We start from the raw sequence: 54,331 nt of genomic DNA, 5'->3' as shown, positions 1-54,331 counted from the left end.
TCCCAGACGCCGGGCGAGGGGACGGTTGAGGCACATGAGCACACCGAGTACGGGGCAGTCCTTCGGGACCGCCGCGTTGACATGTCCGGGTGGGGCCGGTGGCCCGGACGCGCCCCGGGCGCCCGTGCAGCGCACGGACAGCCCGGAGCTGCCGGCGGTCCCCCCCGAGCGGGACCTGGCCGGGCTGAGCCTGCCGGAGCTGCGCGCGCTGCGCCGGGACGCCCAGCGCGAGGAGGCCGACCTCAGTTACGTACGGCGGCTGCTGCAGGGCCGTATCGACATCCTGCGCGCGGAGCTGGCGGGGCGCGGGTCGACCGCCTCGTCGTCCGTGGTGACCACCGCGGCGACGGGGTCCGTGGTCGAGCGGCTGTCGGAGATCCTCGCCGACGCGCCGGCGCGGCAGCGCTCCTCCGCCCGCCACGTGACGCTGGCCACACCGCGCAGCGAGGAGTGCCGGCGGCTGGCCGCCGAGATGCTCGGCGAGGTGGAGCTGTCCGACCTGACGGCCCGTACCGACGGCGAGCTGACCGCCGGGATGGGGCGCCTCGTGCGCTACGAACAGCAGGTCTCCCGCAGCCGGCAACGGCTCCAGCGGACGGCGGACGGCTGCGGCGCGGAGATCGCCCGCCGGTACCGTGAAGGGGAAGCACACGTCGACGACCTGCTGGTGTGACACGGGGGCGGCCTTGCGCGCTGCCCCCGGGGCCCGGTGATCCCGGGCCGTCGCCGCCGGGGGTCGCCCGTTCCGGAAGGCCACCGCCGATGCCCGCGCCCCAGTCGCCGCAGCCGCCCCAGCGGCCCCAGTCGTCTCAGCAGCCGCAGCCGCGGCGGCAGTCGTCTTCGCTGTCGACTCCGCCGTCGTCTCCGCCCTCGTACGAGGGCCAGTCGCCCACGTCCGCGCTCTCGCCCGTCGTGCCGCCCGTCCTCGCCGAGGTCGTCCGGTCCGGCTTCGTCGAGGGGCGCCACCGGGGCAGCCTGGTCGTCCTGGGCACCGACGGGGCCGTGGAGCTGGCCCTGGGCGAGGTGACCGCGCCGGTCTTCCCGCGTTCCTCGAACAAGCCGATGCAGGCGGCAGGCGTCCTGCGGGCCGGTCTCGACCTCGCGGGGGAGCGGCTGGCGCTGGCCGCCGCGAGTCATTCTGGAGAACCGTTTCACCGCGACCTGGTCCGCAAGATGCTGGACGAGTACGGCCTGGACGCGGGCCGGCTCCAGTGCCCGCCCGACCTGCCGCTGGACGCCGAGGAGCGGGACACGTACCTGGCGTCGGGCGCCGTGCCCGACCGCGTCACCATGAACTGCTCCGGCAAGCACACCGCGATGCTGGCGGTCTGCGCGCAGCGGGGCTGGCCGCTGGAGACCTACCTCGACCCGGAGCACCCGCTCCAGCGGGTCATCCACAAGGTGGTGGAGGACGCGGCGGGCGAACCGGTGGCGTCCGTCGGCACGGACGGGTGCGGGGCGCCGCTCATGGCGATCAGCCTGGTCGGGCTGGCCCGCGCCTTCCGGTCCTTCGTCGCCGCCGAGCCCGGCTCTCCCGAGCGCCGGGTCGCCGACGCGATGCGCGCCCACCCCGAGTACGTCGCGGGCAGCCGCCGCGCGGACACCTGGCTGATGCGCGAGGTGCCCGGCACGCTCTCCAAGATGGGCGCCGAGGCCGTCCAGGCGGTGGCCCTGCCGGACGGACGCGCCCTCGCCTTCAAGATCGAGGACGGCGCGACCCGGGCCCTCGGCCCGGTCCTGGCCCGCGCCCTGACGCTGCTGGGCGTCGAGGGTCCGGTCGTCGAGCGCATCGGCCGCGCGCCCCTGCTGGGCGGCGGCCGCGAGGTGGGCAAGATCCGCGCCGCGTTCTGACCCCACGGGTACTGGCCCGATCTCCGGCTTCTCGCCTGGGCCGGGTCCTGGGCTGGGTCCTGATCTGGGTCCTGATCTGGGTCCTGGGCCGGTCGGTGAGTCCCGGCGTGATTGCGGGGCCTTGTTCCCATCTCCGGGCCCCGGTCTGAGCCCCGGGTGCTGGTCTGGCCCGGCGTCCCGGCCGGGGTCGTTGAGTCCCGGTGCGATTCCGGGCCCTGGTCCGATTCCCGGGTCGTGGTCCGATCCCCGGGTAACTGGTCTGGCCCGGGGCCCGGCCCGGTCTTGAGTCCCGGTGGGAATGTGGGGCCCTGGTCCGATTCCCGGGCCCTGGTCCGATCCCCGGGTCGTGGTCCGCTCCCCGGGCTCCGGTGCGATTCCCGGGTCCTGGTCCGGCCCTGGGTTCTGGCCGGGTGCCGGGTCCTGGCCCGGTCGTTGAGTCCCGGTGCGGTTCCGGGGGCCGGTCCGCCCCCGGGGCTGGGTCCCACCCCCCGGCCCCCGGGTAATCCCCGCGACGCCGACGGGGGCGTCGTCCTACCGTGAGCGTATGAGCAGCCGCACCGACATAGACGTACGCCCCATCACCGACGACGAGTTCCCCGACTGGAACCGGGCCCTGAACACCGGGTTCCTGATGCCGCCCCTGGTGGCCCCGGAGCAGGTGGAGGCGCGGCGCCGGATGTTCGTGCCCGGCCGGTCGCTGGGCGCCTTCGACGGGGACCGGTGCGTGGCGACCTTCCGCTCCTTCGACCAGGAGCTGACGGCCGTCGGGGGCCGCCCCGTGCGCGCGGACGCGATCTCCAACGTCACCGTCACCGCGACCCACCGCCGCCGGGGCCTGCTCACCCGGATGATGGCGCAGGACCTGGCCGCGGCCAAGGAGCGCGGGGACGTCGTCGCCACGCTGATCGCGGCGGAGTACCCGATCTACGGCCGGTACGGCTTCGGCCCCGCCACCACCATGACCGAGTGGGCGGTCGACGTCCCCCGCGCCGGTCTCGACCCGCGCTGGGCGGCCCCGGAGGACGGCGGCCGGATCGACCTCGTGGACGGCGAGGACGTCCGCAAGCTCGGCCCCGAACTGCACGAGCGGCTGCGCCGGGCCCAGCCGGGCGCGGTCAGCCGGACCGAACTGTGGTGGCAGGCCCGCACCGGCGTCGTGAACACCCAGGGCACGCCCTGGACCGAGCCGAACTACGCCCTGTACCGCTCGGCGGACGGCGAGGTCGAGGGGCTGGCCTCGTACCGGGCCGACGAACGCTGGGGCGACGCCAAGCAGCCGCTGAACACGGCCACCGTCGACTGGCTGATCGGCGTGACTCCGGCCGCCGAGCGTGCGCTGTGGCACTACCTGTGCTCGATCGACTGGGTCCAGACGGTGAAGAGCGGCTGGCGCTCGCCCGACGACCTGCTCCCGCACCTCCTGCCGGACCCGCGGGCGGCCCGCATCACCACGCAGGCCGACTGGCTGTGGGTGCGGATCCTGGACGTCGCGGCGGCGCTGGAGGCCCGCACCTACGACGGGCGGGGCTCGGCCGTGCTCGAAGTGGTGGACCGGGGAGGGCTCACCGGCGGGCGGTGGCGGCTGGAGGCGGGTCCGGACGGGGCGTCCTGCGCGCCGAGCACCGAGAGCGCCGACCTCGTGCTCGACGTGGGCGAGCTGGGGGCGCTGTGGCTCGGCGACGCCTCGGCCGTACGGCTGGCCGCGCTCGGCCGGGTGCGGGAAGAACGAGCGGGCGCCGCCCGTGTGGTCGACGCCCTGCTGCGTACGTCCAGGCGGCCTTGGTGCCCGGACATGTTCTGAGGAGACTCCCTTCCGCCGGTGACGGTGACGTGCGCATCCGTAGCGCGTGCACTTCGACGTGCGTTTCACGTGCTCTTCAGTTGTGGTTGTGGTTGTGGTTGTTGTGCGTGGTGCGTCGTGCGTGGTGCAACCGCCGGCCGGGCTCCTGGCTCCCCTCCGGAACGGGGCCCGGCCCGCGGTACGTCGGTTCAGCCGGACTGTGCGAGCAGCATCACGAGGATCACCGCGCCCACACCGCCGATCGTGGTGTTCTTCGCCTTGATGCCGACGGACAGTGCGACGAACGCGATGATGCCCATCGGTCCGTACTTCCACTGCACGAGCTGCTCGAACCCTATGGCCAGAGCCGCGACGGCGATGGCGATGAGCGGCATGGTGGACCCCCTGTCACCGTGGTGGCCAACCCCCGTGAGGCTCGACCACGTTGCTCAAGTTGGCTGCCAACTTCTCTGTACTTATCTCCACTTGGGGAAGGCTCATAACCACCTTTCCGCGAACTGCCCAAAGATGGCGGGAAGTTGTAGTGTTTGGTCGTGGAGCCGGAACACGTCGCCGTCAACGGGCGGAAGAGACCGCAGCGGCCACCGCCGACCCCTCGCGAAGTGGCCGACGAGCTGCGTGCCCGGATCAGGTCCGGGCGGCTGCGGCCGGGCCAGCGCATGCCCACGCAGGCCAGGCTGGCCGAGGAGTTCGGGGTGGAGCGCGGCGCCGTCCGGCAGGCCCTGCGCATCCTGCAGTCGGAACGTCTGCTCACCAACGTGTCCAAGGGGAGCCCCGCGACGGTCGCGCCCGAGCCGTACGGCCCCCACGCCGGTCCCGAGGCGCGGCCCCTGCCCACCACCGTGGCCCTCGCTCCCCGCATCGCCGCGGCCTTCGCGGCCGAGCACGTCGAGATCGACGCGCTGTGCCTGACCTCCGTCTCCCTCACCCTCGCCATCGGTGAAGCGCTGGGCCAGGTCCACGCCGGACGGCTGAAACCGGCCAAGGTCGACGTCCGGGTCCTGCTGCCGAGCAGCGACATAGACCTCGCCTTCCCGGTGGCCGTGGCGGGCGGCGCGGCGGGCGGCCCGGTGCACGACCGGTGGCTGGCGATGCGCAACGCCCAGGGGCAGGTGCTCCGCCACAACCTGCTGAGCCTGCGCGCCACGCACGGCATCGACGTCCGCGTCTCCTTCCGCGCGCTGCCCTTCACTCCGCCGGTGAAGCTCTACGTGCTCAACGGCGAGGAGGCGCTGTTCGCGTACTACACCCTCGGCCGACGCGAACGGGAGATCGACCACGAGCAGTTGGAGATGTACGACGCGGAGGGCGTCCGCTCGACGCTGTTCGCCTTCGATCACGCCGGTGACCTGCGCGACGGCGTGTTCGTGAAGCAGTCCCGGCTGTGGTTCGACGCGCTGTGGGAGACGATCAGCTCGGAGCTGCGGCTCACCGGCTGACCGCCCCCGTCACAGTGCGGGGCCGGCGAGCAGGAGAGCCAGCAGCACCGCGCCGGCGGAGCTGACGGAGGGGCTCTTGGCCTTCACGCCGATGGTGAGCAGGAGCAGGCCGACGATTCCGGTGGCGCCGTACTTCCACTGGACGAGCTGCTCGAAGGCGATGACGAAGACCGCGGAGACCAGGGTGAGGACGGGCATGGTCTTCCTCCCTTCGGGACGTTGGGGAGTTCGTGGTTCCGGTGGGTGCCGGCCCGGTAAACTCCCACCAACCGGGGAAAGTTGGCAACCAACTCTCCTTCAGTTGTCCCCACTTGGCACCTATCTATAAACAAGTCGCAAACAACTCCCGGTAGATGGGGCGAAGTTGTAGCGTTTGGTCGTGACAGAGGAGAACGTGTCCGTGAACGACGGCAGAAGGCTCTCGTCCCAGGAGATCGCCGAGGTACTGCGGGAGCGGATCCGCGAGGGAGATCTCAGGGCGGGCGACCGCCTGCCCACCCAGGCGGAGCTGGCCGAGGAGTTCGGGGTGGAGCGCGGCACCGTACGCCAGGCCCTGCGCGCCCTCCAGGAGGACGGCCTGCTCACCAACGTCAGCAAGGGCAGCCCGCCCCGCATCGCCGAGCCCGCCGTCCCCCGGGCCGAGCCGCAGTCGACGATGGTCACCCTCGGGCCGCGCCTGTCGGAGGCGTTCGCGGCACCGCACGTCCGGGTCGACGTCGTGTGCCACACCTCGGAGACGCTGATGCTGGCCCTCAGCGAGCCGCTGCGCCTGATCCACGAGGGCCGCATCCGCCCGGAGTCGATCGACTTCCGGGTGCTGATGCCCTCGCGCGACATCGCGCTGGCCTTCCCCGTCCTGATCGAGCGCGAGGAGGGCGACCCGGTCCACCAGCGCTGGCTCCAGATGCGCAACGCCCAGGCCCGCGTCCTCCAGCACAACCTCCAGGCCGTGCGCTCCACCCACCGCATCGACGTGCGCATCGCCTTCCGCGCCCTGCCGTTCACCCCGCCGATGAAGCTCTACCTGCTCAACGGCGAGGAGGCCCTGCACGGCTACTACACGGTGACCCGGCGCGAGGAGGAGTACGAGAGCCGGACGCTTCAGATGTACGACGCGCTGGGCTCGCAGTCGCTGCTGTTCTCCTTCCTGAAGCAGGCCGGTCACCGGGACGCCGTGTTCGTGGAGGAATCACAGAAGTGGTTCGACGCCCTCTGGGAAACCATCACCACGGACATGACACTCTCCTAGTGACCTCCGACACGGAAAAGACGGAACCGGTGAGCGAGCGCGCCGGGCACGAGAAGGAGTCCTGTGCGCTGCGGGACCTGGTCGTGGGCGCCCGCGTCGTCCTGTGGGACTTCGACGGCCCCATCTGCAGACTGTTCGCGGGCTACGCGGCCGACCGGGTGGCGCGCGAACTCGTGGACTGGCTGGAGACGCAGGGACTGAAGGACCTGCTGACCCGGGAGGAGCAGGTCCACCCGGACCCGCACGTCCTGCTGGGCGCGGTCAACCGCAACCGCCACCAGAGCGATCTCGTCGCCGACTTCGAGGAACGGCTGACCCGGGAGGAGCTGCGCGCCGTGTCCACCGCGTGGCCGACCGCGTACGCCGACCCCCTGATCCGCACCTGGTCCGCGCTCGGCGTCGGGCTCGCGGTCACCACCAACAACTCGCCCCGCGCGGTGAGCGAGTACCTGGAGACCCGGGGCCTGCTGGGCTGCTTCGCCCCGCACATCTACGGCCGCACCCAGGACCTGCACCGGCTCAAGCCGGACCCGTACTGCCTCAACCGCGCCCTCAGCGCGACGGGCGTCGCACCCGAGCGGGCCCTGATGGTCGGCGACTCCCCCTCCGACCTGACCGCCGCCCGGCAGGCCGGCGTGCCCTTCCTGGGCTACGGCCACAACGAGCGCAAGGTGACGGCCCTGAAAGAGGCGGGCGCGGACACGGTCGTGGACTCCCTGGAACCGGTGCTGCGGCTGTTGTGGGAGACCGGCGCCGACGGCTGACCGCGGGGCGGCCGTCGCCACGCGGCCCGGTGCGACGTGCCGCGTGGCCCGGTGCGGCGGGGCGGAGGCGCTACTCTCCGGCCATGCACCGTCTGCCTCACCGGGCGCGCAAGGCGCTCGTGCACCGTCTGGTGGAGTCGCGCAGGCTCCGCGGAAGGGGCGAGGTGCTCACCGGGCACCACAACATCAACTACGTCCGGCGCTCCGGCCTGGTGCTGGCGCTGCTGCTGGGCGCCGTGCCGTACACCCGGTTCAAGTACCGCGTTCCGCTGCGGACGGCGGTGGAGGTGGTGCCCCGGATCTGGCCGAGGGAGGCGGACGTGCTCGGCGTGGTCTGCCGCTACCTGCGCGAGGTGCCGCCCTGTCTGGCCGACCTCGGGGACGGCTCCGTGCACCGTTACCGGATGGGCCGGGCGCTCAGCGACAGCGGCCCGCAGGGCAGGGTGGACGAGGAACTCCTGCGTTCCTTCGCGGCGTTCTTCGTCCGGACCGCGCGCGTCCCCGTGGCGGAGCTGCCTCCCCGGCCCGAGGGCTGGCCGCTGGACGGGGACACGCAGGGCTTCCTGGAGTGGCTGGTGAGCTTCACGGAGCGGCGGGTGCACCGGCCGAACCGGGACCGCTTCGGCGCGCTCTTCGACGCCGTCGGCATCCCGGAGGACGCGATGGCGCGCTTCGCCGCCCAGCACCGCTGCGTGACCTCGCGCCCCTTCCGGCTGCTGCACACGGACGTCCACCGGGCCAACGTCGTCGTCCGGGGCGGCCCGGGCCGGCGCCTGGCGGTGATCGACTGGGAGCTGGCCATACTGGGCGACCCCCTGCACGACCTCGCGACCCACCTCGTGCGCATGGCGTACGGGAAGGAGGAGCAGGCCCGCATGGTGGAACTGTGGGCCGAGGCGATGGAGGGCGCCGGCTTCACGGACCTGACCGCCGGGCTGCACGAGGACCTGCCCGTCTACGTCGCGTTCGAGTACGCGCAGTCGGTCTTCCCCGACGTCATGCGCGCGGCCGTCGACCTGCCCGGGGACGCGGGCGCGGAGCACTTCCGGGCCGCCGCGGACCGGGTGGAGCGGGCGATGGGGCGGGCCCGTGAGCCGCTGCGACTGGTCGACGTCCCGCACCGGGAGCAGATCACCGAGGCCCTGCGGAGGTGGCACCGCGCGTCGCGGTGAGGCGCGCCGTCCTCTTCCTGTCCGCCCCGGCACCGGTCACCATGAGCTGTTGGCCGCAACTCGTGTGCTGCTGGGGGGACTTGATGCCGCAGAGGACTTCGCTGGGCGACAGGATGGCTGCGCGCTGGAGCCGTGCCGAGTCGTCGGTCACCAAGGGGCTGCTCCTGGCCGTCTTCGTGGTCGGCCTCGTCGCCCAGTTCGTCAAACCGGTGGGGGACGCGCTGGAGGGCAAGACCTACATCGGCGGAGCGCTGCTCAGCATCGTGGGGTACGTGCTCTACGCCGAGGTGCTCCGGCTGAACGCGGCGCGCGACACCCAGGGGGAGGGCGCGCGGCAGCTCCGCGAGACCGTGCGGCGGCTGACCGACGAGGTCCAGGGGCTCACCGCGCGACTGGACCCGCAGACGGGCGAGGGCGTCACGATGGACCTGCTGATCGAGGAGTGCGCACGGGCCGTCGCGCGGGGCGGCGAGACGCAGTTGTCGGGCGTCTGCTTCACCGGGGAGACCTTCGTCGAGCCGCTGCGCAGGGTGCTGGAGGACCTGCCGCCCGACCCGTCGAGATCCGTGTCCGTGCGCATCCTGGTGCCGGACTTCACCCGCCCCGTGGACGTCCCCGGCCTGGTGCGGGGCACGGACGGCAGGCTGACGGACGCGCCCGGATTCCGCCGGCACCTGGTGGAGAAGATCGCGGGCTACGAGCGCGCCCTGAGGACCACGCGCGGCAGGATGCTCACCAAGGACCAGGGCACGCTGTCCGTCGAGTTCCGCACGGTGCACATGACGCCCTTCCTCAAGCTGTACGCCATCGGCAACGAGGTGGTGTACGAGGGGATCTACGACAAGCTCGAGGTCAGACCCGACGAGTACACCGATCCCGCCGGTCTCCCGCCGGAGCCGGGCGCCGACGAGGTGCGGCTGCTCGACCTCATCGGCCGCGGCTCGCTGCTGACCCGCTGGAGCCGGTACGACGGTGAGCCCGGCCGCGGCCACGTCGACCGCAGGTGCGGCTTTTTCGGCACGCTGTGGGACGTGGCGAGACCGCTGACGCCGCTGACGCCGCAGACCGCGCCAGGTCGCGGCGGTGCGTAGGCTCGGCCCCATGAACGCCCCCGGTCTGCGCGAGCGCAAGAAGCAGCGGATGTTCCGGACACTGTCGGACACCGCCGTCGAACTGTTCCTGGAGAAGGGCTTCGACGCGGTGTCCGTCGCGGAGGTGGCCGCCGCGGCCGAGGTCTCCAAGCCGACGCTCTTCCGGTACTTCCCGGCGAAGGAGGACCTCGTCCTGCACCGCATCGCCGACCACGAGGACGAGGCGGCCCGGGTGGTGCGCGGGGCCGCCCGGCCGCTCGACGCGCTGCGCCGCCACTTCCTCGCCGGACTGGAGCGGTGCGACCCGGTCACCGGGCTCAACGACCACCCCGCCGTACTCGCCTTCCACCGGCTGCTCTACGGCACCCCCGCCCTGGTCGCCCGGATGCACACCCAGCTCGAGCGCTCCGAGGCCGCGCTCGCCGAGGCCCTCGGCGCCGACCTGGAGGCCAGGCTGGCCGCCGGCCAGATCATCGCCGTCCAGCGCGTCCTCGCCCTGGACAACTGGCGCCGGATCGCGGCCGGGGAACGGGTGGAGGACGTACGGGAGGACGCGGTGGCGGCGGCGGAACGGGCGTTCGCGGGGCTGGCGGCGGGGCTCCCCGAACGCGTGACGGGGTAAAAAACTTAACTCGGTAAAGCATTTCCCCTATGCTTGCCGGAATGACGTCGACCGAACCCGCCCTCCAGCGCGCCCTCGACCGCGAACGCGCCCACCACGAGCACTGCCGCACCGTCCTCGCCGCCATGGTCGAGGGCGCCCAGGAGCACGTCGTCACCGGTGAGGACGTCTCCGCCTCCGGTGCCGACGCCGAGGTCCTCGGACACCGGCTGCGCAGCAGGGCCAAGGAGATGCGCGAACTGCCCGAGGGCCCCCTGTTCTTCGGCCGGCTCGACTTCGCCGAGGGGGAGGAGAGCGGGCGGGCGCTGCACATCGGACGGTTGCGGATCACCGAGCAGCCGGCCGCCCCGCCCCTCGTGGTGGACTGGCGGGCCCCCGTCTCCCGCGCCTTCTACCAGGCCACCGCCGCCGACCCCCGGGGCGTCGCCGTCCGCCGCCGCTTCGGCTGGGCGCCGGGCGGCAGCGGTGACCGGGCCGACCTCACCGGCCTGGAGGACGAGCACCTGGGCCGGGGCGAGTCCCGGGCCAGTGCCCTCGTCGCCCGGGAGATCGAACGGCCCCGCGTCGGGCCCATGCGGGACATCGCGGCCACCATCCAGCCCGAGCAGGACGACCTCGTCCGCGCCGGCCTCGGCGACACCGTCTGCGTCCAGGGCGCCCCGGGCACCGGCAAGACCGCCGTCGGCCTGCACCGGGCCGCGTATCTCCTCTACACCCACCCGCAGCGCGTCCGGCGCGGCGGCCTGCTGATCCTCGGCCCCAACCCGGCCTTCCTCTCCTACATCGCCGAAGTGCTCCCCGCCCTCGGCGAGACCGGCGTACGGCAGTCGACCCTGGCCGACGAGATCGCCCGCCATCCGGTCACCCGCACCGACGGCGCACGGGCCGCAGCCCTCAAGCACGACGCCCGGACGGCCGAGGTGCTGCGCCGCGCCCTGTACGCGCACGTCGACCCCGCTGCCGCGGACGACCTCGCCGTCCCGGACGGCTCCTACCACTGGCGCGTCCCGGCCCGGACGCTGGCCCGCGTCGTCACCGACGTCCGGGAGGAGGGGCCTCCGTACGCCGTCGGGCGGGAACGGGTCCGGGCGCGGATCGCGGCCCACGTCCGGGAGCGGGCCGAACGGCGGGCCGGCCCCCGGACCGACGCCTGGCTGCGGCGCATCGAACGGTCCCGGCCCGTCGGCGCCGCCCTCGACGCCGTGTGGCCCCGGGTGCGCCCCGAGGAGGTCCTCGCGCCGCTGCTCACCGACCCGGACGTGCTGGCACGGGCGGCCGACGGCGTCCTGGCGGCCGACGAGCAGAAGGCGCTGCTGTGGACGGGGCGGGCATCCCGGTCGTGGAGGTCGGCGCGCTGGTCCGCCGCCGACCTGGTCCTGCTCGACGAGGTCGCCGGACTCCTCGGACACCCCGAGGGCTACGGCCACGTCGTCGTCGACGAGGCCCAGGACCTCTCCCCGATGGAGTGCCGGGCCATCGCCCGCCGCTGCGCCTTCGGTTCACTCACCGTCCTCGGCGACCTCGCCCAGGGGACCACGCCGTGGGCCGCGCGCTCCTGGCGCACCACCCTCACCCACCTGGGCCGCCCGGACGCGGCCGTGACGCCGCTGACCACCGGGTTCCGGGTGCCGAAGGAGGTCGTGGGCCTCACCAACCGGCTCCTCGCCCGGCTCCGCGTGGACGTGCCGCCGGCCCGCTCCCTGCGCGGCGACGGCGAGCTGACGCTGCGCGCGTGTGCGCCGGGCGCCGTGCCGGAGGCGGTCGTGGACGCCGTACGGCACGCCCTCGCCCGGGACGGCTCGGTGGGTGTCGTCGCCGCCGATTTGGACGTCCCCCGGCTGCGCGCGGCCCTCGCCGCGGCCGGCATCGCGGCACCGGGCCCCGAGAATCCGGGCGCCCGGGTGGCCCTGGTGCCGGCGGGGGCGGTCAAGGGCCTGGAGTACGACCACGTCGTCGCCGTCGAACCGGCGGCGATCGCGGAGGCGGAGGAACGGGGTCTGCACCGGCTCTACGTGGTCCTCACCCGCGCGGTGTCCCGCCTGGACGTGGTCCACGCGCGGCCGCTGCCGTTCTGAGCGGGGCGGGGGCGGGCGGCTCGGTCAGAGGTCGGCGATGCCCTCGGTCCTGCGCAGTGCGGAGTCGAGCCGGTCCACCACGGCGCTCCGCCGCCGCGCACCCGCCGCCCGCTCCGCCGGCACCAGCCGGGCCGCGGCCCGCACGGCGTGGGCGTCGGGGTCGCCGAACGCGGTGCGCGGGTCCTCCCCCGTGTCCGCGCAGTGCGCGGTGACCTCCTTGACCGCGGCGAGCACGGCGGCCCGGTCCACTCCCGGCCGCATGGCCAGCCGCACCTGGAAGCGCGCCATCCACTTCTCCCGCGCCTCCTCCGCCGTCCGCGTCCTCTTCGCCACGTGCTCTCCCCGCTGATCGGCCGTCGTCGGTCGGGTCGTCGGTCATGGAGTGGGACGTAGAAGCGCCGAGAGGGGTCGCGAGCCACGGGCGCCGCCCGGGTCCCGCCCGGCCGGGGCTCGCGTCGTCCTCGTGGGTGCACTGTTGCAAGCGGCTTGCTTGCAATAGTTAGCGGTGTGCTGCATGGTGGAGGCATGGCATCGCTCAACGTCGGCAACCTCGGTGAGTACCTGCGCGAGCAGCGGCGCAACGCGCAGCTCTCGCTGCGGCAGCTCGCCGATGCCGCGGGCGTGTCCAATCCCTACCTGAGCCAGATCGAGCGCGGGCTGCGCAAGCCCAGCGCGGAGGTGCTGCAGCAGGTCGCCAAGGCCCTGCGGATCTCCGCCGAGACGCTGTACGTCCGCGCGGGGATCCTCGACGCCGAACGCGACAGGGACGACGTGGAGACGCGTGCGGTCATCCTCGCCGACCCTTCCCTGAACGAGCGGCAGAAGCAGGTGCTGCTCCAGGTCTACGAGTCCTTCCGCAAGGAGAACGGGTTCGGGGCCGAAGCGGAACCCGGCGCCGCTGCCGACGCCGACGCCGATGCCGCAGTCGACGGGGCTGAACCAGTACAGAACCCTCATCCGTAAGCCATTCCGGAGGACCATCACCATGGCCATCACCGACGACCTGCGCAAGACCTTCAGCGACCCCACCCCGCTCTACTTCGCCGCGGGCACCGCCGACCTCGCCTTCCAGCAGGCCAAGAAGGTGCCGGTGCTGGTGGAGCAGTTGCGCGCGGAGGCCCCGGCGCGGATCGACGCCGTGCGCAACACCGACCCGAAGGCCGTCCAGGAGAAGGCGACGGCCCGCGTCAAGGAGACCCAGGGCAGCCTCCAGGCCAAGGCCAACGAGCTGTTCGGCAGCCTCGACGCCGACTTCAAGAAGCTCGGCGAGACCGCGCAGGACCTGGCGCTGCGTTCCGTCGGCGTCGCCGCCGAGTACGCCGTCAAGGCCCGCGAGACCTACGAGAAGGTCGCCGAGCGCGGCGAGCAGGCGGTGCGCACCTGGCGCGGCCAGGCCGCCGACGGCGTCGAGGGAGTCGCCGAGGGCGTGGAGGACCTCGCGGTGGCCGTCGAGCCGGCCAAGCCCGCCCCGGCCAAGCCCGCGACGGCCAAGTCGGAGCCGGTCCGGGTCACCGAGGACAAGCCGGCCGCGGCCAGGAAGACCCCCGCCGCGCGCAAGGCCCCGGCGAAGAAGAGCACCGCGAAGAAGGCGACGCCGCCCGCCGAGTAGTGCGGGGCGTCACGAATGCGGCGGGCCGGGCACCCTCGGGGTGGTCGGCTCGTTCTGCGGGTACGGTGACCGCGTAATGATGAACCGAGTCTGGTGGTGGACGTTGTGCTGATGCAGGGGTTCGCAGGCTTCATGTGGCTGCTGAGCACCGCCCTGATCCTTTTCAGCGGCTTCGCTTTGATCGACGCCGCCACACGCCGCGAGGACGCCTACCGCGCGGCCGACAAGAAGACCAAGCCCTTCTGGCTGATCATCCTCGGGCTCGCCTTCGTGGTGAACCTGATCTTCAACATCCTGTCGTTCCTGCCGATCATCGGTCTCATCGCGACGATCGTGTACATGGTCGACGTACGGCCCGCCCTGCGCGGCCTGTCCGGCGGCGGACGCAGCAGCCGCCGCGGCTCCAGCAGCGACGGACCGTACGGGCCGTACAACGGCGGGCGCTGAGCCGGGCGCCCCGCACGCGGGGACACCGGGTCCGGGCCGGGCGGTTCAGGCCGTCCGGTTCAGGCCGTCCGGTTCAGGCCGTCCGGTCCAGGAGGACCACCGCCAGGTCGTCCGCCAGTTCGCCGCCGTTGAGCCGGCGGACCTCGTTGACGGCCGCCCGCAGCAGTTCCTCGCCGTCCAGACCCTCGGCCCGCTGGCGGCGGACCATCTCCACCATGCCGTCCTGGCCGAGCCGCTCCCGGCCCTCGCCGACGTGGCCCTCGATCAGACCGTCGGTGTAGAGCATCAGGCTCCACTCGGCACCCAGCTCCACCTGCGTCCGCGGCCAGCGGGCGCCCGGCAGCAGCCCCAGCGCCGGGCCGTTGTTGTCGTACGGCAGCAGACGCGCCGGCACGCCCGGCGCGGCGAGCAGCGGGGACGGGTGACCGGCCAGGCACAGGCCCGCGCGGCGGCCGTCGGGGGAGATGTCCACGGCGCACAGGGTCGCGAAGATCTCGTCGTCCGAGCGTTCGTGCTCCAGCACCTGCTGCAGCGTGCCGAGCAGTTCGTCGCCGCAGAGCCCGGCCAGGGTCAGCGCCCGCCAGGCGATCCGCAGCTCCACACCGAGCGCCGCCTCGTCCGGGCCGTGCCCGCACACGTCGCCGATCATGGCGTGCACGGTGCCGTCCGGGGTGCGGACCACGTCGTAGAAGTCGCCGCCCAGCAGTGCGCGCGAGCGGCCCGGACGGTAGCGGGCGGCGAAGCGCAGCGGGGAGCCCGCCAGCAGGGGGGTGGGCAGCAGGCCGCGCTCCAGCCGGCGGTTCTCCTGCGCCCGCAGCCGGCCCTCGGCCAGCCGCCGCTCCGCCGAGTCGGACCGCTTGCGCTCGACGGCGTAGCGGATCGCCCGGCTCAGCAGGCGCCCGTCCAGCTCGTCGCGGAACAGGTAGTCCTGCGCGCCGACCGCCACGGCCTCGGCGCCGCGCTCGGCGTCGCTGGAGGAGGTGAGGGCGAGCACGGCGTGCCGGGGCGCCAGTTCCAGGACGTGCCGGAGCACCGCCAGCTCGTCGGCGCCCTCGCCGTCGGCGGCGCCCTCACCGCCCGGGCGGGCCGGCGAGGGGGCCGACAGGGCGAGGTCCAGCAGGATGCAGTGGACGTCGTCGGTGAGCAACCGCTCGGCCTCGGTGAGGTTGCGGGCGGTGCGGACGCGGATCGGCTTGCCGGCCTGGTCGATCAGGTCGGGCACGATCGGCGAGCCGGCCGGGTCGTCCTCGATCAGCAGCACCGTCAGGTTCGTGGGTGCCGCGCTCTCGGTCCGGTCGCGCGGGCTGCGGCCGGAGCCGGCGTCCGCGCCGGTGTGGATGCCTGTGCTGGTGCCTGTCCTGGTGTCCGTGGGGTTCTCGCGCTTCTCCGTGGCGTTCTCTGGGGTCTTCTCGCGCCGGGTGGCGGGGTGCTCGGCCGGGTGCGTCCCGGACGGGGCCTGTTCCGTGGAAGGGCCGCGGTCCGGGGACGCGGCGGGCGCCTGACCGCACTCCACGGCCGGGATCGCCCTTGGCCGCGGTACGGGTACGGGCATGGTGGTGTCTTCCTTCCCTCCCCCCGAGGGCATGGCGGGGCGAGGGACCTCGACCCACCGACGGGGACCATAGCGGGTGACGGCGCCGCTGCGGAATGGTCCAGAACACGCCGGACGGCCGTCGGCCACTGCCATAAGCCGCGTTATCGCCCGCAGTTGGACACGTCGGCCGGGGGCGGGGGATGACGAACGTCACGCGGGTGCGGGTGCCGGGCGTGCACTGGGTCACGTGTCCCGCTTCACCTCCCCGTGGCCCGGCGCGTGACCCGCCTCACTGCCCGGTCGCCCGCTCCGTGTCCGGCCGGACCACGCCGAGGATCGGCATCGAGCCCGCGCCCGCGAGGGTGATCGAGCGCCCCGGTCGCGGGGCGTGCACCATGGAGCCGTCGCCGACGTACATGCCGACGTGGCTGGCGTCGTCGAAGTAGATGATCAGGTCGCCGGGGCGCATGTCCTTGATGTCGACGTGCCCGAGCTGCTTCCACTGCTGCTGCGAGGTGCGCGGGATCGCCTGCCCGGCCGCCACCCAGGCCTGCGAGGTCAGACCGGAGCAGTCGTACGACGACGGGCCCTCGGCGCCCCACTGGTACGGCTTGCCGATCTGGGCGGTGGCGTACTCGACCGCCTTGCGGCCCCGTTCCGTCGCCCCGGCGTCGAGGTCCTTCAGGATGCCGGAGTCGAGCCAGGCCGTCTGCGCCTTGGCCTGCGCCTCCTTCTCCAGCTTGGCGAGGCGCTCCTTCTCCTCCTTCTCCAGCTCGGACTCCAGCTTCTCGGCCGCCGCGATCTGCTGCTCGACCTTCTTCTGGGCCTTCGCCTTGGCCTTGCGGTTGGCCTCAAGTTCCTTGAAGCGGGCGGAGGCGTCCGCCGCGTAGGTCTCCAGGTCCTGCTGGGCCCGGGTCAGCTCGCCGAGCAGACCCTTGGTGGCGCGCTGGCCCTGGAGGACGCGGCCGGTGCCGTCGAGGAAGTCCTCGGGGTCGTCGCTCAGGACGAGCTTGGCGCCGTCGGGCAGGCCGCCGGTGCGGTACTGCGAGCGGGCGGCGGCTCCCGCGCGGTCCTTCAGCCCGTCCAGCCTCTCCTGGCCCTTGACGATCTTCTTGGCCAGCTCGACGATCCGGGCGTTCTGCTGCTCGGCCTTCTCCTCGGCCGCGTTGTACTCCTCGGTGGCCGCGGCCGCCGCGCGGTAGAGCGCGTCGAGCCTCTTGCGTACGGCTTCCAGGTCCTTGCCGGGCGTGGCCGCCGGGGCGCCGGACGAGGGCGACGGCGACAGAGAGGGGCGGCCAGGGTCCGCGAACGCCGTGCCGGGTGCCGCCAGTACGGTGACCGCGCAGACCACGGCCACGGCAGCGGCCGTCAAGCCGTGCTTCCCCGTACCCATACCGCTCCCCCAACCTGGGTTAACCGCCAGTAACTTAGCCCGCTCGGGGGATCGTGCCATGCCGGAGCGAAAAGCGACAGAGGTCGACAGAGTGCCGAGAGGGGTCGGCGGAGGCCGGCGGGGGCCGGCGGAGGTCGACAGAGGGCGAAGGAGGTCGACGGAGGTTGAAGGAGGTCGACGGAGGTTGAAGGAGGGTGCCTCTCGCTCCCGCCTGCCGCTCCCGCTTCCCGCCGGTGGCCCGCCCCGGCCGCCCCGGTCGCCGTCCCCGCGCGGCTGCGCCGCTCACGTGCGAGGCGCCAACGCCTCCCAGGCCACGGTGACTTCGCCCTGCCGCCACCGCACCGGTCCGTCCGTCACCGGCCAGTCGGCCGCGAGATCCCGCACCGCCCGCATCCAGCGCTGCCGGGCGCCGTAGGAGGCGTACGGCGCGGCGGCGGCCCAGGCCCGGTCGAAGTCCCGCAGGAAGGCGTGCACGGGCTCGCCGGGCACATTGCGGTGGATCAGCGCCTTCGGCAGCCGTTCGGCCAGGTCGGAGGGGCGGTCCAGGGAGCCGAGCCGGGTGGCGAAGGTGACCGTGCGCGGCCCCTCCGGTCCGAGCGCCACCCACACGTGCCGGCGCCCGATCTCGTCGCAGGTGCCCTCGACCAGCAGCCCCCCGCGCGAGGACCCCGACGCAGGCGCGAGCCGCGCGCACAGCCGCTGCCAGACGGCCGCGACCTCGCCCTCGTCGTACTGGCGCAGCACGTTCGCCGCGCGGATCAGCACCGGGGGAGCGGCGACGGGAACCTCGAAGCCGCCATGCCGGAAATCGAGCCCCGCGCGAGCGTACGGCCGGGCCGCCGCCACCCGGGCCGGGTCGATCTCGACGCCCACCACGCGCACGTGCGGCGCGACCGTGCGCAGGCGCAGCAGCAGTTCGACGGCCGTCCAGGGGGCCGCGCCGTAGCCGAGGTCGACGGCGACGGGCTCGGCGGCGCGGCGCAGTTCGGCGCCGTGCACGGCCGCGATCCAGCGGTCCATGCGGCGCAGCCGGTTGGGGTTGGTCGTCCCGCGCGTGACCGTGCCCACGGGGCGGGGGGCGGTGGCGCGGGGAGGCATGCCTACGAGGGTAGGCGGCCCGCCGCGCCCTGCTCCGGAGGGGCCCGGAGGGGACCCGTGAGGATGCGCGGGGATCCATGGGGTTTCCATGGGGACCCGCCTTCGTATCGAACGGTTGAGCGACATACGGCAATGATTCGGCAAAGTTGATTCCGTGGAGCCCGGAAAACCGGAATGGAGCACCCTCCGTACGGTGTTCCCACCCCTTGGAGGGCAACCCGGGTCCTCCGACCGGCATGCCCGCAGCGAGGAGGAACGGCTCGTGAGCCAGTACGTCAGCAGGCTCGGGCGCCGCTCACCGGCGGCCTCCCCGCGGCTCCGGCTGCTGCGCAGGCCGCGGCGCGTCGCCATGCTCTCCGTGCACACCTCGCCCCTGCACCAGCCCGGCACCGGCGACGCCGGCGGCATGAACGTCTACATCGTGGAACTCGCCCAGCGCCTCGCCGCGATCAACATCGAGGTCGAGATCTTCACGCGGTCGACCACCGCCTCCCTCCCGCCCGCCGTCGAACTCGCCCCCGGCGTCCTCGTCCGGCACGTCGACGCTGGGCCGTACGAGGGCCTGGCCAAGGAGGAGCTGCCCGCCCAGCTCTGCGCCTTCACCCACGGCGTGATGCAGGCCTGGGCCGGCCACCGCCCCGGCCACTACGACCTCGTGCACTCCCACTACTGGCTCTCCGGCCACGTCGGCTGGCTCGCCGCCCAGCGCTGGGGCGCACCCCTGGTGCACGCCATGCACACCATGGCCAAGGTCAAGAACGCCAACCTGGCCGAGGGCGACACCCCCGAGCCCGCCGCCCGCGTCATCGGCGAGACCCAGATCGTCGCCGCCTCCGACCGCCTGATCGCCAACACGGCCGAGGAGGCCGACGAGCTGATCCGCCACTACGACGCCGACCCCGGCAAGGTCGCCGTCGTCCACCCCGGCGTGAACCTCGACCGCTTCCGCCCCTTCCCCAAGGGCGCCGTGCCCGGCCCCGGACAGCACGGCAACGCCCGCGCCGCCGCCCGCGCCCGCCTCGGCCTGCCCCAGGACGCGCTGATCCCGCTCTTCGCCGGGCGCATACAGCCCCTGAAGGCGCCGGACATCCTGCTGCGCGCCGTCGCCATACTCCTGGACGAGCGCCCCGAGCTGCGCTCCCGCATCGTCGTCCCCGTCGTCGGCGGCCCCAGCGGCAGCGGCCTCGCCAAGCCGGAGGGCCTGCAGAAACTCGCCGCGCGGCTGGGCATCGCCGACGTCGTGCGCTTCCGGCCGCCGGTCGGGCAGGAGCAGCTCGCCGACTGGTTCCGGGCCGCGTCCGTGCTGGTCATGCCGTCCTACAGCGAGTCCTTCGGGCTGGTCGCCATAGAGGCCCAGGCGGCCGGCACCCCGGTCCTCGCCGCCGCGGTGGGCGGGCTGCCGGTCGCCGTGCGCGACGGGGTCACCGGCCGCCTCGTCGACGGGCACGATCCCGCCGCGTACGCGCGCGTGCTGCGCGACTTCGCCGACAACCCCGAGCTGACGCCCCGCATGGGCGACGCCGCCGCCCGGCACGCCCAGTCCTTCGGCTGGGACAGCGCCGCCGCCGCCACGGCCGACGTCTACACGGCCGCGGTCCAGTCGCACCGCCGTCGCGTACGCTCGCACCATGGCTGAGGCACCGGACAAGGCAGCGCAGGTCGTCGAGGCGGCGCTCAAGGACGCCGACCTGGAGTGGGAGAGCCCCGCACCCGGCAACTACGTGGTCACGCTCCCCGGCACCCGCAAGCTCTCGACGACGGTCTCCCTCATCCTCGGCCGCCACTCCCTCTCCCTCAACGCCTTCGTCATCCGCCACCCCGACGAGAACGAACCGGCCGTTCACCGCTGGCTGCTGGAACGCAACCTCAAGCTCTACGGCGTCGGTTACGCCGTCGACCGCCTCGGCGACGTCTACGTCACCGCCAAGCTCCCCCTGGCCGCCGTCACCCCCGACGAGATCGACCGCCTGCTCGGCCAGGTCCTGGAGGCCGCCGACGGCGCCTTCAACACCCTGCTGGAGCTGGGTTTCGCCTCCGCCATCCGCAAGGAGTACGCGTGGCGGACCTCGCGCGGGGAGTCGACGAGGAACCTGGAGGCCTTCCAGCACCTCGTCGAGCGCCCGGACAACGCCGGGGAGTGAACCGGCCCGGACGCACGGCAGTCACCGCGCGCTGGTGCGGTAGCGCCCCGGCGTGACGCCCACCAGCCGCTTGAAGTGCCGGGTCAGGTGGGCCTGGTCGTAGAAGCCGGTGGCGGCGGCCACCTCCGCCGGGGACCGTCCGGCCAGCAGCAGCCGCCGGGCCCGCTCGACCCGGCGGGACATCAGGTACTGGTGCGGCGCGATGCCGTACGCCCCGCTGAACGCCCGTACGAGGTGCGCCGGATGGGCCGGCACGAGCGCGGCCGCCTCCTCCAGCCCGATCCCCGCGACGACCCGCTCGTCGAGCAGTTCGCGCAGTCGCCGGGCGAGGGCGGGGTCCCGGCGGGTGCCGGGCTGGCCGGTCCCGGGCTGGCCGGTCCCGGGCTTCAGGTGTTCGTGCAGCCGGTCGCCGATCAGCGTCAGCCGGCTTTCCGCCTCCAGCTCGTCCCCGGGCAGCGCGAGCGCGGCGTGCAGTTGCCCGACCCGTCGCCGCAGCACCGGGTCGCGCAGGTCGGGGGCGTCCACGGCCCGCCCGATCAGCTCGTCGCCCAGCCGGGAGGCGTCCAGGTACAGGACGCGCTTGCGGAAGCCGTCCGGGGTGGCCGGGGAGCCGTTGTGCGGCACGTGCGGCGGCAGCAGCGACACCGTGTCGTGCGGGGTGCCGTGCTCGTGCCGGTCCAGGTCGTACCGTACGGCGCCGTCGTCGACGATGAGCAGCGTCCAGGCGTCGTGGACGTGCATCGGGTAGGCGTACTCGGTGTAGTGGGCGTGGAAGACCTCGACGACGCCGGGGACGCGGGGCCGCCAGGCGGAGACGCTGCGTTCGGTCCTCCGCTGGTCGTCGCGTCGGCTGCCCATGCAAAAAACGTACAAGACCGGGTGGGGCGCGGGTCGGCAGTCTCACCCCATGAGCACCGATGACACGGCCCCCGGGCCCGAGACCCCCGTCCGCTTCGACACCAAGATCGCCGTACTGCTGCGCGAGGACCTGGAGACCTGGCAGCGCCTCAACGTCACGGCCTTCCTGGTCAGCGGCCTGGGCAGCCAGGTCCCCGAGGTGATCGGGGAGCCGTACGAGGACGCGGACGCCGTGGGCTACCTGCCGATGTTCCGCCAGCCGGTCCTGGTCTTCGAGGGCACGAAGGAGACGCTGACCAAGGCCCACGCGCGCGTGCTGTCCCGCGCCCTGCCCCGCGCCCTGTTCACGTCGGACCTCTTCACCACCGGCAACGACCGCGACAACCGCGCGGCCGTGAAGGCCGTGACGACGGCGGACCTGGACCTGGTGGGCCTCGCGGTGTACGGACCGAAGAACGCGGTGGACAAGGTGCTGAAGGGGGCACGGATGCACCCGTGAGCGGGGTGCACGCGGGGGTGTGCACGTGGGGTGCGGGTGCGGGTGCTGCGCGGGGCGGGTCGGACGGCGCCGACGTCGGCGCCGGGGCGGGCGTGGCGCCGTGCGGGTCAGACGGCGCCGGCGTCCGCCCGGGGCGCCGGGACGGCGTCCAGCGGTTCCTGCGCTGCCTGGGCGTCCCGCGCTCCCTCGGAGTTATCCGCTCCCGGCGCTCCCGGCGCTCCCGGCGCTCCCGGCGCTCCCGGCGCTCCCGGCGCCCCCTTGGCTCCCTGGGCGACCGCTGTCTCCTCCGACAGCCCCCGCATGAGCCACCAGTACCCGGCCGCCGTCACCGTGCCGACGACGGCGCAGATGCCCCACAGCCACTCGGCGCCCCAGTGGTCGATGACGAACCCGGACATCAGCGGGGCGACCAGGGCGGCGACCGCCCAGGACATGGTGTACATCCCCTGGTACCGCCCGCGCCCGTGAACCGGCGACAGCCGCACGACGAGCCCCGTCTGGGTCGGCGCGTTCACGACCTCGGCCAGCGTCCACACGCACACCGTGAGGGCGAAGACCCCGACCGACCCGGCGAAGGCGGTGAGCCCGAAGCCGTACCCGGCCAGCAGCGAGGAGGCGACGAGCAGCAGCCGTGGATCGCGGTGCTCGATGAACCGCGTGACGGGGATCTGCAGGACGACGATCAGGACGCCGTTGACCGCGATGGCCAGACCGAAGTCGGCGGGCGTGAACCCGGCCTCACCCATGGCGACGGGCAGTCCCAGGTACCCCTGCTGGAAGATCACGGCGACGAGGAAGGACAGCCCGACGACGCTCATGTACCGCCCGTCGCGCAGCACGGTCCACAGCGAGACGGCGGCCTCCTCGTCCCCGCCGCCGGCCTCGGCGCTCTCCGTCCGCTCCGGCCGGGACTCGGGCAGCTTCACGAAGATGAGGACGGCGCAGGCGAGCGTCATCCCGGCCTCGATCAGGAACCCGGCGAGATAGCTGACCTCGGCGATGAACCCGGCCGCCATGGAGGAGATCGCGAAGCCGAGGTTGATCGCCCAGTAGTTGAGGGAGAACGCCCGGACCCGGTCCTCGGGCCGCACGATGTCCGCCATCATCGCCTGCACGGCGGGCCGGGAGGCGTTGCTCGCCATGCCGACCAGGAAGGCGACGGCGGCGATGGTCACCGGGTCCCGCACGAAGCCGAGCAGCGCGACGGACAGCGCGGTGGAGGTCTGCGCGACCAGCAGCGTCGGCCGCCGCCCCATCCGGTCGGTCATCACCCCGGCGCCCAGCGAGGACACGACCCCGCCGAGCCCGTGCAGGGCGGCGACCAGACCGGCGTACGAGGCGGAGTAGCCGCGGTCGATGGTCAGGTACAGCGCCATGAAGGTGGCGACGAAGGCACCGAGCCGGTTGACCAGGGTGCTGGTCCACAGCCACCAGAACTCGCGGGGGAGCCCGGAGACGGTCTCCCGTGCGGCACGTCTGAGTCCGGCGACTGACATGGGTCCCCCGAGGTGGCTGTAAGCGGCTGATGCGGTAGGCACAACTTACAAACGGCTCCCTCGGTGAAGCCATTCAATTAACACTTCCCGTCAACCGTCCGCCCACCGGGCGCACGCGCGGGCGATCGCGGCCTTGGATTACGCTCGGGAGCATGGCCGACGCACCGTACAAGCTGATCCTCCTCCGCCACGGCGAGAGCGAGTGGAACGAGAAGAACCTGTTCACCGGCTGGGTGGACGTCAACCTCACCCCGAAGGGCGAGAAGGAGGCGACGCGCGGCGGCGAGCTGCTCAAGGACGCCGGCCTGCTGCCCGACGTGGTCCACACGTCCGTCCAGAAGCGCGCGATCCGCACGGCCCAGCTCGCGCTGGAGGCCGCCGACCGCCACTGGATCCCGGTCCACCGCCACTGGCGCCTCAACGAGCGCCACTACGGCGCCCTCCAGGGCAAGGACAAGGCCCAGACCCTCGCGGAGTTCGGCGAGGAGCAGTTCATGCTGTGGCGCCGGTCCTACGACACCCCGCCGCCGCCGCTGGACCGCGACGCCGAGTACTCCCAGTTCTCCGACCCGCGCTACGCGGTCCTCCCGCCGGAGCTGCGCCCGCAGACGGAGTGCCTCAAGGACGTCGTCGGCCGCATGCTGCCCTACTGGTTCGACAGCATCGTCCCCGACCTCCTCACCGGCCGCACGGTCCTGGTCGCCGCCCACGGCAACTCCCTGCGCGCCCTGGTCAAGCACCTCGACGGCATCTCCGACGCGGACATCGCGGGCCTGAACATCCCGACGGGCATCCCGCTGTCCTACGAACTCGACGCCGAGTTCAAGCCGCTGAACCCGGGCGGCACGTACCTCGACCCGGACGCGGCAGCGGCAGCGATCGAGGCCGTGAAGAACCAGGGCAAGAAGAAGTAAGCGCCCACGAGTAAGCCCCCTGCCTGCGGGTTCCCCGCCAGGGAGGGGGCTTCTCGCTACCTCCGGTCCGTCGCTGGGCCGTCAGTGCGACGGTGCTGTGCGCTCTCCGGGTACCAGCTCCTGTCTCCACTCCGCTCTGGCGCCGGTGCTCTGCAGCACGGCGACAGCGGACTGGGCCCTGTACGCAGACAGCCCCTCAAGAAGGGTGACGGGCGCTTGGCGTGCCAGCACCCGGCTGTGCCACAAGCTCAGCCCGGTCACCTTTCGCACGGCTCGGATCACATCCATCTCGCGGGGCCCGCAGTCGATGAGCACCACCTCGTGGGACGGGTCGTCGCAGAGCAGCGTGTAGTACTCGGTGGACTCCTCGTCGGACATCTCGCCCTCCTGCTCCAGCGAACGGGAGCCTATGCGCCCTCGAAGGCGGCAGCCACGGCTTTTCGGGGGTGCTAGTGGCAGATCGACGTGAGTTGGGCGTACCCCCGCAGAGTCAGGCCGGGGTCGGAATGGTCACCGAGGCCGGCCCAGCAGGAGGACACCCGTGCAGATGTCCGCTCCCGTGAAGCGCTGAACGCAAGCAGGCGACAGCTTCCCTACCGGTGTCGAGCCGCCGCTTACTCTTTGAACGAGGTCCGTTCCATCCCCATGGGGTCACACGCAGCCACGAGCCCGCGCCTAGCTCTGCGTTGGTTACGCGAGCGCACGCGTCACATCACTGACCAGCTCGACGCCCTGTACGCACCGCCTGGCCTGCACTAGTCGACGGACGATACAAAACACGAACGAGCCCTCGCATACATGACCAAAGGAACGGGCTACCAACTCACCCCGTACGACGAGAGCACCCGCTACGTCCTCGTGGTCCATCCGACGGGAGCGACCTCATGAACGGCCCGCCCACGGCTACTGGAGCGAATGCTGGCCGACGACGTCAGCACCCGAGAACGGTCGGCGCTCCTGGCATCGTTCGACGCGTACTCAGCGCCCCAGGCAGACCGATGGGTCGCCATCGCCCTCCGCACCATCTCACCAGCACTCGACTCCGACGCATCGGACGAAGCCTGGACATGGCTACACGAAGAACGCGCCAGACCCGAAGGCTCTCCTGCGCTCCGAGCCCTGCACGGTGACCTTCACGCATGGAGAAGTCCGCATCCGGTGGATGATCCGGCCCGTGCTCTTCGTGCCCCTCGCACACTGGCAGGACACTGAACTTCCAGCCTGTGCACATCGCTTCAAGCCCCGCACCACAGACTGAGTTACAACTTTCTCTACGGGTTCAAGGCGGCTCGCTCCGCTCACCGCGCGCGGCCCGGCCCCCGGCCGGGCCTGCGCTCCAGTCTCCGCCCCGCTCCAGCCCGGCCAGCGCCCGTGCCGCGCGCTACAGCGATCAGCCGCCCAAGGTAGAGAAGGAGTACGCCGCGCTTTATCAGACAGGTCCGCAAACTGTCCGACGTGCCGGAGGCTTCACGGGTCCAAGATCACTCGCGTTAAGCAACCAGCCCAACGACGCCGCGCCGGCCTGGCGTCCGCACGGCAAAGAGGGAAGGTCCGAACTGGCAGCGAGAACGATCAGACGGCACCATGTTCATCATTGCGCTTTTTGATCTTTTCCTCACTCAACAATTGGAACAAATCTTTACTGTCGAGGTTGTCAAGGAAGAGGCCCGGAAAGCCAAGATCCGAACTTACCCTGTGTACAAGTTCGCGAACATATGGATGCAGCGTCGCGAGAACGATCACATCCCCATACGTAGAAGCCATGTCTCCCGTCACGTCGTCCAAGTCGTGCTCGTATCCGGCTTGGAACTCACATACGATACGGAAAACCTCGTCTTCGTCCGCTAGAGCCTTCACTTCATACCGCACTTCGAAAGTGATGGATTTTGCTCCGAGCGACACATTCGGACGCAGTTCGGTAACTACGCTGTACGGCGGGTCAGGTTTCCGGTCAAATACTTGCGCCTCGAGAGAGTTCAGTCGAATCCCCTGCAGATAGGCAGATTCGTGCAACACCGAGGCAAGGCGTAGCGATTCCGCATATTCGGCTTGCGTCTGCACTTAGCGATTCACACCCTCACGGCGGAGTGCATACACGGCAGAAGACCAGGAAGAACTCCCGCTGAACGTGTTGTCTGCTCCATCCACGGACCACGCGGCATGAACACTGCTCCGCTCGCGTCGGACGGCTCCCACTGCGTACGCGTTACTGAAACGCCAATCGCCTCCGTCGTCTTTGAGTCGGACGTCAAGCCGACAACCTATTGCCCTGGCGTAGCGCTGCAACGTCGACAGGCGCGGATCCGTACCACCTGATTCAAGCTCGGAAACCGCAGACTGAGTGGTTTCCATCCGCTCCGCCACAGCGGCCTGACTGATCTTTCGCGCCTTACGCCGGGCGATCATCCGGCGAAGTAGTGAACTGCGGCTACGCGCATCTTCGAAGGCAGCCTCGAACTCGGGATGCGCCAGTTCCTCCCCGATCAGCTCATCGAGGTCATCCAGCTCGTCTCGGTTCATGACACCCCTTGAGTCTAGTCGCGTACTGTCCAGTCCTTCAGTCTCTCGATCGCCAGATCTTTTGCAGCCTTGGGAAGCTTTCTGTCCTTTTTATTTATGACATGAAGGGCAAGAAGCACTTGATCGTGACTACCGACCGGTGAGTAGAGAAGTCGGTAAGTGCAGTCAGCGAAGAAAACACGGACAGCAAAGAGACCATTGCCGACCGATTCCTGCTCGTAAGGCATATGCTCCTGCCTTACGACGCGCTTCATGGCTTCAAGAATAGCCGCACGGGCCCCCGCCCCAAGGCTCTTAAGATCCTCTCGAACAACATCTTTGTCGTTACGGGTCTTGTAGAACCGCCATCGTCGACTGGTCAGACTGCCCCCTCCCGTAGACGCACTCAAGTACTGCGGAGGCATTGCACACCACGCGGCCCCCCGCCCCTCGGTTGCGTAAGGGAAGTGTAGCTGTGAGTTACCTCCACGGAAGGGTCTTGGTTGACTGTTTCGAGAGTATCGGCTAGGGCCGATGGCCGCAAGCTACGGACTGTTGTTTTCTCTACACACATGGTGATGTCCCCCTGTCCGGGTGATGGGTAGATCAGGCGCCCGTCGCCCGTCAGACCTGCACTGCACACCCGAGACATGTCATGTCTCGCATGGATACGTGAGCGTTATCGGAATCACTCATTCCGCATCAGTCTCACGGAGAACGACGCGACCTGCCGCCTTGCGCGTGATCGCATTGTCCTCACATCGACACGTGCGCATCATCGGCAGTGAACAACCAGCAACGTCCCGCCCTACCAGTGCATGAGGCAGGCCACCGCCAGACCGAGGGAGCACGAACTCGTGCACCGGTCCTCATCCACCAGCCAGCTCAGGGCAAGGGAGAGAAGCCGGCGCACTGGTCGAGGTCAAACGGCGAGCCGGCGCAAGTTGGCACTCGACCGTCGGTCTGCTGTAGGGCGGATGTCGTGGCGTTGCCGACGTCGGAGGGCAGGGTTGGGTTACTGAGGTGATGCTGGTTCGCGCTCCGTTAGCTCGCGCCGTCGGCCACTATGCGCCGCGACGAGCCCAAGCTGGTAGTTGTTCGTAGTTCCCGAAAGCGTTCGCGCTGACCGGTACTGCCGTCGTGGCGTGCTCTGGCGGAAAGCACAACCCGACATCGTGGCTGAGGCCGGTGTGGGCGCAGCGAGACACACGCGCGCCTGGTCGATCGGCGGACCCACCGTCGTGGCTGACTGTCGGTGGCTGAGGCTCAGACAGCCCATGGAAGGCAACTGCCGTCAACTGCGGACATGCTTCCCTGACGTCTGCCACACTCCGCGCATGGGGAGCTGTGCTGGAGTAACACGGCGAGGGCAGGCATGCCGGAACACGGCGGGATGGAACGGGTTCTGCCATCTACATGGGGGCGGAGGTCGTGTCCAAGCACCCGGGCTTCCCGCTCTGCCCCCACGTCGCGCACACTCACATCCGCAGCCCAGTCCAGGACGACGGCCACGCCGAAGGGGTTGGTTGTGGAAGCTGTGGTGGTTCCTCGTGAGCTGGTTCGAGTGGCTGCGCGGCAGCAGCCGGGGCCGGCAGAGTCCTGAACGATGACGCCTACCCACCAGGTTGGCTGGGCCGTCTCTGGGCCGTCCGAGGGCGCTCAACAGTGACCGGCAACGACCAATGATGACCATCACGCACGCAGGGACACCGCCCCCGACCTGCAAAAACCCAACTCACCAAGATCCCCGGCAAGACCCAGGGCAAGAAGAAGTAGGCCCACGTCAGTACGGCCCCCGTCCGGCGGATGCTTCGCGGGGCCGGGGGCCGACTGACGTGTCCAGGGCGCCTGTGGGCCGGGGCCCGGAGGGTGGGGCGTATCAGGACGGTGGCCAGGCGTTGGTCATCTCGAAGGTGACCGCTGTTCCACCGAAGCGGCTGGGGCCGGCGTGCCACGAGTCGGCGACGGAGTCGACCAGCAGCAGCCCGCGGCCGTGCGCGTCGTTGGCGTCGGGGCACCTGAGCCGGACGCTCTCCGGAAGCCCCGGGTTGTGCACCTCGACCCGGAGCGAGGTCCCTGCGCGGAACCATTCCACCCGCACGAGCCAGGGCGCGTCCGACGTCCCGTGGACGACGGCGTTGGTCACCAGCTCCGAGAGCAGCAGGACGCAGTCGTCGACCGAGCAGGTCGGCTGATACGGCGTGAGGAACTTCCGGAACCAGCGCCTGGCCCTCGGTACGGACTCGGCGACGGGGTGCAAGGTCATCGCACCGAGGCGCGGTGAGTCCTCACACGGATCACGGTCGATCGCGTAGGTCACGCGCACTCACTCCTCGCCGCTGTTCCCACGGCAGCCGATGGCCCGAGCCCGTACGACGCCATGCAGCACCTCTCATTCAGAAAGTCATCCCGACATCTCTAGACAGGTACTGTGGCCAACATCTCTAGAGACGTCAAGTCGCTTTGCTCAACGTGCCCTTGAGGGAGCGGAGCCGCTACTCGCAGCGAGCGAGGGCCCAAGCTGTGGCCTAAGGTGTCTAGAGAAGGAGAGGAGGCCCACGGGATGGCCAAGGCCGGAGACGACCGTCGCCCCAAGTACCACCGGATCGCCGACACGCTGCGCGAGGCGATCCGGTCGGGCGAGTACGGTCCGGGTGATCGGCTCCCGGGGGAGAACGACCTCATGGCCGCGCACGGCGTGGCCCGCATGACGGCCCGCCAGGCGTTGGGCGTCCTCCGTGACGAAGGCGTCGCCGAGGCCCGCAAGGGCGCCGGCGTGTTCGTCCGGGAGTTCCGTCCGCTTCGGCGCCGGGGCATCCAGCGCTTGGCCCAGCAGCAGTGGGGCAACGGCCGGTCCGTCTGGTCGGCCGACATCGAGGGCCGGTCGCTCGAAGTGGACCAGGTCACGGTGTCCGAGGAAGGGGCGCCTGACGGCATCGCTGCGGTCCTGGAACTGACCGGCGAGGAGACGGTGTGCGTACGGCGTCGGCGCTTCGTCCTGGACGGCAAGCCCGTCCTGCTGGCGACGAGTTACTTGCCCGGCTCCCTGGTCGCCGGGTCCGCGATCACGCGGGAAGACACCGGGGAGGGCGGGACGTACGCCCGGCTCGCCGAACTCGGCCACCAGCCTGTGCACTTCCGCGAAGAGGTTCGCTCACGCATGCCGTCGAGTGACGAGGCCACCCGGTTGAGCATGGCCGCGGGCACCCCGGTCATCCTCATCTGCCGCACCGCGTTCACCGACGAGGGGCGCCCCGTCGAGATCAACGAAATGACGCTGGACGCCGCCTCGTACATCCTGGAGTACGACTTCGACGCGTGAGATGCGGAAGATGCTGCAGACGCTGCAGGTGCGGCGAGTTGCGGGCTCCTTCACGGCTGGCACCCGAGGCAGCCGGGTCCCGCTGCCTCGGGTGCATCTCGGAAGCCGGGTGTCCGCAGTGCCCCGCTAACTCGTGCGGGCGCAGTTCCCCCGGTTCGCGTGCTGGGGGCCGTTGGCGGACGGGCGGATGTCGAAGTCGAAGATGGCGGTGGGCAGGTAGAGCGTGGCGCAGGAGTTGGGGATGTCGACCACGCCGCTGAAGCGGCCTTCGACCGGGGCGGCGCCGAGCAGCAGGTAGGCCTGCTCGGGGGAGTAGCCGAACTTGGTCAGGTACTCGATGGCGTTCAGGCAGGCCCGCTGGTAGGCGAGGTGGGAGTCGAGGTAGTGCTGGCGGCCGTCCTCGTCGACGGAGATGCCGACGAACGTGAGGAACTCGCTGTAGCGCGGCTCGACGTTGCCGGGGAAGAAGACGGGGTTCGTCGTCACCCCGTAGGTCTGCATGCCGCCCTTGATGAGGTCGACGCCGAGGTCGAGGTAGCCGCCCATCTCGATCGCGCCGCAGAAGGTGATCTCGCCGTCGCCCTGGCTGAAGTGCAGGTCACCGGCGGATAGCTTGCCGCCCTCGACGAAGACCGGCAGGAAGATGCGGGCGCCGCGGGTGAGGTTCTTGATGTCCTGGTTGCCGCCGTTCTCGCGCGGCGGCGCGGTGCGTGCCGCCTCCTGTGCCGCGCGTTCGAACGCGTCGCCCTCCAGCGTGCCGAGGAGCGCCCGCTGCGGCTGCGGCGGCAGCGCGAGCGGGGGTACCCGGTCGGGATCGGTCGCGATCAGCTCGGCCTCCCGGGCGTTCCACCGGGCGAGCAGGTCGTGCGAGGGGGCGGTGCCGATCATGCCGGGGTGGGTGATGCCGGTGAAGCGCACGCCGGGCAGGTGGCGGGAGGTGGCGATCTGCCCGTGGAAGTCCCAGACCGCCTTGTACGCGTCCGGGAAGCGCTCGGTGAGGAAACCGCCGCCGTTGGACTTGGCGAAGATGCCCGTGTAGCCCCAGCCCTGGCCGGCGACCGGGCCGGTCTCCTGCGGGACGGGGCCGACGTCGAGGATGTCGACCACCAGCAGGTCACCGGGCTGCGCGCCCTCGACGGCGACCGGTCCGCTCAGCGGGTGGACGATCGAGAGGTCGAGGTCGCGGATGTCGTTGGCGGAGTCGTCGTTGTGGACCATGCCGTCGAACCACTCGCGGCATTCGAGGCGGAACTCGGCGCCGGGCCGGACGGTCGCCACTGGCGGGATGTCGGGGTGCCAGCGGTTGTGCGGCGGGACTGCCTGGTCGTAGAACGACCGGGACTGGTCGACGCTGAAGAGCACTTCGGGCATCTGTCGTTCCTTGCCTGTCGGTCACGGTTTGGGGAGGCGGGCGTGCAGGGGATTCGGTGGGCGAGCAGGGCGACGGGGTGGCGCGGGCGGGCTGCGCAGTACCGCCGGCTCGTGTGCGCTGGCCTCAGCGGCGTCGCGTGCCCGTCGCAGGGCGGAGCGGGGAGAGGTGAGGGCGGGCGGGGCGTACACGCGCGTCGTCGCTCCGCCGCAGGTGGCGCACGTCGGCGGCTCGGGTTCCGGGGCGTCGATCGGGCGGACGACCTCGAACACGCCGCACCGGCCGCACGTGTAGTCGTACCTCGCCATGGGGTGCCTCCGCGTCGCTGGGGGCCGGGGGTGGGTGGTGCTGGGCGGGCTTCCCCCCCCACTGCCGCTGAAGTGGTTTGTGGCGGTTTGACCATAATGTTCGTTCAGTGGTGCGGCGGGGCGACGCGGTGCGGAGTAACTCTGTCGGGTACGGCGGCGCGCAGATGGGGGTCCCGCGCTGGTTCCGGCGCCCAACTCGTGTGCGCCGGGGCGCGTCGGCTGCGTAGAGTCGCGGCGTGTCCGAGTTGGAGCAGTTGGATGCCGGTCATGCCCAGGCGGTCCTGGACTTCGAGGTGGCGAACCGTGCGTACTTCGCCGCCTCCGTTCCCGATCGGGGCGACGCGTACTTCGAGCGGTTCGAAGAGCGGTACCGCGCCCTGCTGGCCGAGCAGGAGGCGGGCGTCTGCGTCTTCTACGTGCTGGTCGCAGAAGGCGGTCGCGTGCTGGGGCGGTTCAACCTGTACGACCTCGCCGAAGGCTCCGCCGACCTCGGCTATCGGGTCGCGCAGTGCGTCTCCGGTCGCGGTGTGGCGACGGCGACCGTACGGGAGGTGTGCCGGCTGGCAGCGGAGCGGCACGGGCTGCGGACGCTGCGGGCAGCCGCCGCCGACGCCAACCCGGCGTCGCAGAAGGTGCTGACCAAGGCCGGGTTCGTCCCGGTCGGGCCGGCCGGTCCCACCGACCTCGGCGGGAAGGCGGGGTTCCGGTACCGGCGCGACCTGGTGGTCCCGGCGTAGGCGCCGCGGCCGGTCCAGCCGGTCCAGCCGGTCCAGCCGGTCCAGCCGGTACGGCCGGTCCAGCCGGTACGGCCGGTCCAGCCGTTCCGGCTGGTCCTGTCGGCCAGGTCGGCCAGTTCGGCCAGTCGGCTCAGGGTGCCGGGTCCGGGGGTTCCACGATCGCGCGCAGCGCCGCGAGGTGGCCCTGGTACGCGGTGCGGCCCTGCTTGGTCAGGCGGAGCCAGACGCGTTGGCGGGTGTCACGGACGGCCTTGCGCCGTTCGGCGTAGCCGGCGTCCATCAGTACGGTGACGTGTTTGCTCAACGCCGATGCGGACAGGCCGAGTTGCTTCTGGACCAGGGCGAACTCCGCCTCCCCGGCGCCCTCCAGCAGCGCGCAGATGCGCAGGCGGTGCGGGGCGTGGATGGTGGTGTCGAAGCCCGCCATCGGGTCGCCCGGGGTGCCGCTTCCGGCGCTCACGCGGGCCTCCGGTGCAGGCGTACGAAGGCCAGGTGGAAGCCGACGGACACGGCCGCGCCGATCAGTGAGGACGCGATCAGCCACGCCGCCCGGCCCGTGGCGTGGAAGGCGTACGGTCCGGCGACCAGGAGCAGGGGCAGGCCGACCGCGAGCGGCACGGTCGCGCGCTTCGGCAGGACGTCCAGCCGCAGTGCCACGCCGGTCCTCTCGCGCCACGACTTCGAGGCGACGGCGAGGAGCGCCGCGTAGAGGGCGGTAGCCGCCAGCATCACGGCCATCCAGGCGGGGCGCGGGAGCAGCCAGTCCGGGTCGGCCACGATGCCTCCGACGGTGACCGGGAGGACGGCGACGTAGAGCGTCAGCGTGATGAAGAACCAGGTCGGCCAGGGTGTGGCCGCCAGGGCCGTGGCCGAGGCCCGGACGCGTTCGGTGTCGGCCAGGGCGGCGCGGGCCTGCTCCGGCGTGAGGGGTGCCCCGTCTGTTTCCATGCCGGAAAGAGTAGCCGTTTGTTTCCGGTGTGGAAAGTCTTGGGTTTCCGGTGCGGCAAGTGAGGGAGTGGTTCAGCTCAGTGGCTCAACTCCCCGCCGACGGGGCCCGGGAGCCGCTCCGGCGTCGACCGCGTACCCGGGCACGGACGGCCACCGCACCGTGAGCACCACCGAGTCCTCCTCCGCGTACCAGGAGTGGTCGACGCCCCTGCCCCACACGACGTAGTCGCCCTGCCGGGCCAGGACGACGCTGCGGCCGGGCAGTTCCACCCGGAAGCGGCCGCTGACCAGGACCTGCAGCGCGGTGCGCTGCTCGCCGGTGACCCAGTGGGCGCGCTCGTCGCCCTTCGGGTGGACGCCCCACTTGATCTCCACGTCCTCACTGTGCCGGGGATCGGAGGCGTCCTTGAAGTGCCCCAGCAGCCATCCCCGGTCCAGTGCCGCGTCCTCGCCCGCGTTGCCCACGTACACGCTGTCCGTCATGGCTCCGGAAGCTAGCAGCCCGCTCCGCCCGGGGGCGGGCGCCGCCCCCCTTCAGGCCGGTTCCACGGGCAGCCACAGTTCGGTCGTCGCCGTCGTGAAGTCGGCCGTGCGGTCCAGGACCGCCACGATCGACGGGCCGGGGCGCAGGCGCCACGGGTTGGAGGGGAACCACTCGGACGCCGTGGCCGCCCAGGTGGTCTGGAGGGATTCCGGGTAGGGGCCCGAGCTGCGGAAGACCGCCCAGGTGCCCGCCGGGACCTCGATGGCGTCGAGGTCGTCGGGGGCGGGGGTGCCCGCGGAGACGGCCACGCCGTGGAGGTAGGTCAGCTCCGTGCCCTCCGCGCTGTCCTGGGCCACGTCGTCGCAGACCTGGAGCAGGCCGGCCGGGTCCGTGTCGCCGAGGGACTTCAGGCGGACGTGGGCCTCCTGGGGGAGTGCGGCGATGTGCTGCCGGATGTGCGGGTTGACGCCCTCGTGGACGAGGGGGACACGGGCCGCGTGGCCGATCAGGCGGAAGGCGGGGCGGTCGGTGAAACGGGTGTCCATGGGGGTGCTCCCTTCGACGGTCAGGCGGAACCTGAGCTGCGGTTGGCTCCGAAGGGGGCCGCCTTCGCGGCGCACGTCGCGCGGGGCGGCGCCGTGCACCGACCGGAACGCGCGTCCGAACGCCTCCGTCGAGCCGTATCCGTACCGGACGGCGATGCCCAGCAGGTCGTCGCCGCCCCGTACGACGTCGGCGGCGGCGACGGTCATGCGGCGCCGGCGGACGTACTCCGACAGCGGCATGCCCGCCAGCGACGAGAACATCCGGCGCAGGTGGTACTCGGTCGTGCCGAGCCCCGCGGCCAGCGCGGGTACGTCGGGTTCTTCGCCGAGGTGCTCCTCGACCAGGTCGACGAGCCGGTTCAGTGCCGGGATCATGCGGCCTCCCTTCGGCGTCCACCGTGGCAGGGGGTGGCCCCGCGGCACCCGATCGTCTCGGACCGGTTCGGTCGGCCGGGTTCGGGCGTTCCGGTCAGGCGGGCGCGGACACCGGCGGCTGGTCCGGCCACGGGAAGGCGTAGCGGGGGTCGCCCCCGCGGGTCAGGCGGACGTGGCGGAGCAGCTCGCGGACGATGCCCGCGGTGCCCATCGCCCAGCCGGTCCGCGGTTCGAGGTCGCCGGGGGTGGACCGGAAGTCGACGTTCGACCAGCGGGCGCCGTCGGCGTCCCGGGTCGCGCGGGCGGCCAGGTCCGCGACCAGCACGTCGGTGAAGCCGGACGTGTCCCGCTGCTCGGCGAAACCGGACGCGTCCCGCTGCTCGGCGAGCCGGTCGCAGGCCAGGGCCAGGACGCCCGCCGTGCCGCAGCAGCGGCCGTTGTTGTCCCAGAAGCCGGGGCGCAGCCGCCGGGGGAGGCCCGAGTGGGTGACGGTGTGCCAGCAGCGGTCGGCCAGGGCGGTCCAGGCGGGGTCGGACGTGACGTCGCGCAGGGTGCGGAAGAGCTGGGCGTCGCCGGCGGGGCCGTGGCACCAGCCGTAGCTGACCGGCTCGATCAGGTCCGGGAGGTACTGCGGGGTGGAGTGCGGGGCCAGGAAGCCGTCGGGGCCCGCCGAGTCGCGGGACACGACGTCGGCCGCGGCGGACAGCGCGAGGTCGAGCAGGTCGCCCCGGCCGGTGGCCGCGCCGACGCGGGCGAGGGCCAGGGCGATGCCGAGGGTGCCGTGCGAGACGTGGTGCAGGCGTGCCTCGACGCCTGTGCGGTGCGGCCAGTGGACGCCGTTCGGCGTCCGCTCCGCCGTGCGCAGGTACGGCTCCACGGCCAGGACGGCCAGGTCGGGGTCGCCGGCCGGCAGGGCGCCGAGGCCGATGCCCGCGTTGCCGCCCATCAGCTCGAACAGCTCGCCCCAGCGGGTGCCGTCGAAGCGGGAGCGGACGAGGCGGAGGGCACGGTCCGCGGCCTCGCCCGAGGCCGTGTCGCCCAGGGCGTCGTGGACGGCGCGCAGGACCAGCGCCAGTCCCGTACGGCCGAAGTACAGGGAGTCGTCCTCCAGGCCGTCGACCGAGGACGCGAGGGAACGGGCCGCGCGCAGGGCGGTGTCGGCGTAGGCGTCGTCGCCGAAGTGGCGCCATGCCTCCAGGAACACCGGGACGATGCCCGCCGTGCCGTCGTAGAGCATCTGCTCCACGGCTTCGTCGGAGGGCTTCGTCGGCCAGGCGAGGCCGCCGCCGGGGGTTTCCCGCGCCGTCCCCGTCAGCCACCGCAGCCCGTCCACCGCGATGTCCTCGACCTCGTCGGCCGTCACGAGCGTGGTTCCCGGTGCCGTCATGGGGCCACTCTCGCACCCGGGCGGGCCCCGGCCCCAGGGGGCGTCGGGGTCAGTTGGCCGGCGTCAGGTGCCGCGTGCGCCGACCGCGCAGCGTCTGCCACACGGCACCCAGGGCCAGCGACTGGACCAGAGCGGAGAGCACGATGCCGCCGACGAAGAACCACGCCGGGGCGTCGCCGCCCCAGCCCGCCTCGCCGAGCCAGGCCACGAAGCCGAAGGCCGGGAAGGTGAACAGGGCCGGCCAGACCCAGATGAGGGAGGCGTCGGGGCCGGAGGCGAAGAGGGGCTCCGCCGCGGCGAGGGCCATCGCGCCGCCGACCAGGGCCAGGTACACCGCCGAGACGCGGTTGGCGACGGCCAGGCGGGCCAGGGCGCGCATCCGGTCGGCGCGTAGCCGGTCGACGAGGATGCGGCTGATGCGGCTGATGCGTGTCCGGCTGGTGGTCTTCGTCATCGGTCTCGGCCCCCGGGGGTCGTGTGCGTCCGGCTTGCTGTCCCCAGGGTCGGACGGGCACGGTTTCGGGGGCCTGAGTACCCGTACTCAAGTCGTACGACGCGACACCCAGGGGTGGTCGTACGACTTGAGTACGGCGTGCTGCTACGCCGTACCGCTACGGCGTACCGCTACGGCGTCAGCCGCACTGGCAGGGGCTGCCCGACTGGCAGCCGCAGCCGCAGCCCGAGCCGCAGCCGCACGCGGCGATCAGCGGGAGGCTGCGGATCTCGGCGGGCTGCTCGGTGGGGCGTTCCTGTGCGGGGTCGGGCCTCGTGCTGGGGGAATCGGCCATGGTTCCTCCTGGAAGCGGGTGCGATGGACCCGGGTGTGTGAGTCCATTGCACGCCCCGGCGGCCGTCGCATCAACGGCGCACTGGAGCGAGCGCGCGCCCCCCGGCCCGCTCCCGCGCGGCTCAGGCCCCCTCGACCTGCGTCGCCGGCTGGATGTCCGCCTGGAGGTCGTCCGCGTGCTCGCCGGTGACCAGGTAGACCACCCGCTTGGCGACCGCGACCGCGTGGTCGGCGTACCGCTCGTAGTAGCGGCCCAGCAGCGTCACGTCGACCGCCGTCTCGATGCCGTGCTTCCAGCGGTCGTCCATCAGGTGCTGGAAGAGGGTGCGGTGCAGGAGGTCCATGGCGTCGTCGTCCTGCTCCAGTTGGAGCGCCAGGTCGACGTCCTTGGTGATGATCACCTCGGCGGCCTTCGCCATGAGGCGCTGCGCGAGCTGGCCCATCTCCAGGATGGTCGCGTGCAGGTCGTGCGGCACCGCGCGCTCCGGGTAGCGCAGCCGGGCCAGCTTGGCCACGTGCTGGGCCAGGTCGCCCGAGCGCTCCAGGTCGGCCGACATCCGCAGCGAGGTGACGACGATGCGCAGGTCCGTCGCCACCGGCTGCTGGCGGGCCAGCAGCGTTATCGCCCGCGCCTCCAGCTCGTGCTGGAGGTCGTCGACCTTCTGGTCCGCCTCGATGACGGCCTCGGCCAGCTTGAGGTCGGAGTCGAGGATCGCGGTCGTGGCGCGTCCGATCGCCGACCCGACCAGCCGGGCCATCTCCACCAGACCGTCACCGATCGAATCAAGTTCCTCGTGGTACGCGTCCCGCATCAGGATTCCCTCTCGTACGTCCGTTTAGGGGCGCGAGGAGTGGCCTCGTGCCCCTCGCCGTGCCCCCACGCTGCCACGTTCCGTCCCGTACGCGTCCGTTTCCGGCACCCCACATGAACCGTCCCTGGCTCCAAGGTGAACTCTGGGCGACGAGTGTTCGAGGTCGCACCCCGATGGCTGGGGCACGGCCGTTCGGCGTGCCTAACCTGGAGACATGGACGTGAACGCGGCGGTCGCCGCAGTGGCGGCGATCGCCGGAGTGCTCACCGGTGTCATCGCCGTGCTGGCGTTCCGCTGGAGCGAGCGGGAGCAGAAGCGCCCCACGCGCAGCTCGCTGCACACGGACCCGGTGCTGCCGCCGGGCGTCGACACCGTCCTGTCCGTACTGCGCTCCTCCGCCGTCGTCCTCGACGAGGCCGACGCGGTGGTCAAGGCCAGCTCGGCGGCGTACGCCCTCGGCCTGGTCCGCGGCGGCAGGCTCGCCGTCGAGCCGATGCTGCAGATGGCCAGGGACACCCGGCGGGACGGGGAGATACGGCAGGTCGAGCTGGACCTGCCGCGGCGCGGCAACGGGCGGGGAGAGGCCCTCGCCGTCTCCGCACGCGTCGCGCCCCTCGGGTCCCGGCTGGTGCTGCTGCTGGTCGAGGACCTCACCGAGGCCCGCCGCATCGAGGCCGTACGGCGGGACTTCGTCGCCAACGTGAGCCACGAGCTCAAGACCCCGGTGGGGGCGCTCTCGCTGCTGTCCGAGGCCGTCATGGACGCCTCCGACGACCCGGAGGCCGTGGAGCGGTTCGCCGGGCGGATGCAGATCGAGGCGACCCGGCTCACCAACCTGGTGCAGGAGCTCATCGACCTCTCCCGGGTGCAGAACGACGACCCCCTCGACGACGCCGAGCCCGTGCGGGTGGACGAGCTGGTCGACGAGGCCATCGACCGCTGCCGGCACGCGGCCGGCACGAAGCAGATCACCATGGCGGCCGGAGGCACGGCGGACCTGCACGTGCGCGGCAACCGCGGCCAGCTCGCCGCCGCCCTCGGCAACCTCGTCGAGAACGCCGTCAACTACTCGCCGGCCCGCACCCGCGTCGGCATCGCCGCCCGCCGCGTCGCCGCCACCGGCGGCGACCTGATCGAGATCGCCGTGACCGACCAGGGCATCGGCATCTCGGAGAAGGACAAGGAGCGCGTCTTCGAGCGCTTCTACCGCGTCGACCCGGCCCGCTCCCGGGCCACCGGAGGCACCGGTCTGGGTCTCGCGATCGTCAAGCACGTGGTCGCCTCGCACGGCGGGGAGGTCACGGTGTGGAGCGCCGAAGGCCAGGGCTCCACCTTCACCCTGCGACTGCCGGAGGCGGGCCCCGCCCGCGACCGCCGTGCGCAGCAGCGGTCCGACCGCGCCGGGCTCGACGACGAGACCGAGCGGCCGTCCTCATCCCCCGAATCCCCCGATACATCCGCGTACGAAACGTTTCCCGCCCCGGAGGTCCTTCCGTGACCCGTGTGCTCGTCGTCGAGGACGAGGAGTCCTTCTCCGACGCCCTGTCGTACATGCTCCGCAAGGAGGGCTTCGAGGTCGCCATCGCGACCACCGGCCCCGACGGACTCGACGAGTTCGAGCGCAACGGCGCCGACCTCGTGCTCCTCGACCTGATGCTGCCCGGCCTGCCGGGCACCGAGGTCTGCCGCCAGCTACGCGGCCGCTCCAACGTCCCCGTGATCATGGTGACCGCCAAGGACAGCGAGATCGACAAGGTCGTCGGGCTGGAGATAGGGGCCGACGACTACGTCACCAAGCCCTTCTCCTCCCGCGAGCTGGTCGCCCGCATCCGTGCCGTACTGCGCCGGCGCGGCGAGCCGGAGGAGGTCGCCCCGGCCGCGCTGGAGGCCGGGCCCGTCCGGATGGACGTCGACCGGCACGTGGTGACCGTCGGCGGCACCAAGGTCGACCTGCCGCTCAAGGAGTTCGACCTGCTGGAGATGCTGCTGCGCAACGCGGGCCGCGTGCTGACCCGCATGCAGCTCATCGACCGGGTGTGGGGCGCCGACTACGTCGGGGACACCAAGACCCTCGACGTCCACGTCAAGCGCCTGCGCGCCAAGATCGAACCCGACCCGGGTGCGCCGCGGTACCTGGTGACGGTGCGCGGACTGGGGTACAAGTTCGAGCCGTAGGCCGCGTGCCGTACGCGGCCCGTACGCGGCTTACGGCCCGTACGCGGCCCACGGGCCGGACGTGACGAAGGGCGGGACCTCACGGAGAGGTCCCGCCCTTCGGCGTAGCCGGTACGGCGCTCAGTGGCCGGCTTCGGCGTCCGTGCCGGTGCCGTTCTCCTGGGAGGTGCCGTCGGCCGGGGCGCCGGACTCGCCGGAGGAGGCGCCGTCGGACTCGCCGGCCGACGGGGCACCCGAGGAGGCGCCGTCGGACGGCTCGCCCGAGGCGTCGGTGGACGCCTGGCCGGAGGCGTCGTCGGAGGGCGTCGCGCCCGGGGCCGACGGGACGTCGCTCGGACCCCACTTGGAGAAGTAGCTCTCGGCCGGGACGACCAGGGCGCGCAGGCTCACCTCGCCGGTCTTGCTGAAGGTGAAGGTGATCTTCTGCGCGTTGCCGTCCTGGATCGCCTCGCGGCTGCTGGGCAGGACGGCGGCGGCGTTGTCCTTGCCGCCGAGGATCAGGGAGCCGCCGGCCGGGACGACCAGGTCGCCCTTCTCGCCCTTGGCGGGCTTCAGCTCGGCGGTCTTGCCGCCGCCGGGGACGGTGATGGACTCCAGGGTCTGGTCCGACCGGCCGTTGTTGAACAGGGTGACGGCGACCACGGCCGGGCCGGTCGACTTCAGATCGGGCTGCGTGATGACGACCGCGTTCTGGACCTCGATGTCGCCGACGGTCGTCGCAGCGTGATCCGGCTTGATCTCCAGCGTCTGGGCGTTGTGACCGGCACCGCACGCGGCGAGCGAGGCGATCGAGAACGCGATGGCGGCGGCGGCGAGGGCACCGCGTCGAAGGCTGCTGCTCACGGCGGCGGCAACTCCTTGGACTCGAGCGTGGTGGCGGCAACGGATAAAGCCGCCCTAAGTGGCTGTCAGCGGCCTTAGGCTACCGAGCCGTTCTCGGGCCGCCGCACCCGACCCTCCCCGAAGGCACCCGGCTTCGCCCGGCAGGCGGTAGGGCACGGGCGGGGGCGGAGCGCTGCCGGGGCGCGGCACGGGCGGGGTTCCGACGGGGTTCGCGCGGGGTCCGGACGGGGTTCGGGTGCGCTTCAGGTTCGTTCCGTACGTCGTTTTGCCGCTCGTACTCGTCCGACATTCAGCTATGCGGCCCTGCGCCATACCGGTCGCGGATCGGTGTGCGAAATGCCGGTGAAGGAATGCGCCGGCGGGCCGGGGAATTGATCACCGGCGCGCCGGGCGGGGCACCCTCGTGATCAATTCGGGATTCGTCCGGAACCCCGCCGCGGCCACCGAACGGAGTAGCGGAAGTCGCACGCATGGAACCGGACATATCGGGATCTTCGGGCGCGCGGCACGGGCTCCGGAGGTGTGTGACGTGCGTGTTTCGTCCGCCCTGAACAGCCGCTCCGACCTGCGAATACTTTCTTCCGCTCGCCCCGCGCAGCACGTTCCTGTTGCTGTTGTCAAGCCCCGAGATATGCCCTGACCTGCGAAAACGCCATTCAGAAGACGCCGTTTCCGTGTTACCCTGGATAGCCACGGAAGGGGTACCTGTCACATGACGTTCAAGGTTGGCGACACCGTGGTCTATCCCCATCACGGGGCCGCGCTGATCGAGGCTATCGAAACTCGCCAGATCAAAGGCGTGGACAAGACCTACTTGGTGCTGAAGGTCGCCCAGGGCGACCTGACGGTACGTGTGCCAGCGGACAATGCGGAGTTCGTCGGCGTGCGTGATGTGGTCGGTCAGGACGGGCTGGACCGGGTCTTCGAGGTGCTGCGCGCGCCGTACGCCGAGGAGCCCACGAACTGGTCGCGTCGTTACAAGGCAAACCTGGAGAAGCTCGCCTCCGGCGACGTCATCAAGGTCGCGGAAGTCGTGCGCGACCTGTGGCGGCGCGAGCGCGAGCGCGGACTCTCCGCAGGTGAGAAGCGCATGCTCGCCAAGGCCCGCCAGATCCTGGTGAGCGAGCTGGCCCTCGCGGAGAACACCAACGAGGACAAGGCGGAGGCCCTGCTCGACGAGGTGCTCGCCTCCTGAGCCCACTGGACCGGGGCGGGGCGGCATGCCCTCGGCCACTCGGTCCAGCGCACTGAAATGCCGCGGTGCCCGATGACATCCTTGCTGTCGCCGGGCGCTGCGGCATGTTCGTACCCGGATACCTGTTTCGGCATCCGGACGTGCGGACGACCATGATCCTCGTACGCTCGTCCCGGGAAGGCTCCCCCCGTTCCTGGCGTGCCGGGCCCGGGCTGCTGGCTCGACCAGGGTCACGGAAGGGTCCGGTCAAGGCGTCGCGCCCGGCACGGTGAGGCCATACCCACGTAGGTCGAGCACACAAACCTGACAGGAACCGATGTCTGACGAATCGCGTCCCTCGCCCACCGAAACCCCGGCCCCGGCGCACGCCGGGGCACCGGCCGCGGACCGTTCGCGGGCCCGGACCGCCGCCGTGATCCCGGCCGCGGGCCGGGGCGTACGGCTCGGCCCGGGGGCCCCCAAGGCCCTGCGCGCGCTGGGCGGCACGCCCATGCTCATCCACGCGGTCCGGGCGATGGCCGCCTCCCGGGGGGTTTCCCTCGTCGTGGTCGTCGCACCGCCCGACGGCGCGGCCGAGGTCAAGAACCTCCTCGACACCCATGCGCTGCCCGAGTGGACCGACTTCCTCGTGGTGCCCGGCGGCGAGAGCCGGCAGGAGTCCGTACGGCTCGGCCTGGACGCGCTGCCGCCCGAGTACGACATCGTCCTCGTCCACGACGCCGCCCGGCCGCTGGTGCCGGTGGACACCGTGGACGCCGTGATCGACGCCGTGCGGGAGGGCGCGCCCGCCGTGGTGCCGGCGGTGCCGCTCGCCGACACCGTCAAGCAGGTCGAGCCCGCCGCGGCGCCGGGGGAGCCGGAGCCGGTGGTGGCGACGCCGGAGCGGGCTCGGCTGCGGGCGGTGCAGACCCCGCAGGGGTTCGACCGCGCGACGCTGGTGCGGGCCCACGGGACGGTGACCGACGACGTCACCGACGACGCGAGCATGGTCGAACGGCTCGGGCTCACGGTGGTGGTGGTGCCGGGGCACGAGGAGGCGTTCAAGGTGACGCGCCCGCTCGACCTGGTGCTCGCGGAGGCGGTACTGGCGCGCAGGAGGCTGAACGATGGGTTCTGAGACGGACGCGGGGCCCGTGCTGCCGCAGGTGGGGATCGGCACGGACATCCACGCCTTCGAGGACGGGCGCGAGCTGTGGTGCGCGGGGCTGAAGTGGGAGGGCGAGGGGCCGGGGCTCGCCGGGCACTCCGACGCGGACGTCGTCGCCCACGCGGCGTGCAACGCGCTGTTCTCCGCGGCGGGGCTCGGGGACCTGGGACAGCACTTCGGCACCGGGCGGCCGGAGTGGTCGGGGGCGTCCGGGGTGACGTTGCTGACGGAGGCCGCGCGGATCGTGCGGGAGGCGGGGTTCCGGATCGGGAACGTCGCGGTGCAGGTGGTGGGGGCGCGGCCGAAGATCGGGAAGCGGCGGGGGGAGGCGGAGGCGGTGCTCTCCGGGGCCGTGGGGGCGCCGGTGTCCGTGTCGGGGGCGACGACGGACGGGCTGGGGTTCCCCGGGCGGGGAGAGGGACTGATGGCGGTGGCCACGGCGTTGGTCGTACGGGTGGGTTAGGACGGCGGGTGGGTCAGACGGCGGTGAGGCGGGGGTTGGGTGAGGCACGGGGTGGGTGAGACGCGGGTGGTCCGGCACCCCGCGTTGCCCCGCCGTGCAGGGCTCCGCCCCGCACCCCGCCAGGGGCTCCGCCCCTGGACCCCGGCCTATGCCCACCCACCACCCGACTCGGTCGGCCAAGAGGCGCCCCCTCGGGGTTCTGGCTCGGTCGGCCGGGAGGGCGCCGCTTTGTGGTTTCGGCTCGGGCGGTTGGAGGGCGCCGCTTCGGGGTTCTGGCTCGGTCGGTCGGGAGGGTGCCGCTTCGGGGTTTCGGCTCGGTCGGCCGGGAGGGCGCTCCTCCGGGGTTCCGGCTCGGTCGGCCGGGAGGGTGCTCCTCCGGGGTTCCGTCGAGGTCGGCCAGGAACGTGCCCTCGCCGGGGGTTCCGGCTCGGTCGGCCGGGAGGGTGTGCCCCTTCGGGGTTCCGGTGCGGTCGGTGCGGGGGTGCCTCGCCGGGGTTTCGGCTCGGTTGTGACTCGGTCCGGCAACAACCGGTATGTGTGCCCTGGGCACTGTCCGGGGCCTACTACCCTGGACTCGTGACTATTCGCCTGTACGACACCAGCGCCCGGCAGATCCGTGACTTCGCCCCCCTCACGCCGGGCTGTGTCTCGATCTACCTGTGCGGTGCCACCGTGCAGGCCGCCCCGCACATCGGGCACGTCCGGTCGGGGCTGAACTTCGACATCATGCGCCGCTGGTTCGCCTACCGCGGCTACGACGTGACGTTCATCCGCAACGTCACCGACATCGACGACAAGATCATCAAGAAGGCGGCCGAGCAGAACCGCCCCTGGTGGTCCATCGGGTACGAGAACGAGCGGGCGTTCAACGACGCCTACGACGCCCTCGGCTGCCTGCCGCCCACGTACGAACCGCGCGCCACCGGCCACATCACCGAGATGGTCGAGATGATGCGCGGCCTCATCGAGCGCGGGCACGCCTACGAGGCCGACGGCAACGTCTACTTCGACGTCCGGTCCCTGCCGGGCTACCTGTCGCTGTCCAACCAGGACCTCGACGAGCTGCGCCAGCCCGCCGGGGAGGGCGAGACCGGCAAGCGGGACCCGCGCGACTTCGCCATGTGGAAGGCGGCCAAGCCCGGCGAGCCGAGCTGGGAGACGCCGTGGGGGCGGGGACGGCCCGGCTGGCACCTGGAGTGCTCCGCCATGGCGCACAAGTACCTGGGCGAGGAGTTCGACGTCCACGGCGGCGGGATCGACCTGATCTTCCCCCACCACGAGAACGAGATCGCCCAGGCCAAGGGCTTCGGCGACGCCTTCGCCCGGTACTGGGTGCACAACGCCTGGGTCACCATGAGCGGCGAGAAGATGTCCAAGTCGCTCGGCAACAGCGTGCTCGTCGGCGAGATGGTGAAGAAGTGGCGGCCGGTCGTGCTGCGGTACTACCTCGGCACCCCGCACTACCGCTCCACCATCGAGTACAGCGAGGAGTCCCTGCGCGAGGCCGAGTCGGCGTACGCGCGGATCGAGGGCTTCGCGCAGCGGGTGACGGAGCTGGCCGGCCACGCCGTCGAGCCCGCCGACGAGGTGCCGCCCGCCTTCGCCGAGGCGATGGACGACGACCTCGGCGTCCCGCAGGCGCTCGCGATCGTGCACACCACCGTCCGGCAGGGCAACAGCGCGCTGGCCGCCGACGACAAGGAGGCCGCCGTCGCCCGCCTCGCCGAGGTTCGGGCCATGCTCGGCGTGCTCGGCCTGGACCCGCTGGACGCCCAGTGGGCGGGGGAGCAGGAGCAGGGCGAGGACCTGCGGCACGTCGTCGACAGCCTCGTACGGCTCGTGCTCGACCAGCGCGAGGCCGCGCGGGCACGGAAGGACTGGGCCACCGCCGACGCCATCCGCGACCGGCTCGCCCGGTCCGGACTCGCCATCGAGGACAGCCCGCAGGGACCCCGCTGGAGCCTCGGCCCCCGCTGACCGGCGGGGCGGCGAGAGCCGGACCCGTAGATCGATTGTGCCGCCCGGCCCTCCGGGCGGCACACTGCATACGACGCACCACCACGCCAAGCACCACGCACACTCCCGTAGAGAGCGGAGACAGGTAACTCATGGCCGCGAACAACCGCCGCATGTCCGGCAAGAAGGGCGCGCAGGTCGGCAGCGGCGGCAAGCGACGCCGGGGCCTGGAGGGCAAGGGACCCACGCCCCCCGCCGAGATGCGCAAGGGGCACGCCAAGCAGCGCGCCGCCAACGCCAAGGCGCGCCGCGCCACGGGCCGCCCGCAGGCGCGGCGCGGCGGCGGCCGGTCGACGTCCGAGCTGGTCGTCGGCCGCAACCCGGTCGTCGAGGCACTGCGCGAGGGCGTGCCCGCCTCCACGCTCTACGTCCAGCAGTTCATCGACAACGACGAGCGGGTGCGCGAGGCCCTCCAGCTCGCCGCCGAGCGCGGCGGGATCAACCTCATGGAGGCCCCGCGTCCCGAGCTGGACCGGATGACCAACGGGCTGAACCACCAGGGGCTCGTGCTCCAGGTGCCGCCCTACGAGTACGCGCACCCCGAGGACCTGGTCGCCGCCGCCCGCGACGAGGGCGCCGCCCCGCTGATCGTCGCCCTCGACGGGGTGACCGACCCGCGCAACCTCGGTGCGGTCGTCCGCTCCGTCTCCGCCTTCGGCGGCCACGGCGTCGTCGTGCCCGAGCGGCGCGCGGCCGGTATGACGGCGGGCGCGTGGAAGACGTCCGCCGGCACGGCCGCCCGCACGCCGGTGGCGCGCGCCACCAACCTCACCCGGGCGCTGGAGTCGTACCAGAAGGCCGGGCTCACGGTCGTCGGCCTCGCCGCCGACGGCGAGGCCGAACTCGGCGACCTGGAGGCCCTGGACGGGCCCGTGGTCGTCGTCGTCGGCAGCGAGGGCAAGGGCCTGTCCCGGCTCGTCGGCGAGACCTGCGACGTCCGGGTGCGGATCCCGATGCCGGGCGGCGCGGAGTCGCTGAACGCCGGTGTGGCGGCGGGGATCGTGCTGTACGAGGCGGCGCGCCGACGCTCCTGAACGGACGTTCGCCGCATAGCTCGAACGGGATGTTCGAGGCTGTCCGGACATGCTTGACGCGGTCCGGACAGATCGGGGCGGTCAAGGCAGTGTCCTAACGACACGTCACTCGGTTAGATGAGTGTGGACACCAGAACACCCCGCACACCCACGGGGGACCGCTCGTCGGGATACGACGACGCTCCCGCGCTGAGCATGGTGAAGGTGCCGAGCGATCCGGCCCAGGTCATCGTCAACCACGCGAGTTTCCGCGTGCAGTTCGGTGCCTCCGCGCGGCGGACCCAGTCCCCGCGGATCGCGCGGCACCTGAGCGCCACCCAGAACACCGCCCGCGTGCCCGCCGCCCCGGGCCGCCGCCGCCCCGTCGTGTGGAGCGGGCGCTCCGACCCGGACGACACCGGCGCGCACCGGCTGCTCCAGGCGGTGCGGGCGGGAGCCGGTCACCACGCCGACGACCCCACCGCCGACGCCGGGGCCACCCAGGTCATCCCCCGGGTCGACCTGGACGGCGGCCCCCTCGACTACGACGACGGCCCCGCCACCCAGACGCTGGAGACCCCCCTCGTCGGCGCCCAGCGCGGCCCCGTCCCCGAGGGCACCCGGCTGCTGCCCGCCATGCGCACCGTCGGCAGCGCCTACGACGAGCCCGGCTACGACACACTGGACTTCGGGACCGGACCCGACGGCCACCACGACGACGGACACCGCCCCGACGACTACGCCGGGCACGACGACCCGGAGCAGGGCGAGCCCCGCAGCAGGCGCCGCACCGACGACCCGGCGCGCCACGCCTACTTCCCCGGCCGCCGCATGAACCTCGGCGTCGTCCTGCTGCCCCTGCGCGTCTTCCTCGGCTTCATCTCCATCTACGCCGGCATGGGCAAGCTCTGCGACCCCGTCTACTTCGACGGCGGCGAACGCGGCTCCATGGTCAAGTGGCTCAACACCCTGCACCCCTGGGACGTCGCCGAACCGCTGCGCCAGTTCGCCCTCGCCCACCCCGTGGGCGCCGGACTCGTCATCGCCTTCCTCCAGGTGCTGGTCGGCGTCCTGACCGTCCTGGGCTGCTGGCAGCGGGTGGCCGCGGTCATCGGCGCGGGCCTGTCCGCAGCACTCCTCGTCACCGTGAGCTGGAAGAGCGTCCCGGCCTACGACGCGCCCGACATCATCTACCTCGCCGCCTGGTCCCCGCTGATCATCGCCGGGGCGCCCGTGTACTCCGTGGACGGCAGGCTCGCGAGCAGCGCCTGGCGGCGCCTCGGTCCCCGCTCCGACATCTGGGACCTGCGCCGCTACGTCCTGCGCCGCGGCGCCCTCGTCACCTTCCTCGTCGCCGGGGTCACCCTCCTCGTCGGCTCCGTCCTCGGCGGTGCCGTCCGGGACGCCGACCGCGTGGTCGTCCCCGGGCCCGGCGAGGCCCCGCGCAACGAACTGCCCGGCTCGCCGCTCCCGCAGGAGTCCGGCACCGGCAAGCCGAAGACCTCCTCCCCGGCGGAGGCCTCCGCCTCGCCCACCCAGGGCGCCACCGGTGACGCGGCCACCCCCTCCCGGGAGTCCGCGACCACTCCGGGAGCGACCCGGGACAGCGGCACCGCCCCCGGCGGCGGCGCACCGAGCCAGACCCAGGGCACCACGGGCCAGGCCCCGCCCCAGCGGCAGTCCTCTCCGGCCGACCAGGCCCCGAGCACCACCTCGGGCCCGACCGCCGGCGGCACCTCGACCGGCGGCGCGGGCGGCTCCGCCGACAACACCGACGGCGGCGGCGACGGCGGCGGCTCGTCGTCCACCGGGGAGCCGGGCGGACGCCTGGTGGGCGGCCTGCTGGGCTGAGGCGACACCCCTCGACAGCCCCCGACCGTCCCCGCGCCCGCGGAAAACGGACACGCAGCAGGGCCCCCGCACGTCGCGTGCGGGGGCCCTGCTGCTGCCGTATGCCTGCGTGCGGCGGGAGCCTCAGCGGCCGCTCGGCGCCGCCAGTTCCCTGGCCGCCTCCGTCAGGTCCTTCGCGGTGTCGATCGCCCGCCAGTAGGAGCCCTGCGGGATCGGGAAACCGGCCAGGCGGCGTTCGCGGGCCAGCCGGGGGAACGTGGTGCGCTCGTGGTCGCCGCGCTCCGGGAGCATCGCGGCGAACTCCGGCGAGAAGACGTACACGCCCGCGTTGATCTCGAACGTCGACGGCGGCGCCTCGATGAAGTCGGTGATGTGACCGAAGCCGTCCGTCTGCACGGCGCCCCACGGCAGCCGCGGACGGGCCAGGGCGAGGGTCGCGACGGCGCCCCGCTCGGCGTGGAAGTCGGCCATGTCACGCAGCGAGAAACGGGTCCAGATGTCGCCGTTGGTGGCGTACCAGGGCCGGTCGGGGTGCGGGAGGTGGGCGGCGGCGTAGCGGAGGCCGCCGCCGCGGCCGAGCGGTTCGGTCTCCACGACGGTGGTGACGGAGAGCGGCAGGTCGGCGCTCTTCAGCCACTTCTGCAACACCTCGGCGAGATGGCCGCAGGAGACCACGACGTCGGTGACGCCCTCCTCGGCGAGCCAGGCGAGCTGATGGCCGATGATCGGGGTCCCGGTGCCCGGGATCTCGACCATCGGCTTGGGCCGGTCGTCGGTGTAGGGGCGCAGCCGGGAACCCTGCCCGCCGGCCAGGACGACGGCTTGAACGGGGCGGCGGGACGCGGCGTTCGGATCGGTCATGCCCGAACTGTACGCGGCGCCCCGCCCGCCGCAGCGGGACAGCCCCGGACGTACGCCGCGCCCGCCTCGCCGGGCAGGCCCCGGCCCGTACGTCCCGGCCGTACGTCCCGGCCCTGCGCCCCGGGCAGGCGTTAGCCGTGCGCGGCCAGGACGCCCGAGGCGAAGGCGGTGTCGCAGACGGGACGGGCGTAGGACTGGGCGCGCGTCGGGCCGTACACCTTCACCGCGGCGCGGCCCAGCGCGCGGGCGATGGTCGCGCAGTGGTCGGCCAGCGACGGACGCTCGTTCACCGCCTGCTGGAGGTGGGTCAGCGCGACGCCCGGGTCCTCCTCCTGCAGCTCGGTCAGCAGCCGGTCGCGCAGCACCTCGTGCGGGGCGCGGGCGGCGCGGGCGGAGGACGCCTTGGCCGAGGAGGCCTCCGACGCCGCGAGCACCGAGTCCGAGGGATCCCCGGACCAGTCGACGCGGGTGACCGCGAGAGTCCCGGAGAGCACCAGGACGACGGGCAGGACGAAGGCGAGAGAGCGGCCGATCCGGTGGGCGGGGCCCCGGCCGCGTCGCGTCTGTCGGGTGGCGGAGTGCTTCACGGAGTGCTTCACGCGAGTGAGGGTAGCGCCCGGTAATGATTTGGCGACATTTAGTCACCCTTTCGGGGGATGAGAAGTTCTCGCGAAAGGGATAGGGGATTGACGAACAGCGGTCGAAACGTCCGGTGTGCCGGGGTATTTGTCGACAACGAAAAGAGCCCCGCAGCAGGCCGCGGGGCTCTTTTCGTCAACGCGGGTGAAATCACCCGGTCGCGTGGTTTCTCAGTCGGTGAGACGCTCGCCCGTGGAGGTCGAGAACACGTGGGTCTCGCCCGGACGCGGTACGACGTGGACGGTCGCGCCCTTCTCCGGCACCGCGCGGCTGCTCACGCGGACCACGAGGTCCTTCGACTCGCCGCCGACCTCGACCGTGCCGTAGATGTAGCCGTCGGCGCCGGTCTCCTCCACGACGTTCACCGAGACCGCCAGGCCGGCCGGGGCGTCCGCCGAGTCCTTCGACAGGGTCTTGGCGGCGCCGCCGTTCAGCTCCACCACGTCGAAGTGCTCCGGGCGCACGCCGACGGTGACCGTGCGGTCGCCCTTGTCGGCGGCGGCCTTCAGGGCGTCGCGGTTGACCGGGACGACGCTGTTGCCGAACTTCACGCCGCCGTCGGTGATCGGGACCTCGACCAGGTTCATCGCCGGGGAGCCGATGAAGCCGGCGACGAAGAGGTTCGCGGGCTTGTCGTACATGTTCCGCGGGGAGTCGACCTGCTGGAGCAGACCGTCCTTGAGGACCGCCACGCGGTCGCCCATCGTCATGGCCTCGACCTGGTCGTGGGTGACGTAGACGGTGGTGATGCCGAGACGGCGCTGGAGCGAGGCGATCTGCGTACGGGTGGAGACGCGGAGCTTGGCGTCCAGGTTGGACAGCGGCTCGTCCATGAGGAACACCTGCGGCTCGCGCACGATCGCGCGGCCCATCGCCACACGCTGGCGCTGACCGCCGGAGAGCGCCTTCGGCTTGCGGTCCAGGTACTCGGTGAGGTCGAGGATCTTCGCGGCCTCCTCGACCTTCTGCCGGATCTCCGCCTTGTTGACGCCGGCGATCTTGAGCGCGAAGCCCATGTTGTCGGCGACCGTCATGTGCGGGTACAGCGCGTAGTTCTGGAACACCATGGCGATGTCCCGGTCCTTCGGCGGCAGGTGCGTCACGTCGCGGTCACCGATGCGGATGGCGCCGCCGTTCACGTCCTCGAGCCCCGCGAGCATGCGGAGCGAGGTGGACTTGCCGCAACCGGACGGACCGACCAGGACGAGGAACTCGCCGTCCGCGATGTCGATGTCGAGACCGTCGACGGCGGGCTTGGTGGAACCCGGGTACACACGGGTCGCCTTGTCGAACGTAACAGTGGCCATGGTGAATGGGCCCCCTTCTACCGGCAGGAACGTGCCGGACGATCCGTTGTAGGAAGGTGGTGGTGTAGTCCACACGGGTGAAGCTGAGCGTGACGGTACCCGGCGTTCACCTGATCTGTCAGTACCTGGGGGCCTGTGAACTTCGCCGGAATTCTCGCATCACATCGTTCACCTGCTCTGTGTACAGTGGTGCAGCCTGCGCGCGCCCGCCGCGCGCGTGCCTCCTTAGCTCAGATGGCCAGAGCAACGCACTTGTAATGCGTAGGTCGTCGGTTCGAATCCGACAGGGGGCTCCACCAGGGAGAACGCCCCCGCGATCCTGGATCGCGGGGGCGTTCTGCGTGGGGTGGCGCTACTTGCCCTCCGGGAGCGGGGTCGCCTCGCAGACCGTGCCGGGGGCGGGGAGCCCGCCGGTCAGGAGGTAGGTGTTGACCGCGTTCCGGACGCAGGTGTTGCCGCTGTCGTAGGCGCCGTGGCCCTCGCCCTGGTAGGTGAGCTCCACGCCCACCTTCCCGCCGAGGCGTTCCGCCATGCGGGCCGTGCCCTCGTACGGGGTGGCGGGGTCGCCGGTGTTGCCGACGAGGAGGATCGGGGGTGCGCCGGGGGCGCTGACCTCGGGGTGCGGGGCGGTGCCGGGGACGGGCCAGCCGTCGCAGGTGAGGAGGGACCAGGCGAGGCCGGGGCCGAAGAGGGGGGAGGCTTCGAGGAAGTCGGGCAGGCGGGACTCCACGTCGGCGACGGTGTAGCGGTTGCTGGAGTCGTCGCAGGTGATGGCCCTGAAGGCGTCGTCCTCGTTGCTCTTCTCGCCGGAGGTGCCGCCGCCCCTGCCGCGCTGGCCGAGGGCTTCCGCGAGGTCGTGGAGGACGTCGGCGTCGTCGTCGGCGGCGGCTTCCAGGCCGACGCGGAGGGCGGGCCAGTAGTCCTGGCGGTACAGGGCGCCGCTGACGGCGTCGATGAGGGCGTCGCCGTCGAGTTCGCCGCCGTCGGGGGTGGGCAGCGGGGTGTCGTCGAGGGTCTTCTCGAGGGCGGCGGTGAGTTTCACGACGGCGTCGGCGTCGGCGCCGAGTGCGCAGCCCTGCTGGGCGCACCAGGTGGCGAAGTGTTCGAAGGCGAGCTGGAAGCCGCGGGCCTGGGCGAGGGCTTCCTGGAGGGTGTCGTGGGTGGGGTCGACGACGCCGTCGAGTACGGCGCGGCCGACGTGGTCGGGGAACAAGTGGGCGTAGACGCCGCCGAGTTCGGTGCCGTAGGAGATGCCGAGGTAGTGGAGGCGGGCGTCGCCGAGGACTTGGCGGAGGAGGTCGAGGTCCTGGGCGGTCTGGGTGGTGCCGACGTGGGGGAGGACGTCGCCGGAGTTCTTCTGGCAGGCGACGGCCGTCGCGCGGTTGAACCGGACGAGGGCGTTGGCCTCGGCGGTGCCGTCGTCGGGGGTGTGGTCGATGTCGTCCTCGTCGGGGAGGGCGGCGTCGAGGCAGCGGACGGGGGCGCTGTTGCCGACGCCGCGGGGGTCGAAGCTGACGAGGTCGTAGCGGGTGCGGAGCTTTTCGTAGTCGGCGGCGAGGCCGGGGAGGGTGGCGACGCCGGAGCCGCCGGGGCCGCCGAAGTTGAAGAGGAGGGAGCCGATCCGGTCGTCGGGGGTGCCGCTGGAGCGGGCTCGGATCAGGGCGAGGTCGATGGTGTCGCCGGAGGGCTTCTTCCAGTCCAACGGCGTGCGCAGGGTGGCGCATTGCCACCGGGTGCCGTCGGGGAGCGCGGTGGGGGCCTTGCCGCCGCCCTGGGCGGGGGAGGGGGCGGGGCAGGGTTTCCAGTCGGGGGACTGGCTGCGGAGGCTGGTGAGGGCCTGTGCGTCGGTGGTGGTGCCGCCGGTGCCGTGTCGCCGGTCGCGTTCCTGGTCCGTCGGCGCGCACGCCGTCAGGGACGAGGCGAGCAGGGTGGCCGTGGACAGCAGGACGGCGGTGGATATCGCTCGTGCTGTGGGCATGGCCTCAGCCTCTGGCGGCCGGGCGGGGGACGCATGGCGTGGCGTCCGTTCGGGTGGGCCCCGCCGGTTGTGGTGCGTGGCGGGTGGCGGGGCCCCGGCGGGGTCAGGAGGAGCGGTTGGCGCTGGAGGGGCCGAAGAACTCGATCTCGGCGATGGCGACCTGCTTGTTGGCGGAGGCGGCGTGGGCGGATTCGATGGTGAAGCGGACCTTGGTGACCTCGCCGACGCGGAAGGGGCGTCGCTGGCCGCCGGCGCCCTGGTCGAGGGTGAGGTCGCGGGTCTTGATCGAGCCGTCCTTCATGGTGATGGTCGCCTTGATGCGGTGGGGCAGGGCCGATTCCTGGAGCTTGTTGGCCCGGGAGGAGACGCCGGGGGTGATGATCACGTCCAGCAGGCGGGTCGGCTCGGTGAAGGTGGCCTCGACCCATTCGCCCTGGCCGGACTCCGAGATGCCGGGGCCCCACCAGGTGTTGCTGAGCTTGTCGATGAGGAGCTCGGGCTTGTGGCCGGGGAAGGAGTGCGAGGCCGTGATGCCGTCGGGGGAGACGGGGGCGCGCTTGGCGAAGTGGTCGCGGGTGTTGTCGATGCCGTCGGGGACGTAGACGAAGCCGAGGACGGCGAGGGAGCCGACGACGGCGACGGTGATCCAGGTGCCGATGCGGTCGAAGACGCGGCGCAGGCGGGGGCGGTCGCCGGCCCAGGGGGTTTCCCGGCGTCGTCCGCCGAACAGGCGGCGCCACCAGGGGGCGCGCCCGGGGTCCTGGTCGTTGCTCGCGGCGAGGGGCATGGCGCAGCGGGCGCAGTAGTGGCGGTCGGGGCGGTTGGGGGTGGAGCACCAGGGGCAGGGCGGGCCGTTGGCGATGTCGGGCTGGTGGCCGGGGGCGCGGACCTGGGGGCGGTCGGCGTCGGGGCGGCCGGGCAGGACGGGGGCGACGGCCTGGGGCGCGGGGGCCGGGGCCTCGGGGTCGGCGACGGGGACGAGGAGGGAGCGGGCGCGGTCGGACATGGTGTCGGTGAGGGCGCCCGGGGCCGCGGCGGCGGGCACCGGGGTGGTGGGGGCCGTCTCGTCGGTGGCGGGCTCGCGGGTGCCGGAGCCGGAGCCGGTGCCGGTGCCGGTGCCGGAGCCGGAGCCGGTGCCGGTGGCGGGCGGGTGGGCCCGGTCCGCCGTGTTGCCGTCGTCGGTGTCCGGGGCGTCCGGGGTGCCCGCCGTGTGGGGG

56 protein-coding genes and 1 tRNA gene are annotated in these 54,331 nt (G+C 72.1%); 28 read left to right on the top strand and 29 right to left on the bottom strand.

The annotated features are described in order from the left end of the window. Positions 1–34: 34 nt before the first annotated feature. From IG88_RS0129740 to IG88_RS0129730, 3 genes are all read left to right on the top strand, one after another. Entirely contained in the window at positions 35–673 is a 639-nt protein-coding gene (locus IG88_RS0129740) for a hypothetical protein (RefSeq protein ID WP_031047855.1), read from the top strand. A gap of 89 nt (positions 674–762) precedes the next feature. After that, a complete protein-coding gene (locus IG88_RS0129735) occupies positions 763–1,851 on the top strand; it encodes an asparaginase (protein WP_234332356.1) in 1,089 nt (362 codons plus the stop codon). 544 nt (positions 1,852–2,395) lie between these two features. Continuing rightward, positions 2,396–3,652, top strand: a complete 1,257-nt coding sequence (locus IG88_RS0129730; RefSeq protein ID WP_031047851.1) for a GNAT family N-acetyltransferase — start codon at positions 2,396–2,398, stop codon at positions 3,650–3,652. Between the two features lie 188 nt (positions 3,653–3,840). Here IG88_RS0129730 and IG88_RS0129725 read toward each other — a convergent pair whose 3' ends face one another. Further along, positions 3,841–4,026, bottom strand: coding sequence for a hypothetical protein (locus IG88_RS0129725; protein ID WP_031047849.1), 186 nt, complete (start codon positions 4,024–4,026; stop codon positions 3,841–3,843). 153 nt (positions 4,027–4,179) lie between these two features. Here IG88_RS0129725 and IG88_RS0129720 point away from each other — a divergent pair, with 153 nt between their 5' ends. After that, entirely contained in the window at positions 4,180–5,091 is a 912-nt protein-coding gene (locus tag IG88_RS0129720) for a winged helix-turn-helix domain-containing protein (protein ID WP_063760654.1), read from the top strand. 9 nt (positions 5,092–5,100) lie between these two features. Here IG88_RS0129720 and IG88_RS0129715 read toward each other — a convergent pair whose 3' ends face one another. After that, positions 5,101–5,289: a hypothetical protein gene (locus tag IG88_RS0129715; RefSeq protein ID WP_031047846.1), complete on the bottom strand. Its 189-nt coding sequence runs from the start codon at positions 5,287–5,289 to the stop codon at positions 5,101–5,103. Positions 5,290–5,464: 175 nt separating this feature from the next. On the opposite strand from IG88_RS0129715, the gene IG88_RS0129710 reads away from it, so the two are divergent. From IG88_RS0129710 to IG88_RS0129685, 6 genes are all read left to right on the top strand, one after another. Next, a complete protein-coding gene (locus IG88_RS0129710) occupies positions 5,465–6,340 on the top strand; it encodes a winged helix-turn-helix domain-containing protein (RefSeq protein WP_107452340.1) in 876 nt (291 codons plus the stop codon). After that, positions 6,340–7,104 (top strand): HAD family hydrolase, encoded by a 765-nt coding sequence (locus IG88_RS0129705; RefSeq protein WP_234332355.1) that lies wholly within the window; start codon positions 6,340–6,342, stop codon positions 7,102–7,104. Before IG88_RS0129710 ends, IG88_RS0129705 begins: the two co-directional genes overlap by 1 nt. 83 nt (positions 7,105–7,187) lie before the next feature. Next, the gene (locus IG88_RS0129700) at positions 7,188–8,276 is read left to right on the top strand and encodes a phosphotransferase family protein (protein ID WP_031047835.1); all 1,089 of its coding nucleotides are present in this window, start codon (positions 7,188–7,190) and stop codon (positions 8,274–8,276) included. A gap of 113 nt (positions 8,277–8,389) precedes the next feature. Further along, a complete protein-coding gene (locus IG88_RS0129695; protein ID WP_031047833.1) occupies positions 8,390–9,367 on the top strand; it encodes a hypothetical protein in 978 nt (325 codons plus the stop codon). A 10-nt stretch (positions 9,368–9,377) separates the two neighbouring features. Beyond that, positions 9,378–9,989 carry a TetR family transcriptional regulator gene (locus IG88_RS0129690; protein ID WP_031047830.1) on the top strand — a complete coding sequence of 204 codons (612 nt, stop codon included), beginning with the start codon at positions 9,378–9,380 and terminating at the stop codon, positions 9,987–9,989. A gap of 41 nt (positions 9,990–10,030) precedes the next feature. Further along, positions 10,031–12,064, top strand: a complete 2,034-nt coding sequence (locus IG88_RS0129685) for a HelD family protein (protein WP_031047827.1) — start codon at positions 10,031–10,033, stop codon at positions 12,062–12,064. Between the two features lie 24 nt (positions 12,065–12,088). Here the strand turns inward: IG88_RS0129685 and IG88_RS0129680 are convergent, their stop codons facing one another. Further along, positions 12,089–12,352 (bottom strand): hypothetical protein, encoded by a 264-nt coding sequence (locus IG88_RS0129680; protein ID WP_420712108.1) that lies wholly within the window; start codon positions 12,350–12,352, stop codon positions 12,089–12,091. Positions 12,353–12,589: 237 nt separating this feature from the next. Between IG88_RS0129680 and IG88_RS0129675 the strand changes: the two genes are divergently transcribed. The 3 genes from IG88_RS0129675 to IG88_RS0129665 all read left to right on the top strand — a co-directional run bounded on the left by IG88_RS0129675 (position 12,590) and on the right by IG88_RS0129665 (position 14,120). After that, a complete protein-coding gene (locus IG88_RS0129675) occupies positions 12,590–13,027 on the top strand; it encodes a helix-turn-helix domain-containing protein (RefSeq protein ID WP_031047820.1) in 438 nt (145 codons plus the stop codon). A 22-nt stretch (positions 13,028–13,049) separates the two neighbouring features. After that, positions 13,050–13,673 carry a hypothetical protein gene (locus IG88_RS0129670; RefSeq protein ID WP_031047818.1) on the top strand — a complete coding sequence of 208 codons (624 nt, stop codon included), beginning with the start codon at positions 13,050–13,052 and terminating at the stop codon, positions 13,671–13,673. Positions 13,674–13,784: 111 nt separating this feature from the next. Next, entirely contained in the window at positions 13,785–14,120 is a 336-nt protein-coding gene (locus IG88_RS0129665; protein WP_030403569.1) for a DUF2516 family protein, read from the top strand. Positions 14,121–14,193: 73 nt separating this feature from the next. On the opposite strand, the gene IG88_RS0129660 is transcribed toward IG88_RS0129665, so the two are convergent. From IG88_RS0129660 to IG88_RS0129650, 3 genes are all read right to left on the bottom strand, one after another. Continuing rightward, positions 14,194–15,672, bottom strand: coding sequence for a PP2C family protein-serine/threonine phosphatase (locus IG88_RS0129660; protein WP_031047816.1), 1,479 nt, complete (start codon positions 15,670–15,672; stop codon positions 14,194–14,196). A gap of 271 nt (positions 15,673–15,943) precedes the next feature. Next, entirely contained in the window at positions 15,944–17,047 is a 1,104-nt protein-coding gene (locus IG88_RS0129655) for a C40 family peptidase (RefSeq protein ID WP_031047814.1), read from the bottom strand. A 282-nt stretch (positions 17,048–17,329) separates the two neighbouring features. Next, positions 17,330–18,145, bottom strand: a complete 816-nt coding sequence (locus IG88_RS0129650; RefSeq protein ID WP_031047812.1) for a hypothetical protein — start codon at positions 18,143–18,145, stop codon at positions 17,330–17,332. A 262-nt stretch (positions 18,146–18,407) separates the two neighbouring features. On the opposite strand from IG88_RS0129650, the gene mshA reads away from it, so the two are divergent. Together mshA and IG88_RS0129640 are read left to right on the top strand one after the other, a co-directional pair. Further along, the gene (gene mshA, locus IG88_RS0129645; RefSeq protein WP_031047810.1) at positions 18,408–19,781 is read left to right on the top strand and encodes a D-inositol-3-phosphate glycosyltransferase; all 1,374 of its coding nucleotides are present in this window, start codon (positions 18,408–18,410) and stop codon (positions 19,779–19,781) included. Then, on the top strand, positions 19,774–20,286 hold the full coding sequence (locus IG88_RS0129640) for a YbjN domain-containing protein (RefSeq protein WP_031047808.1): 513 nt from the start codon (positions 19,774–19,776) through the stop codon (positions 20,284–20,286). The genes mshA and IG88_RS0129640 overlap by 8 nt, the downstream gene beginning before the upstream one ends. A 21-nt stretch (positions 20,287–20,307) precedes the next feature. Here IG88_RS0129640 and IG88_RS0129635 read toward each other — a convergent pair whose 3' ends face one another. Then, positions 20,308–21,144, bottom strand: coding sequence for an AraC family transcriptional regulator (locus IG88_RS0129635; RefSeq protein ID WP_031047806.1), 837 nt, complete (start codon positions 21,142–21,144; stop codon positions 20,308–20,310). Positions 21,145–21,193: 49 nt separating this feature from the next. Between IG88_RS0129635 and IG88_RS0129630 the strand changes: the two genes are divergently transcribed. Then, entirely contained in the window at positions 21,194–21,643 is a 450-nt protein-coding gene (locus tag IG88_RS0129630; protein ID WP_031047803.1) for a DUF2000 domain-containing protein, read from the top strand. A gap of 107 nt (positions 21,644–21,750) precedes the next feature. Here IG88_RS0129630 and IG88_RS0129625 read toward each other — a convergent pair whose 3' ends face one another. Then, the gene (locus tag IG88_RS0129625; RefSeq protein ID WP_078861651.1) at positions 21,751–23,139 is read right to left on the bottom strand and encodes an MDR family MFS transporter; all 1,389 of its coding nucleotides are present in this window, start codon (positions 23,137–23,139) and stop codon (positions 21,751–21,753) included. Positions 23,140–23,291: 152 nt separating this feature from the next. Between IG88_RS0129625 and IG88_RS0129620 the strand changes: the two genes are divergently transcribed. Further along, positions 23,292–24,053, top strand: a complete 762-nt coding sequence (locus tag IG88_RS0129620; RefSeq protein WP_031047797.1) for a phosphoglyceromutase — start codon at positions 23,292–23,294, stop codon at positions 24,051–24,053. A gap of 81 nt (positions 24,054–24,134) precedes the next feature. Here the strand turns inward: IG88_RS0129620 and IG88_RS0129615 are convergent, their stop codons facing one another. The 5 genes from IG88_RS0129615 to IG88_RS0129600 all read right to left on the bottom strand — a co-directional run bounded on the left by IG88_RS0129615 (position 24,135) and on the right by IG88_RS0129600 (position 28,872). Further along, entirely contained in the window at positions 24,135–24,431 is a 297-nt protein-coding gene (locus tag IG88_RS0129615; protein ID WP_031047794.1) for a ribosomal protein L7/L12, read from the bottom strand. A gap of 1,194 nt (positions 24,432–25,625) precedes the next feature. Further along, entirely contained in the window at positions 25,626–26,114 is a 489-nt protein-coding gene (locus tag IG88_RS41805; RefSeq protein WP_078861650.1) for a protein-export chaperone SecB, read from the bottom strand. Continuing rightward, positions 26,115–26,573 carry a helix-turn-helix domain-containing protein gene (locus tag IG88_RS41800; protein ID WP_078861649.1) on the bottom strand — a complete coding sequence of 153 codons (459 nt, stop codon included), beginning with the start codon at positions 26,571–26,573 and terminating at the stop codon, positions 26,115–26,117. It abuts the gene before it with no gap. Between the two features lie 14 nt (positions 26,574–26,587). Continuing rightward, positions 26,588–26,977 carry a type II toxin-antitoxin system RelE/ParE family toxin gene (locus IG88_RS45005; protein WP_078861648.1) on the bottom strand — a complete coding sequence of 130 codons (390 nt, stop codon included), beginning with the start codon at positions 26,975–26,977 and terminating at the stop codon, positions 26,588–26,590. 1,454 nt (positions 26,978–28,431) lie between these two features. Continuing rightward, complete coding sequence (locus IG88_RS0129600; RefSeq protein ID WP_031047789.1) at positions 28,432–28,872, bottom strand: ATP-binding protein; 441 nt, start codon at positions 28,870–28,872, stop codon at positions 28,432–28,434. Between the two features lie 243 nt (positions 28,873–29,115). Between IG88_RS0129600 and IG88_RS0129595 the strand changes: the two genes are divergently transcribed. Continuing rightward, a complete protein-coding gene (locus IG88_RS0129595) occupies positions 29,116–29,874 on the top strand; it encodes a GntR family transcriptional regulator (protein ID WP_031047787.1) in 759 nt (252 codons plus the stop codon). Positions 29,875–30,000: 126 nt separating this feature from the next. Here the strand turns inward: IG88_RS0129595 and fmdA are convergent, their stop codons facing one another. Further along, entirely contained in the window at positions 30,001–31,245 is a 1,245-nt protein-coding gene (gene fmdA, locus IG88_RS0129590; protein WP_031047786.1) for a formamidase, read from the bottom strand. A gap of 21 nt (positions 31,246–31,266) precedes the next feature. Further along, complete coding sequence (locus IG88_RS45355; protein WP_078861647.1) at positions 31,267–31,551, bottom strand: FmdB family zinc ribbon protein; 285 nt, start codon at positions 31,549–31,551, stop codon at positions 31,267–31,269. A 236-nt stretch (positions 31,552–31,787) separates the two neighbouring features. On the opposite strand from IG88_RS45355, the gene IG88_RS0129585 reads away from it, so the two are divergent. Then, positions 31,788–32,288: a GNAT family N-acetyltransferase gene (locus tag IG88_RS0129585; protein ID WP_031047784.1), complete on the top strand. Its 501-nt coding sequence runs from the start codon at positions 31,788–31,790 to the stop codon at positions 32,286–32,288. A gap of 130 nt (positions 32,289–32,418) precedes the next feature. On the opposite strand, the gene IG88_RS0129580 is transcribed toward IG88_RS0129585, so the two are convergent. The 8 genes from IG88_RS0129580 to phoU all read right to left on the bottom strand — a co-directional run bounded on the left by IG88_RS0129580 (position 32,419) and on the right by phoU (position 37,626). Beyond that, positions 32,419–32,748, bottom strand: a complete 330-nt coding sequence (locus tag IG88_RS0129580) for a transcriptional regulator (protein WP_037836991.1) — start codon at positions 32,746–32,748, stop codon at positions 32,419–32,421. Next, positions 32,745–33,236 (bottom strand): hypothetical protein, encoded by a 492-nt coding sequence (locus IG88_RS0129575; protein WP_031047780.1) that lies wholly within the window; start codon positions 33,234–33,236, stop codon positions 32,745–32,747. Before IG88_RS0129575 ends, IG88_RS0129580 begins: the two co-directional genes overlap by 4 nt. Before the next feature lie 72 nt (positions 33,237–33,308). Beyond that, positions 33,309–33,719 carry a signal peptidase I gene (locus IG88_RS0129570; protein WP_031047778.1) on the bottom strand — a complete coding sequence of 137 codons (411 nt, stop codon included), beginning with the start codon at positions 33,717–33,719 and terminating at the stop codon, positions 33,309–33,311. A gap of 51 nt (positions 33,720–33,770) precedes the next feature. Beyond that, a complete protein-coding gene (locus IG88_RS0129565) occupies positions 33,771–34,640 on the bottom strand; it encodes an AraC family transcriptional regulator (protein ID WP_031047776.1) in 870 nt (289 codons plus the stop codon). A gap of 94 nt (positions 34,641–34,734) precedes the next feature. Next, positions 34,735–36,027, bottom strand: a complete 1,293-nt coding sequence (locus tag IG88_RS0129560) for a lanthionine synthetase LanC family protein (protein WP_031047774.1) — start codon at positions 36,025–36,027, stop codon at positions 34,735–34,737. A gap of 49 nt (positions 36,028–36,076) precedes the next feature. Then, positions 36,077–36,481 carry an SCO4225 family membrane protein gene (locus tag IG88_RS0129555; protein ID WP_078861646.1) on the bottom strand — a complete coding sequence of 135 codons (405 nt, stop codon included), beginning with the start codon at positions 36,479–36,481 and terminating at the stop codon, positions 36,077–36,079. 178 nt (positions 36,482–36,659) lie between these two features. Beyond that, positions 36,660–36,815: a hypothetical protein gene (locus IG88_RS43880; protein WP_199807517.1), complete on the bottom strand. Its 156-nt coding sequence runs from the start codon at positions 36,813–36,815 to the stop codon at positions 36,660–36,662. 121 nt (positions 36,816–36,936) lie between these two features. After that, a complete protein-coding gene (gene phoU, locus IG88_RS0129545) occupies positions 36,937–37,626 on the bottom strand; it encodes a phosphate signaling complex protein PhoU (RefSeq protein ID WP_031047766.1) in 690 nt (229 codons plus the stop codon). A 214-nt stretch (positions 37,627–37,840) separates the two neighbouring features. Here phoU and IG88_RS0129540 point away from each other — a divergent pair, with 214 nt between their 5' ends. Both IG88_RS0129540 and IG88_RS0129535 read left to right on the top strand, forming a co-directional pair. Continuing rightward, the gene (locus IG88_RS0129540) at positions 37,841–39,124 is read left to right on the top strand and encodes a sensor histidine kinase (RefSeq protein WP_031047764.1); all 1,284 of its coding nucleotides are present in this window, start codon (positions 37,841–37,843) and stop codon (positions 39,122–39,124) included. Continuing rightward, a complete protein-coding gene (locus IG88_RS0129535; protein ID WP_003974745.1) occupies positions 39,121–39,801 on the top strand; it encodes a response regulator transcription factor in 681 nt (226 codons plus the stop codon). Before IG88_RS0129540 ends, IG88_RS0129535 begins: the two co-directional genes overlap by 4 nt. 120 nt (positions 39,802–39,921) lie before the next feature. Here IG88_RS0129535 and IG88_RS0129530 read toward each other — a convergent pair whose 3' ends face one another. After that, positions 39,922–40,644, bottom strand: coding sequence for a hypothetical protein (locus IG88_RS0129530; RefSeq protein WP_031047761.1), 723 nt, complete (start codon positions 40,642–40,644; stop codon positions 39,922–39,924). Between the two features lie 712 nt (positions 40,645–41,356). On the opposite strand from IG88_RS0129530, the gene IG88_RS0129525 reads away from it, so the two are divergent. The 6 genes from IG88_RS0129525 to IG88_RS0129500 all read left to right on the top strand — a co-directional run bounded on the left by IG88_RS0129525 (position 41,357) and on the right by IG88_RS0129500 (position 48,329). After that, a complete protein-coding gene (locus IG88_RS0129525) occupies positions 41,357–41,839 on the top strand; it encodes a CarD family transcriptional regulator (protein ID WP_003953493.1) in 483 nt (160 codons plus the stop codon). A gap of 316 nt (positions 41,840–42,155) precedes the next feature. Further along, complete coding sequence (gene ispD, locus IG88_RS0129520) at positions 42,156–42,956, top strand: 2-C-methyl-D-erythritol 4-phosphate cytidylyltransferase (RefSeq protein ID WP_031047757.1); 801 nt, start codon at positions 42,156–42,158, stop codon at positions 42,954–42,956. After that, positions 42,946–43,449, top strand: a complete 504-nt coding sequence (gene ispF / locus IG88_RS0129515) for a 2-C-methyl-D-erythritol 2,4-cyclodiphosphate synthase (protein ID WP_031047755.1) — start codon at positions 42,946–42,948, stop codon at positions 43,447–43,449. The genes ispD and ispF overlap by 11 nt, the downstream gene beginning before the upstream one ends. A gap of 576 nt (positions 43,450–44,025) precedes the next feature. After that, positions 44,026–45,426 carry a cysteine--tRNA ligase gene (gene cysS / locus IG88_RS0129510; RefSeq protein ID WP_031047753.1) on the top strand — a complete coding sequence of 467 codons (1,401 nt, stop codon included), beginning with the start codon at positions 44,026–44,028 and terminating at the stop codon, positions 45,424–45,426. Positions 45,427–45,557: 131 nt separating this feature from the next. Further along, the gene (gene rlmB, locus IG88_RS0129505) at positions 45,558–46,499 is read left to right on the top strand and encodes a 23S rRNA (guanosine(2251)-2'-O)-methyltransferase RlmB (protein ID WP_031047750.1); all 942 of its coding nucleotides are present in this window, start codon (positions 45,558–45,560) and stop codon (positions 46,497–46,499) included. 117 nt (positions 46,500–46,616) lie between these two features. After that, positions 46,617–48,329 (top strand): DoxX family membrane protein, encoded by a 1,713-nt coding sequence (locus tag IG88_RS0129500; RefSeq protein ID WP_063760653.1) that lies wholly within the window; start codon positions 46,617–46,619, stop codon positions 48,327–48,329. Positions 48,330–48,452: 123 nt separating this feature from the next. On the opposite strand, the gene IG88_RS0129495 is transcribed toward IG88_RS0129500, so the two are convergent. The 3 genes from IG88_RS0129495 to msiK form a co-directional block, all read right to left on the bottom strand. Then, positions 48,453–49,190, bottom strand: coding sequence for a nucleotidyltransferase family protein (locus IG88_RS0129495; RefSeq protein WP_031047747.1), 738 nt, complete (start codon positions 49,188–49,190; stop codon positions 48,453–48,455). Between the two features lie 131 nt (positions 49,191–49,321). Then, positions 49,322–49,777, bottom strand: a complete 456-nt coding sequence (locus tag IG88_RS0129490; protein WP_031047745.1) for a hypothetical protein — start codon at positions 49,775–49,777, stop codon at positions 49,322–49,324. 222 nt (positions 49,778–49,999) lie between these two features. Then, positions 50,000–51,136, bottom strand: coding sequence for a diacetylchitobiose ABC transporter ATP-binding protein MsiK (gene msiK / locus IG88_RS0129485; RefSeq protein WP_031047742.1), 1,137 nt, complete (start codon positions 51,134–51,136; stop codon positions 50,000–50,002). Positions 51,137–51,355: 219 nt separating this feature from the next. Between msiK and IG88_RS0129480 the strand changes: the two genes are divergently transcribed. Next, a tRNA-Thr gene (locus tag IG88_RS0129480) sits at positions 51,356–51,432 on the top strand. Positions 51,433–51,488: 56 nt separating this feature from the next. Here IG88_RS0129480 and IG88_RS0129475 read toward each other — a convergent pair. Beyond that, complete coding sequence (locus tag IG88_RS0129475; RefSeq protein WP_031047739.1) at positions 51,489–53,114, bottom strand: alpha/beta hydrolase; 1,626 nt, start codon at positions 53,112–53,114, stop codon at positions 51,489–51,491. A 103-nt stretch (positions 53,115–53,217) separates the two neighbouring features. Next, positions 53,218–54,331, bottom strand: a 1,114-nt coding sequence (locus IG88_RS0129470; protein ID WP_234332352.1) for an NADase-type glycan-binding domain-containing protein, incomplete at its 5' end; no start/stop codon positions are given.

It is taken from the genome of Streptomyces sp. NRRL F-5650 (assembly GCF_000721365.1).
Lineage (GTDB): Bacteria > Actinomycetota > Actinomycetes > Streptomycetales > Streptomycetaceae > Streptomyces > Streptomyces ardesiacus.
This window is presented reverse-complemented; position numbering and strand designations above follow the sequence as displayed.

Bases quoted from the DNA above. Each gene is read 5' to 3' on its own strand.
- IG88_RS0129740 (WP_031047855.1), top strand. From the start codon at position 35: ATGAGCACACCGAGTACGGGGCAGTCCTTCGGGACCGCCGCGTTGACA.
- IG88_RS0129735 (WP_234332356.1), top strand. From the start codon at position 763: ATGCCCGCGCCCCAGTCGCCGCAGCCGCCCCAGCGGCCCCAGTCGTCT.
- IG88_RS0129730 (WP_031047851.1), top strand. From the start codon at position 2,396: ATGAGCAGCCGCACCGACATAGACGTACGCCCCATCACCGACGACGAG.
- IG88_RS0129725 (WP_031047849.1), bottom strand. From the start codon at position 4,026: ATGCCGCTCATCGCCATCGCCGTCGCGGCTCTGGCCATAGGGTTCGAG.
- IG88_RS0129715 (WP_031047846.1), bottom strand. From the start codon at position 5,289: ATGCCCGTCCTCACCCTGGTCTCCGCGGTCTTCGTCATCGCCTTCGAG.
- IG88_RS0129700 (WP_031047835.1), top strand. From the start codon at position 7,188: ATGCACCGTCTGCCTCACCGGGCGCGCAAGGCGCTCGTGCACCGTCTG.
- IG88_RS0129695 (WP_031047833.1), top strand. From the start codon at position 8,390: ATGGCTGCGCGCTGGAGCCGTGCCGAGTCGTCGGTCACCAAGGGGCTG.
- IG88_RS0129690 (WP_031047830.1), top strand. From the start codon at position 9,378: ATGAACGCCCCCGGTCTGCGCGAGCGCAAGAAGCAGCGGATGTTCCGG.
- IG88_RS0129685 (WP_031047827.1), top strand. From the start codon at position 10,031: ATGACGTCGACCGAACCCGCCCTCCAGCGCGCCCTCGACCGCGAACGC.
- IG88_RS0129680 (WP_420712108.1), bottom strand. From the start codon at position 12,352: ATGGCGCGCTTCCAGGTGCGGCTGGCCATGCGGCCGGGAGTGGACCGG.
- IG88_RS0129675 (WP_031047820.1), top strand. From the start codon at position 12,590: ATGGCATCGCTCAACGTCGGCAACCTCGGTGAGTACCTGCGCGAGCAG.
- IG88_RS0129670 (WP_031047818.1), top strand. From the start codon at position 13,050: ATGGCCATCACCGACGACCTGCGCAAGACCTTCAGCGACCCCACCCCG.
- IG88_RS0129665 (WP_030403569.1), top strand. From the start codon at position 13,785: ATGCAGGGGTTCGCAGGCTTCATGTGGCTGCTGAGCACCGCCCTGATC.
- IG88_RS0129660 (WP_031047816.1), bottom strand. From the start codon at position 15,672: ATGCCCGTACCCGTACCGCGGCCAAGGGCGATCCCGGCCGTGGAGTGC.
- IG88_RS0129655 (WP_031047814.1), bottom strand. From the start codon at position 17,047: ATGGGTACGGGGAAGCACGGCTTGACGGCCGCTGCCGTGGCCGTGGTC.
- IG88_RS0129650 (WP_031047812.1), bottom strand. From the start codon at position 18,145: ATGCCTCCCCGCGCCACCGCCCCCCGCCCCGTGGGCACGGTCACGCGC.
- IG88_RS0129640 (WP_031047808.1), top strand. From the start codon at position 19,774: ATGGCTGAGGCACCGGACAAGGCAGCGCAGGTCGTCGAGGCGGCGCTC.
- IG88_RS0129635 (WP_031047806.1), bottom strand. From the start codon at position 21,144: ATGGGCAGCCGACGCGACGACCAGCGGAGGACCGAACGCAGCGTCTCC.
- IG88_RS0129630 (WP_031047803.1), top strand. From the start codon at position 21,194: ATGAGCACCGATGACACGGCCCCCGGGCCCGAGACCCCCGTCCGCTTC.
- IG88_RS0129625 (WP_078861651.1), bottom strand. From the start codon at position 23,139: ATGTCAGTCGCCGGACTCAGACGTGCCGCACGGGAGACCGTCTCCGGG.
- IG88_RS0129620 (WP_031047797.1), top strand. From the start codon at position 23,292: ATGGCCGACGCACCGTACAAGCTGATCCTCCTCCGCCACGGCGAGAGC.
- IG88_RS0129615 (WP_031047794.1), bottom strand. From the start codon at position 24,431: ATGTCCGACGAGGAGTCCACCGAGTACTACACGCTGCTCTGCGACGAC.
- IG88_RS41800 (WP_078861649.1), bottom strand. From the start codon at position 26,573: ATGAACCGAGACGAGCTGGATGACCTCGATGAGCTGATCGGGGAGGAA.
- IG88_RS45005 (WP_078861648.1), bottom strand. From the start codon at position 26,977: ATGCCTCCGCAGTACTTGAGTGCGTCTACGGGAGGGGGCAGTCTGACC.
- IG88_RS0129595 (WP_031047787.1), top strand. From the start codon at position 29,116: ATGGCCAAGGCCGGAGACGACCGTCGCCCCAAGTACCACCGGATCGCC.
- fmdA (WP_031047786.1), bottom strand. From the start codon at position 31,245: ATGCCCGAAGTGCTCTTCAGCGTCGACCAGTCCCGGTCGTTCTACGAC.
- IG88_RS45355 (WP_078861647.1), bottom strand. From the start codon at position 31,551: ATGGCGAGGTACGACTACACGTGCGGCCGGTGCGGCGTGTTCGAGGTC.
- IG88_RS0129575 (WP_031047780.1), bottom strand. From the start codon at position 33,236: ATGGAAACAGACGGGGCACCCCTCACGCCGGAGCAGGCCCGCGCCGCC.
- IG88_RS0129570 (WP_031047778.1), bottom strand. From the start codon at position 33,719: ATGACGGACAGCGTGTACGTGGGCAACGCGGGCGAGGACGCGGCACTG.
- IG88_RS0129565 (WP_031047776.1), bottom strand. From the start codon at position 34,640: ATGATCCCGGCACTGAACCGGCTCGTCGACCTGGTCGAGGAGCACCTC.
- IG88_RS0129560 (WP_031047774.1), bottom strand. From the start codon at position 36,027: ATGACGGCACCGGGAACCACGCTCGTGACGGCCGACGAGGTCGAGGAC.
- IG88_RS0129555 (WP_078861646.1), bottom strand. From the start codon at position 36,481: ATGACGAAGACCACCAGCCGGACACGCATCAGCCGCATCAGCCGCATC.
- IG88_RS43880 (WP_199807517.1), bottom strand. From the start codon at position 36,815: ATGGCCGATTCCCCCAGCACGAGGCCCGACCCCGCACAGGAACGCCCC.
- phoU (WP_031047766.1), bottom strand. From the start codon at position 37,626: ATGCGGGACGCGTACCACGAGGAACTTGATTCGATCGGTGACGGTCTG.
- IG88_RS0129540 (WP_031047764.1), top strand. From the start codon at position 37,841: ATGGACGTGAACGCGGCGGTCGCCGCAGTGGCGGCGATCGCCGGAGTG.
- IG88_RS0129525 (WP_003953493.1), top strand. From the start codon at position 41,357: ATGACGTTCAAGGTTGGCGACACCGTGGTCTATCCCCATCACGGGGCC.
- ispD (WP_031047757.1), top strand. From the start codon at position 42,156: ATGTCTGACGAATCGCGTCCCTCGCCCACCGAAACCCCGGCCCCGGCG.
- ispF (WP_031047755.1), top strand. From the start codon at position 42,946: ATGGGTTCTGAGACGGACGCGGGGCCCGTGCTGCCGCAGGTGGGGATC.
- rlmB (WP_031047750.1), top strand. From the start codon at position 45,558: ATGGCCGCGAACAACCGCCGCATGTCCGGCAAGAAGGGCGCGCAGGTC.
- IG88_RS0129500 (WP_063760653.1), top strand. From the start codon at position 46,617: ATGAGTGTGGACACCAGAACACCCCGCACACCCACGGGGGACCGCTCG.
- IG88_RS0129495 (WP_031047747.1), bottom strand. From the start codon at position 49,190: ATGACCGATCCGAACGCCGCGTCCCGCCGCCCCGTTCAAGCCGTCGTC.
- msiK (WP_031047742.1), bottom strand. From the start codon at position 51,136: ATGGCCACTGTTACGTTCGACAAGGCGACCCGTGTGTACCCGGGTTCC.
- IG88_RS0129475 (WP_031047739.1), bottom strand. From the start codon at position 53,114: ATGCCCACAGCACGAGCGATATCCACCGCCGTCCTGCTGTCCACGGCC.